The sequence below is a fragment of the Acidovorax sp. Root219 genome (assembly GCF_001428665.1).
Taxonomy (GTDB): Bacteria; Pseudomonadota; Gammaproteobacteria; order Burkholderiales; family Burkholderiaceae_C; genus Acidovorax.
In genome coordinates this window covers 41,567-87,182 of sequence record NZ_LMIJ01000008.1, presented here as the reverse complement: position 1 = coordinate 87,182, position 45,616 = coordinate 41,567, and the positions used below count along the sequence as shown (strand labels likewise).

Here is a 45,616-nt window from a genome sequence, read left to right as displayed (position 1 = left end):
CCTTCTTTTGACGAAGCAAAAGAAGGTAGGTGCGCCGCCGGGCGCACACCCCGGCCTCCGCCTTTCACGCAGGCACGCAGCAACCACAACCACAGGCAACGAGCCCCAGCACGGGACGGGCCAAGACCCCGCCTCCGCCCTCCACACAGTCACCGCAGCAACCATGCAAAGAGGGCTCAGAACGGATAATGCCGCGCAGTAGTCTGCACCGTAATCCAGCGCAGCTCCGTGAACTCCCGCACCCCCGCCATCCCCCCAAACCGCCCCCACCCAGAATTCTTCACCCCGCCAAACGGCATCTGCCCTTCGTCGTGCACGGTAGGCCCATTGACATGGCAGATCCCCGATTCGATGCGCGCAGCCACGTTCCAGGCGCGTGCGATGTCGCGGCCGAAGACGGCGGCCGAGAGGCCGAACTCGTTGTCGTTGGCGCAGGCAATGGCTTCTTCCACGCCGTTCACGCGCACGATGGGCTTGAGCGGGCCGAAGGATTCCTCGCGGTAGATGTCCATCTCGGGCGTCACGTGGTCAATGATGGTGGCCGCCATCAGCGTGTTCTCGCTCTTGCCGCCGCACACCAGCTTGGCGCCCTTGGCCAGGGCGTCGTCGATCAGGGCATTGCAGCGCTGCACGGTGGCCATGTCCACCACCGAGCCCAGCACCACCGGGCCCTTGCGCGGGTCGCCCAGCGGCAGGGCCTGGGCGCGCGCCGCGAAGCGGGCCACGAAGTCGTTGGCGATGGAGGCGTCGACCACGATGCGTTCGGTGGACATGCAGATCTGGCCGGAGTTGGCGAACGAGCCGAACACAGCGGCGTCCACCGCCGCGTCCACGTCCGCATCGTCCAGCACCACCAGCGGGGCCTTGCCGCCGAGCTCCAGCACCGTGGGCTTGAGGTACTTGGCGCAGGTCTGCGCCACGATGCGCCCGACCTTGGTCGAGCCCGTGAAGTTCACGCGGCGCACGGCCGGGTGGGCCACGATGGCCTCGACGACCGCACCGGCGTCGGCCGGCGCATTGGTCACGAAGTTCACCACGCCCGGGGGCAGGCCGGCTTCCTGCAGCGCTTCGATGATCAGGCCGTGCGTGGCGGGGCTTAGCTCCGAGCCCTTCAAGATCACGGTGTTGCCGCAGGCCAGCGGTGTGGCAATGGCGCGCACGCCGAGGATGATGGGCGCATTCCACGGCGCGATGCCCAGCACCACGCCTGCGGCCTGGCGCACGCCCATGGCCAGGCTGCCGGGCACGTCCGACGGGATCACCTCGCCCGCGATCTGCGTGGTCAGGGCCGCGGCCTCCTGCAGCAGGCCCGCGGCCAGGTGCACGTTGAAGCCGGCCCACAGGCCCGAGGCGCCGGTTTCGGCGGCCATGGCGGCGGCGAATGCCTCGCCCTTGGCTTCGAGCGCATGCGCGGCCTTGAGCAGCAGCGCACGGCGCGCATTGGGGCCCAGGGCCGACCAGGCGGGGAAGGCCTTGGCGGCGGCGTCGGCGGCGGCCTTGGCATCGGCCACGGTGGCGGCGGGCGCGGTGGTGGCCACGGACCCGTCGAGAGGGTTGCGGCGCTCGAAGGTGGCGCCGCTGGCGGCCTGCACGCGCTCGCCGTTGATCAGCATGGAAATGGCAGTCATGGATATCTCCTGAACGACAAGAAAAGAAAGTCGGATAAGAAAGAGTGAAAAAGATTCAGGCCACGCCGAGATAGGCTTGGCGCACCGCGTCCGATTGCAACAAGGTGGATGCCTCGCCGGATGCCACGATGCGCCCGCGCTCCAGCACATAGCCGCGCTGCGCCACCTGCAGCGCCTTGCGCACGTTCTGCTCGACCATGAGCACCGTGACGCCCTGCGCCGCGATGCGCTGCACGATGGCCAGCAGTTCGTCGACCATGCGCGGTGCCAGGCCTAGCGAGGGCTCGTCCAGCATCAAGAGGCGCGGGCCGCTCATCATGGCGCGGGCCACGGCCACCATCTGCTGTTCGCCGCCGCTCATGGTGCCGGCCAGTTGCTGCGCGCGCTCCTTGAGGCGTGGAAAGTCCTCGAAGGCCTGGGCCAGGCGCACGGCGCGCATGCGCGAAGGCACCAGCCAGCCGCCGAGTTCCAGGTTCTCGGTCACCGTCATCTGCGGGAACAGCTGGCGGCCCTCGGCCACCAGGGCCAGGCCGCGCTGCACGCAGGCCGTGGCATTCATCGCGGGCACCGGCTGACCATCGAGCTGCACCGTGCCCTGGCGTGGCAGCAGGCCGGCCAGCGCCTTGAGCAGCGTGGTCTTGCCCGCACCGTTGGGGCCGACGATCACCGTGATGCCGGGCTGGGCCTGGAGCGACAGATCCTGCAGCACCTGAAAGCCTGCGTAGCCTGTGGTCAGCCTCTGGACTGAAAGCTGTGCGCCGCTCATGCCGTGGCTCCTTCGGGCGTTGCCGGTGTGGCCATTTCATCTCCCAGATAGGCTTCGATCACCTGTGGGTCGCGTACCACCTCGGCCGGTGTGCCGTCGGCGATCTTGCGGCCCTGGTGCAGCACCAGCACACGCTCCACGTACTTGAGCAGGGTGGTCACCGCGTGCTCGATCCACACCACCGTCAGGCCCCAGTCGTCGCGCAGGCGGCGGATGCGCTGGGCCATGGCGTCCACCTCGGCCTCGGTCAGGCCGGCGGCCACTTCGTCGAGCAGCAAGAGGCGCGGGCGCGTGCCCAGGGCCATGCCGATCTCCAGCAGGCGCTGCTGCGAGGGCGTCACGTCGGCGGCAGGGCGCTCGGCCAGGGCCGACAGGCCCAGCATGGCCAGGATCTCGTCCTCATTGCGCAGGCCCACGGGGCCCTGGCGGTGGCGCCCCGCGAACTGCATGCCGAAGCGCACGTTGTCGCGCACCGTCATGTCCGGGAACACGCGCGGCGTCTGAAAGGTGCGCGCAATGCCGTGCGCCGCATAGTGGTGCGGCCCCTTGCCGGTCAGGTCGTCGCCCCCGCAGTGCAGCGTGCCCGAAGTGGGGGGCTGCACGCCCGAGATGGCGTTGAAGAAGGTGGTCTTGCCCGCACCGTTGGGCCCGATGATGCCGATGAGCTCGCCCGCATGCAGCGTGGCGCTCACGCCGTCCACGGCGGTCAGGCCGCCAAAGCGCACGGTCACGCTGTCGATGGTCAACAGTGCCTCAGACATGGCCGGCCTCCGCTGCAGGCGTGGCCGCCCGCTTGCGCTGCCACAGCGTGGCCAGTCCGTTGGGCAGGTACATCACGCACAGGATGAGCAGCAGGCCCAGCACCATCATGTAGCCATAGGGCAGCTGCAGGCGCAGCGTCTCGGCCAGCAGGCTGAAGACGATGGCCGCCAGCACCGGGCCGCCGATGCTGGCCGCGCCGCCGATCAGTGCGATCAGCACCGTCTGGAAGCCGATGAAGGGGCTGAACACCGCCGCCGGCTCGATGTAGGTCCAGCGCACGGCCATGGCCGCACCCACGGCGCCCGCAAAGGCCGCTGTGATGCCGAAGCCCGCGATCTTGGCCAGGCGCGTATCCACCCCCAGCGTCTGTGCGCGCTGCTCGTCCGCGCCGATGCCCGAGAGCGCCAGGCCAAAGCGGCTGCGCTTTACCGCAATCGACGTGGCGATGGCCGCCGCCGCGATCAGCAGCACCGTGAGGTACACCGTCTCGTTGCTGGGCACCACCGTGAGCACGCGGCCCACCGTGCCCGAGACCTGCTTTTCGACAAAGGTCACGGCGTGGCGGATCAGCTCCGTCATGCCGAAGGTGAGCACCGCGAAATAGGTGCCGCGCAGGTGCAGCACGGCCGCCCCCATCACGATGGCCACCACCGCTGCGATGAGCGTACCGGCCAGTATCACCAGCGGCCAGGGCAGCACATTCAGCAGCGTGGCGCTGGCATAGGCCCCGATGCCGAAGAAGGCCGACGTCGCCAGCGACAGGTAGCGTGTGGCGCCGCAGAACAGCGACCAGCTGGTGGCCAGCGCGATGTACATCAGGCAGCTGAGCAACACCGAGGCCATGAACTCGGACACCAGCCAGGGCAGTGTGCCGACCACGGCCGTGCCCGCTGCGAGCGCGAGCCAGGGCTTGTTGGAATGGAACTTCATTTTTTGGAGAAGAGGCCGTTGGGCCGCCAGATGAGGACACCAATGAACGCCGCATAGCTCAGCAGCATCTTGAGAGACGGGCTGCTGAAATGCATGCCCAGGGCTTCGACCACACCGAGCAGCAGGCCGCCAGCCAGGCTGCCCGCCAGGCTGCCGAAGCCGCCCAGCGTGATCACGATCAGCGCCGTCACGGTGTAGGGCTCACCCATCGACGGGGAGATCTCGTAGGTCATCGACAGCAGGGCCCCTGCCACGCCCGACAGGCCCAGGCCGATGCCGAACATCATCGGGTGCAGACGCCGGGTGTTGATGCCCACCAGCTGTGCCCCGGTGGGCGACTGCATCAGCGCCCGCACGGCCTTGCCCAGCAAGGTGAGCTTGAGCAACGCGATCAGCGCGGCCGACAGCGCCAGCGCCACGCCGAACAGCACCAGCTTGTTCTCGGTGAAGCGCATGCCCGCGATCTGCACCGGGTCGGCCAGGTACTCGTAGCCGCGCAGGTCGCCGCCCCAGATCAAGAGGGCCGTGTTCTGCACCAGGAACATCAGGCCGAAGCCCACCATCAGGCTGCGCGCCTCGAACACGTCCACGTTCGGCGCGCGCGCCGCCAGGCGCTTGAAGCACAGTGCATGCACCGCCACACCCAGCACGAACAGCGCGATGAAGGCCAGCGGCATCAGCGCCAGCGGCGACCAGCCCCAGGCGGTGTGCGCCCACCAGGTCAGAAAGGCGCCGAGCATCAGGAACTCGCCATGCGAGATGTTCATGATGCGCATCAGCCCGTATTGCAGGTTCAGGCCCATGGCCACCAGCGCATAGATGCCGCCGGTAATCAGGCCACTGGCGACCAGTTCGGCCCAGGAAGTCAAAGACACTTTGTTATTTCCAAACGGGTTTAGCCGTGTTGAGCTGCGCCGTGGCGCGGTCCTTGGGCCACACCACCTCGAAGTCGCTGCCCTGCCACTGGCTCACGGTGCCGGGGATGGACGCGTTCTCGCTGCCCGCAAAGCGGATGCCGCCCAGGATGGTCTTGAACTCGTTCTTGGCGATGTGTTCGCGCAGCGCCTTGCGGTCCAGGCCCACCTTCTCCACGGCCTGCCGCAGGATCTGCAGGCCCGCCCAGGCATGGCCACTGGCCCAGCGGTCGGGCTCCTTGTTGAACTTCTTCACATGCGCGTCGAAATAGGCCTTGGCCTCGGGGCTGGTCTTCACGCTCCACGAGCCCATGCCGATCACGCCCTCGGTGTTGGCCTGCATCACGTTCTTGTACAGCTGGAAGGCCGTTCCCACCGAGGCGTAGAAGAACTTGGGGTTCAGCCCCACCTCGCGCGCCTGGCGGCTGGCCAGGATGGTGTCGGGCGGGTAGGTGATGCCGATGAAGGCGTCGGGGTTCAGGTCCTTGATGCCGCGCAGCACGGGTGCCAGGTCCTTCACGCCCAAGGGGTAGCTCTTGCGCTCCACCACCTGGATGCTGGTCTTCTTGAGCGCGCTGTTCAGCGCCGCGAAGTTTTCCAGGCCGAACAGGTCGTCCATGTAGACGATGGCGATCGATTTCACGCCGTTGGCCACCAGCATGTCCACCAGCGCGCCCATCATCTTGTCGGGCTGCTGCAGCAGCGAGAAGAAGTAGGGCAGATTCATGTCGATCAGCTTGCGCGACAGCGCCGTGGGCGCCAGCAGCGGGTAGCCGAAGCGGTTGGCCAGCGGCGCGATGGCGAAGTTGGCGCCCGAGCCCCAGGGCGGCAGGATCAGGTCCACCTTGTCGCTGCCCATGAGCTTTTCGAAGGTGCGTACGCAGGTCTCGGTCTCGCTGCGGTCGTCGTAGCCGATGAGCTCGATGGGGCGCTTCGCGCCCTTGATGGCCAGGCCGCCGGCGGCATTGACCTGCTCTGCCCACAGCAGGTAGTTGGGCTCCTGGCTGACCTGGGCCCCGGCCGCCCAGGGGCCCGTGCGGGCGATGGCATAGCCCACGCGCACGGGGCCGGACTGGGCCAGCAGGTGCGGGGCGACCGACATGGCACCCACGGTGGCGGCCACGCCCTTGATCCATTGGCGTTTGGATTGTTGAACCATTTTCGTGTCTCCTGGAATGGGCGGCGCGCGTGGTGCGGGCCGTTGACCGATCGTAGGCAGGAGGGCTTTGGGGCGCTGCGCTGAGCGTGCACAAAACGCTGGTCCCAGCGTGCACGGCGCAGCGGGTTTACCCGGATTTCCGTGCTGCGCCGGGGAATAGGCCTGCGCCGGATAATCCGGGCATACCGGCGGCGCCAGCCGCTGCACTGGAGACACCATGGCCCACCCCCTGACCGAGGTATCCACCGATACCGTGGCACCGCGCGACCGCCTGCACCTGTGGGGCGACGCGGTGTGGCGGCTCATTGGCGGGCTGGAGTCGGATGCCTTCGGCGACGAGGCCTTCGCCGGCCACATCACCTCGGGCCAGGCCGGCTACGTCAACCTGTGCCAGCTCGACGTGAGCCGCCACCGCGTGGTGCGCACCCCGAGCCTCATCCGCGGCAGCGACCGGGCCTACATCAAGGTGGTGGCGCAGCTCGAAGGGCGCGCCTGCTTCGAGCAGAACGGCCGCCAGGTGTGGCTGTCGCCCGGCGAGTGGAGCGTGTACGACACCACGCGCGCCTACGCCGTAAGCAACCCCGAGGCCGTGCGCCAGATGGTGCTGATGATCCCCAAGGAGCAGATGCCCGAGCGCAAGCTCAAGCTCGACGACCTCATGGTGCAGCGCTTTTCGGGCACCAGTGGTGTTTCGCGCCTGGCCTGGGACACCATGCGCGCCGCCTTCACCGAGCTGCCCCGCATGTCCGATGCGGCCGCCGACGGCGTGGCCGATGTGATCACGCACCTGGTGCAGCTGTCGCTGCTCGAACGCAACGGTCAGCACAGCGCCGTGTCGCAGCGCGAGGCCCTGCGCGACCGCATCGGCCAGTACATCGACCGCCACCTGGCCGACCCCGAGCTCACCATCGACCGCATCGCCCAAGCCCTCAACTGCAGCCGCCGCCACCTGTACAACGCCATGGCCGACGATGGCGACACGCTGGCCGCCACCATCCAGCAGCGCCGCCTCGAAGCCTGCCTGCGCGAGCTGCGCCACCCGGCGCACGCCCACCGCTCGGTGACGGACATCGCCATCTCCTGGGGCTTTCGCAACAGCGGCCACTTCAGCCGCGTGTTCAAGGCCCACACGGGCTATAGCCCGAGCGAGTACCGAGGGCGGGCATCGCTGCCGGCGCCGGCACAGCACACGCACTGAGATCGTGAACCGCTTCTGATACGGATTTGCATTCGATCGTATAGCTAGGCGGGAGCCGCAGACAGTGCTGTAGCACGGCAAGGCGAACCAACTATCGTTTACGGTTGAAGGCAAATCCGTATGAGGCGCGCGGAGCACGGCGGTGCTCTGCTGGGCGTCCGACACCGCCGGACCCGACCGGTGATCCAGCTGCGGGTGTCTGCACCTTTCTCGTTCTGTGCTGCATGCATGCCCGGCATGGGCAGCTGCACGCACCGCCGCAGGTTCTTCTGCCTCGTCTTCCTCCCGCATCTCTTCTCGCATGTCGCAATCCGCCGGCGCGCGCCGGGTATTTTGTGTTTTGTCCATTTGCAATAGAATTGTATTGAGACAATTGCACGGTGTTTTGTACAAACGATGGAGTGACCGCCATGACAGATGCGCAGGCAGTACCGGGCGCAGCGCCCTTGTCCCCGGAGGAGGGTGGCTGGAAGGTGCGATCCCTGGAGGGTTTCGCCGGTACGGCCGGGCCGCTGTGGACCCGGCGAGAAGGGGACGGATGGGCCTATGGCTTCCAGATGGCACCGGCGCACCTCAATCCTGCCGGGGTGGTGCATGGCGGTGCGCTGCTCACCCTGGTGGACCATGCGATCAGCATCGTGGCGTGGGAGGCCAGCGGCCGGGTGCCGTGCGTGACGCTGCAGCTGGACTCGCAGTTCCTGACCGCCGTGCGGCAGGGGCAGTTTGCACAGGCGAGGGCGCAGATCACGCACCGCACCCACCAGATGCTCTTCATGCAGGGCAGTGTGGCGGTCGATGGCCAGATGGTCCTGCGGGCGCAGGCGATCATGAAAATGCTGCCTGCGGAGCGCCTCGCATGAGGGCCGGCCTCCCGGCACCGGGGCCGGCGCGGGGTTCCAGGGGCTTGCCCCAGCAGCCCTGCACTATCATGCAAATTTGGCCCTCGTCCCTTGTCATGCCCCCAAAGCGCACACCGTCGCCCGAGCCGGCGCCGCCGACCCCCCAGAAGCCTGCCGTGCGCGTGCGGCCCGTGCCAGCCGTCAGCCGGTCCATTGCCATCCTTCGCTTCCTCGGAAACGCCAAGCAGGGCCTGGGTGTCAAGGCCATCGCCGATGAGCTGGGCCTGGTGCCCAGTACCTGCCTGCACATCCTGCGCGTGCTGGTCAGCGAGGAACTGGTCAGCGTGGACCCAACCACCAAGCGCTACTTGCTGGGCAGCGGCATGATCAGCCTGGCCCGCAGCGTGCTGGAGAGCAGCGGCTTCGCGCAGCTCGTGCAGCCCGCGCTCGACCGGCTGGCGTCCACCCGCGGGGTCACGGCCATGGGCGTGGAGATCACACCCAAGCAATCCGTCGTGGTACTGGCCCTGTCGCGCTCGAACCAGCCGTTTCGTCTGCACACCGACGTGGGCAGCCAGTTCTCCCACCTGGCCAGTGCCACCGGCCGGCTGATCGCCGCCTACAGCGGAGAGAACTGGACCCAGCTGCGCCAGAAGTTCAATTCCACGCAATGGGACAAGAAGCCCGCCTTCGACACCTGGAAGCGCGAGGTGGAGCTGGCCCGCGCGCAGGGCTGGAGCCTGGACCGCGACAATTTCATGAGTGGCCTCACCGTGGTCGCCGTGCCCATCTGCTCGCCCGGCGGAAGCCTCACGCACACCCTGGTGGCGGCCGGTATGTCCAGCCAGCTCAATGTCACCGAAACCACCGAACTGGCCGCGATGATGCTGCGCGAAGCCCAGGCCATCGGCAACCTGCTGGTGGCGCGGAGCTAGCGCATGGCGTTCGATAGCTCCCCCATTCCCGGCGAAGGTCTCCAGACGGTTCTTCGCACCATTCCCATGCCTGCAGACCTGGGGATCGGTGGGCAGATCCCCATCGGCTGGGTGCTGGGGCAACTCGACCAGGCGGGCGCGGTGCTGCCGGGCGGCCATTTCAGGCGCAACGTGGCGCTGGTGCAGCTCGATGCCATCGAGGTCGAAGCGATGCCCATGCTGGGGGATTTCGTCACCTTTCGCGCCCGCCTGCTGGACGCAGGTGCCGAGCGCGCGAGGGTGGAGGTGCAGGCCCTGAGAACCTCGCGCGGCGCTCAAGGCCCGGAGCAGGAGCAGGTCCTGCGCACCTGCCTGGTGTATGTGCCGCTGCCCGCCGAGGGCAGCATGCCCGACTAGCTTTTGCAGGCGCCTGGCACGAGAGCCTGCGCCGGGCTGTCGGGCTCAATCGACCTTCATGTCGGCCGCTTGGATAACCGGCTGCCACTTCTTGCGCTCGGACAGGGCGAACTCTCGGAGCTGGACGGCGGTGCCGCCCGCCGGCTCGAAGCCCAGCTCCAGCAGCTTGTGCCGTGCCTCGGGGCGCTGCAGCACCTTGTTCATGGCGGCGTTGAGCGTGGCGATCACGGTTGCAGGGGTGTTCCTGGGCGCGTACAAGGCGTTCCAGGCGATCACCTCGAAGCCGGCGTAGCCCTGCTCGTCCATGGTCTTGACGCCCGGCACCAGGCTGCTGGGCTTGCTCGACGTGACGGCAATGGCGCGGATCTTTCCCGAGGCCAGGTGGGGCCTGAGGCTGGTGGGGGTGTCCACGATCACCGGCAACTGCCCGCCCAGCACGTCGGTCATGGCATTGCCCGAGCCCTTGTAGGGCACGCCAAACACCGGTGCCCCCGAGCGCTGCTTGAGCAGCTCCACCACCAGGCGGGCACTGGTGCTGGGCATGGCGATGTCGGCAGACCGCGTGCTGCGGGCGGCGGTGTCCACCAGTTCCTTGGGGGTGTGGAAGGGCGACTGGCTGTTGACGGCCACGACCATGGGAAAGGTGCCCACCAGGACGATGGGCTCGAAGTCCCGCTCCGCATCAAACGGCACCCGCGCATACAGGTACTGGTTGAGCGCATGGGTTGCATTCGTCCCCATGGTCAGGGTGTAGCCGTCGGGCGCGGCCTGGGCCGCGATCTCCGTGCCCAGGTTGCCCCCGGCGCCGGGCCGGTTGTCGATCACGATGGCCTGCCCCAGGTCCCTGGACATCTGCTCGGCCAGGTACCTGGTGGCGATGTCCGTGCCCTGCCCGGCGGGGTAGGCCACGATGATCTTGATCGGCTTGGCGGGGTAGGTCTGTGCGCCCGCCGGGCCCGGGCTCGCCATGGCACAGGCGGCCGCCATCACTGCAGCAATCAGTCGCATTGTTGTCTCCTTGTGTATTCTTGATCGAAACGCTATCGCCGTGTTGCGGGGGCTGCGCCGCTGCCCTGCAGTTGGTCTCGCTCCTCTGGGCTGAAACCCAGGCTTTCCAATATCTGCGCCGCGTCCTGCGCAAATTGGGGTGGGCTCGCCCCGGCCACGCCCGGCGTGCCCATCAGCCGCATGGGAGAGCGCACGCCGGTGTAGCCGTCCCGCTGCACCAGCATCTGCCGGTGCTCGCAGTGCGCATGGGCCAAGGCCCGCGGGATCGAGTTCACCGCACCGGCCGGCACGCCAGCGCGCATCAGCGACTCGCACAGCGGCTCGCAGGCCATGGACGCAATGGCCGTCTCGATGGCTTGCTTGAGCGCGTCCCGGTGCACCAGCCGCTGGGCGTTGGAGGTGAAACGCTCGTCCGCGATCAGCGCCTGCAGGCCAACATGGCTGCAGAACCGCTGGAACTGGACGTCGGTCATGATCCCTATGAACAGCTCCCCGTCGCTGGCCCTGAACTTGTCGTAGGGCGCGATGTTGGGGTGCGCGCTGCCCAGCAGCTCGGGGTCTTTTTGCGACGCCAGCCAGTTCGAGGCGTGCGGCAGCAGCAGGCTCAGCGCTGTGTCGTACAGCGCCGCCTCCACGCGCTGGCCGCGCCCATCCGCACCCCGTGCATGCAGCGCCATCAGGATGCCCGAGAGCGCCACGTAGCCGGTCAGGTGGTCGACCACGGGAATCCCGATGCGCGTGGCCCCGCAGGATTCGTCGCCGTTGACGCTCATCAGCCCGCACAGGGCCTGCAGCACCGCGTCGTACCCGGGCAGCCCGCCGAGCGGGCCGTCCGCCCCGAAGCCCGTGATGTTGCAGTAGACCAGGCGCGGGTACCTGTCGGCCAGGGCCTGTTCGTAGCCCAGGCCCCAGCGCTCCATGGTGCCCGGCAGGAAGTTCTCCACCAGCACGTCGGCGTCGCCGAGCAGCCGGTGCAGCACGTCCTGCGCCTGCGGCATCGACAGGTCCAGGCTCATGGCCCGCTTGCCCCGGTTGAGTGCGGAAAAGTAGGCCGCACTGCCCGCGCTGTCGAAGGGTGGCCCGAGCCTGCGTGTCTCATCGCCCGCGGGCGGCTCGATCTTCACCACGTCCGCCCCCTGGTCCGCGAGGACCTGGGTGCACAGCGGCCCGGCGAGCACACGCGTCAGGTCGATGACCTTCAGCCCCCGCAGTGCGCCGCTACTGGTCGTGCGCATCGGGTGTCATCCCCGCGATGGCAGCGCCACCACGCCGCTTCCGACCACCGAGAGCTCGCCGTCCTGGTTGTGCGCTTCCTGCTCGATCTCGACCAGGTGCTGGCCATTCTCGATGTACTTGCGCTTGACCTTGCCCTTGATGAACAGCAGGTCGCCTTCGGGGTTGTGGCGGCGGATCTTGCAGCTCGCCTTTTGCAGAAAGCCGGTATCGCCCATCCAGTTGGTCAGCTGGTGGGTGAGCCAGGAGGTGCGCTCCGGGCCGTAGTCGTAGGCGCCCGGTGCGCCCACTTCCAGGGCGAAGTCCTCTTCCCAGTGCACGCGCTCTGGCACGTCAGGGATGCCGAAGCGGTTCTTGATGCCCACGCCGGGGTGCGAGTCGATGAGCTTCCAGGCGAGCTTGTTGGCGCGGATGTACAGGCCGCCCCAGCCCTGGGCATAGGCGATGAAGCCCGTCACGGTCATCGGGCCCTTGAAGAGCACCGGCAGGTCTTCGCCTTCCTTCACGTCCTCCCAGTAGCGGGGCGTGGCACCGCGGATCTCTTCGTTGCGGTAGAGCTTGAAGGCCTCGGCCAGCTCCTCGTCGGTGTAGCGGCGCGGCTCGCGGGCGCGCACCTCCTTGTACTTGGTGCCCTGCTCGCGCGCATGGTCACGCTCGGTGCGAAAGCACCAGCTGTCCGCCTCGGCCACCTTGTCGCCCTGCTGGTTGAAGAAGTCGACGTGGTAGATCTGCTGCACGGCTCGGCCGGCAAAGCGCGTCTGGTGCTCCACCAGGTCCTTGAGGTAGGCCTCGGTGCGGATCTCGTCGTTGCGGTGCAGGGGCTTGTGCCAGGTCCAGTCCGAGCCCGACCACATGGCATGCACGCCAGGCAGCCCGCCGACATAGCCCGAGACGATGCGGCTGGTGGAGAACAGGAAGCTGGGCAGTGCGACGATGCCGCCGTAGTGGGACTTTGCCGCGTACTCGGGGTCGCACCACAGCGGGTTGTCGTCGCCAATGCCGTGGGCGTAGTGGCGGATGTTGTCGCGCGTGGCCTCGAAGCACCAGGGCTCGGCCATCTGGCCGATCTTCACGCCGATGCGCTGGCGCAGGTCGTCAAGGCCGCTTTCCGTGATCTTGGGAAAGCTGCGGGGGGTGGAACTGCTCATGGGTTGTCTCCTTGGGGTGGTAAAAAATCAATGGGCTGTGGAAAGGGATGCCGCAGAGGCAAGGGCAGTGGCCGCGGCTACCGCCTCGCGCTCGCGCAGCACCTTGCGGTGCACCTTGCCGGCGGGGGTCTTGGGGAGCTCGGGCGAAAACTCGATGTGGCGCGGGTACTCGTGCTGGCTCAGCTTGGTCTTCACGAGCTCCTGGATTTCCTGGGCAAAGGCCTCGCTGGCGGGCCGCGCGCTGACCACGAAGGCCTTGACCACTTGGCCGCGCACGGCGTCGGGCACACCGATGGCGGCGGCCTCCAGCACGTCGTGGTGCATGAGGATCACGTTCTCGATCTCCACCGCGCTCATGGTCCAGCCGGCCGAGATGATCACGTCGTCCGCACGCCCGCCGTGGTGGAAGTAGCCGTCGCTGTCGATGCGGCCCAGGTCCTTGGTGGGCACCCATTCGCCCCGGCGCAGCACCATCAGCTGGCCGGTCACATTGACCGGGCAGACCTGGCCCTCTGCGTCATGCACCTCGACCCGGGTACCGGGAACGGCCTTGCCCAGCGCGCCACGCTTGACCGGGAAGTCCGCAGCGCCGGGGTAGCTCGCCAGCACGACCCCGATCTCGGTGGTGCCGTACATGCTGCACACCGGCAGGCCGAACTTCTGGTGTACGTAGTCGGCCGTGTCGTCGTCGATGGGTTCGCCCGTGAAGGACAGCTTCTCGAAATGGAAGGCGTACTCGTCGGCCTTGCCGCAGTTCTTGAGCATGCGGTAGTGCGTGGCGGCGGCCGACATGTTGGTGAAGCGGTGCCGCGACAGGGCCTGCAGCAGCCGCTCGGGGTGAAAGCGTCCGCTGTAGGCCCCCACCGTGAGGCCCAGCGCCAGCGGCGCGAGCGTGCCATGCCACAGACCGTGGCCCCAGGCCGGTGACGAGGGGCAGAAGAAGCGGTCCCCGGGCCGAAGGCCGGTGCCATAGAGGGCCGCGACCATCAGCGTAACCAGCGCCTTGTGCGTGTGCCTGACGGCCTCGGGCAGCTCCCGTGTCGTGCCCGAGGTGTACTGGAACACGGCCAGATCGTCCGCCCGGGAGGTGGCCTGGTACGCCGTGGGGAATTCGGCCAGGCGTTCGACGAAGCCGGCATCGAAGACCAGCACCTGCAGGCCGTCGATGGAGCGGGCGACCTCTTCCTTGAGTGCGTTGGTGACGAGCAGGGCCGGCTTGCAGTCGTTGACGCGCAGGCGCACACCGTCGGGGCCGAACAGCGTGAACAGCGGCACGGCGATGGCGCCGCGCTTGATCACCCCGAACATGGCCGTGTAGAAGGCGCGCGAGGGCTCCAGCATGATGGCCACGCGGTCCCCGGCCTGTATGCCCCTCGACTCCAGGTAATGGGCGAACGCCGAGGAGTCCGCCGCGAGCTCCGCGTACGTGATGACCTCGTCCTCCCCGCCCGCATGCACCACCACTAGGGCATCGCGGCCGGTGGCCGCATGCCGGTCCACGCACTCGTGGGCGATGTTGAAGCGCTCGCGATTGCCATCGAAAAGCTCCCACAGCCGGTCCGGCGAGAAGTGGGCCTGGGCATCCGCGTAAAGCGTGTAGTCGGTGAGTCGCTGCATGGGCTTCAGAGGTCGTTCATTGAGGTGATTCAGTTTCTTGATTTCACCGGTTTTTGTCAAATGAGTGCATTGATTGTCTATGTACAAAAAACTGTGGGTGCGCCGCTGTGTGCAAAAAGCACGCTTCTACGGGATGGTTGACAGGGGGTGGAAGGTCAGGGCGCGCAGGCATGCGCGGCCGGTTTGTGTCGATTCTTTACCTGGGATTCACACGTTGGCAGTCATTGCGACGGATCGGTTTTGCACAATGGCTTCAACAGCGAGAGCGCACCCTGAGCATCCATGAACCTTCTGTCCTCCCTCTCCCCTGCAACCGCCGGCCGGGCCCCGTCGCGGCTTCTGGCCCGGGGCATTCCGCTTGCCCTGCTGGCGCTGGCTGCAGCCCTGTCCGGCTGCGCCGGCATGGCCCCGCGGGACGCCGCTCTGCCAGACACCCCCGTGCCCACGGCATGGGCCGCAGGCACCACCGCTGCGCCCGGCAGCGCCGCCACCTCGCTGGCCCAGTGGTGGCAGCGCCTGGGTGACCCGCAACTGACCGCGCTGGTCGAGCAGTCCCTCACGGCCAACACCAGCGTGCGCACGGCCCAGGCCGCGCTGCGGCAGGCGCGCGCCCAGGTGGATGTGCAGGCCGCCGGGCTGGCGCCCCAGGTGGACGCTTCGGCCTCGGCACAGCGCAGTCGCTCGGGCAACAGCGGCACGGGCAACAACTTCCAGCTGGGCTTCGATGCGAGCTGGGAGCCCGACGTCTTCGGCCGCGTGCGCGCCGGGGTCAACGCCAGCGAGGCCGATGCCCGCGCTGCCGAGGCCAGCCTGGCCGACGTGCAGGTGTCGCTGGCGGCCGAGGTGGCCGTGAACTACATCGAGCTGCGCGGCCTGCAGCAGCGCCTGGTGATCGCGCGCAGCAACCTGGCCAGCCAAAGCGAGACCTTGCAGATCACGCAGTGGCGCCTGCAGGCGGGACTGACCACCTCGCTCGTGGCCGAGCAGGCGCGTGCGGCGTCGGAGCAGACCGCCGCCCAGATTCCCGCGCTCGAAGCCAGCCTGGCCCAGTCGCGCCACAGCCTGGCCGTGCTGACGGGCCAGGCGCCGGCCGCGCTCGATGCGCAACTGGCTGCCAGCGTGGCCGTGCCCCAGCCCGGCGATGAACTGGCCATGGCCATCCCCGCCGAAACCCTGCGCCAGAGGCCCGACGTGCGCGCGGCCGAGCAGCGCATCACCGCCGCGCTGGCCCGTGTCTCGCAGGCCGATGCGGCACGCTATCCGGACTTCGGCATCAGCGGATCGCTGGGCTTGCGTGCGCTGACCCTCGGCGCCCTGAGCGGCGGCAGCGCCGTGGCCGCGTCGCTGCTGGGCAGCATTTCGGTGCCGCTGCTCGACGGCGGTGCCGCGCGCGCCCAGGTGCGGGCGCAGGAGGCCAGCCTGGAGCAGGCGCGCATCGCCTACCAGGCGGCCGTGCTCACCGCGCTCAAGGACGTGGAAGATGCGCTGGTGTCCCTGCGCGGCAACCGCGAGCGCCTGGTGCGCCTGCGCTCTGCCGCCGATGCCGCCGGCAATGCCGAGTTGCTGGCGCGCCAGCGCTACAGCAGCGGGCTGATCGACTTCCAGTCGGTGCTGGAGACCCAGCGCACGCTGCTGTCCACGCAGGAGGGCGTGGCCACCACGGTGGCCAGTCTGTCCGCCGACCATGTGCGCCTGTACAAGGCGCTGGGCGGCGGCTGGGAGCCCTGACTGACCTGACCTGGCGTGCAGCCCGGCTGCACGCGGCTTCCCTTTTCACAGCCACCTGGATGTTGCGGCGCACGCGGCGCACGGACACCTGGCAGCCAACGGCCAACGACCCTGCGTATATCCCGCGCGCGGGCGGTGCAGCCCCTCCTTTTTCTGTCTTTTCTCCGAGTCCATCGCCATGACCGACAACACCAAGCCATCGCAGCCCAGTGCTGCCGCCCCCGGGGCCAGCGCCCCGGCCGACCTGCAGGCCCTGCTGGGCGGCGAGCCGCCGCGCCGCTGGTACCGGCGCACCTCGCTGTGGCTGGGCGTGGCCGCCCTGGCGTTGGCCGGCGGCGGCATCTACGCCTGGCAGCTGCAAAAGCAGGCCAGTGCCGCGCCGGTCTACGTGACCGAAGAGGTGAAGACAGGTGACCTCACGCTCTCCGTGTCGGCCAACGGAACGCTGCAGCCCACGCGGCTGGTGACCATTGGCAGCGAGCTGTCGGGCACGGTGCGCCAGGTGATGGTGGACGTGAACGAGAAGGTCAAGAAGGGCCAGGTGCTGGTGGAGCTCGACACCGCCAAGCTCGACGCGCAGGTGCTGCGCTCACGCGCCTCGCTGGCCTCCGCGCAGGCGCGGCAGGCACAGGCTGCGGCCACCACCAAGGAGGCCCTGGCAGGGCTGGGCCGCCTCGAAGAGGTGGCACGCCTGTCCGGCGGCAAGGTGCCCTCGGCCGCTGAACTCGACACCGGCCGCGCCACGCTGGACCGTGCGCGCGCCGACGAGGCCAGCGCCCGCGCCACGGTGGACGACGCGCGTGCGGCCCTGTCCACCGACGAGACCAGCCTGTCCAAGGCCTCCATCCGTTCGCCCATCGACGGCGTGGTGCTCACCCGCACGGTGGAGCCGGGCAACGCCGTGGCCGCATCGCTGCAGGCCGTGACCCTGTTCACCGTGGCCGAGGACCTCACGCGGCTGCGCCTGGACGTGAGCGTGGACGAGGCCGACGTAGGCTCGCTGCAGGTCGGGCAGAAGGCCAGCTTCACGGTCAGCGCCTTCCCCTCGCGGCGCTATCCGGCCGCAGTCACGCGCGTCTCCTTCGGTTCCACCAAGACCGACAACGTCGTCACCTACGTCACCTGGCTGGAGGTGGACAACAGCGACATGAGCCTGCGCCCCGGCATGACGGCGGCGTCCACCATCACATCCACCGAGCGCAAGGACGTGCTGCTGGTGCCCAACACGGCGCTGCGCTTCACGCCAGCGCAGGCTGCGGGCGCGGCCGGTGCGTCGGGCGCTGCCGGTGGCAAACCCCCGGCGGCGCAGCAAGGTGGGGGCATCATGGGACAGCTCATGCCGCGCATGCCGCGCCCGGGTGGCCAGGGCGGGCGCCGCCTTGGCGCCGGTGGTGCGCCGGGTGAGGACGCTGCGTCGAAGACGAAGCAGGTCTGGGTGCTGAAGGACGGCACGCCGCAGGCCTTGAAGGTGCGCGTGGGCATCAGCGACGGCCGCATGACCGAAGTGACGGGCGAGGGCATCGCGCCCGGCATGGCCGTGATCACCGACCAGCGCAGCAACGGGGCAGCGCGATGACGGGCGCGCTGCAGGACAGCGGCGTGCCGCTGATCCGACTGCGCTCGGTGACCAAGGTGTACGGCGAAGGCGCGCTCGCCTTCCAGGCGCTCAAGGGCGTGGACCTGGACATCGCCCAGGGCGACTTCGTGGCCATCATGGGGCCGAGCGGTTCGGGCAAATCCACGGCCATGAACACCCTCGGGTGCCTGGACCGGCCCACCACGGGCGACTACCTGTTCAAGGGCGTGCATGTGGAGGCGCTGCAGCGCGACGAGCGCGCGCGCCTGCGCCGGCGCTTCTTCGGCTTCGTCTTCCAGGGCTTCAACCTGCTGGCGCGCACCTCGGCGCAGGAGAACGTGGAGCTGCCCCTGCTGTACCGCGGCGAGCCTGCGGCGGCGCGCCATGTGGCGGCGGCCAAGGCGCTGGCGGCCGTGGGCCTCAAGGGCTGGGAGCACCACACGCCGGCCGAGTTGTCGGGCGGGCAGCAGCAGCGCGTGGCGATCGCCCGCGCCATCGTCACCGAGCCGGCCGTGCTGCTGGCCGACGAGCCCACCGGCAACCTCGATACGCAGCGCAGCCACGAGATCATGGAGCTGCTGTGGCGCCTGAACGTGGACCTGGGCATCACCGTACTGATGGTCACGCACGAGGGCGACATGGCCAAGTACGCGCGGCGCATCGTGCGCTTCGTCGATGGCGTGGTGGGCAGCGACGAGCCGAACCCGCACCCGCGCGGCCTGTCCGCTCCTGCTGCGGCATTGCCGGCGGAGGTGCACTGATGTTCCTCAGTTCCATCCTGATGGCGCTGCGCTCCATCCGGCGCAACCTCATGCGCTCGTTCCTGACCATTCTGGGCATCGTGATCGGCGTGAGCGCGGTGATCACCATGGTCACGCTGGGCAACGGCGCCACGGTGTCCATCCAGAACCAGATTTCGGGCCTGGGCACCAACCTGCTGCAGGTGCGCCCCGGCCAGCGCATGGGGCCGGGCGGCGGCGTGGGCGGGGCGGCTTTCAAGGACACCGATGCCGATGCCATTGCGCAGCAGATCGGCGGCATCCTGGCCGTGGCGCCCGAGTCGCGTGCGTCCGCCACCGTGGTGGCGGGCGGGCGCAACTGGTCCACCAGCATCATCGGCAGCACCAATGCCTGGCTGCAGACGGGCAACTGGACGCTGCGCATCGGCCGCGAATTCACCGACGATGAGCTGCGCGCCGGGGCTGCGGTCTGCGTGATCGGCGAGACCGTGCGACGCGAGCTCTACGGCACGCGCGACGCCGTGGGCGAGCAGCTGCGCGTGAAGGCCTTCTCGTGCGAGGTGGTGGGCGTGCTGGCCTCCAAGGGGCAGGGCGCCTTCGGCAACGACCAGGACGACACCGTGCTGGTGCCACTGCGCACCCTGCAGCGCCGTGTGACGGGCAACACCCGCGTGAACACCCTCTTGGTGTCGATGAAGGACGGCAGCGAACCCGAGCGCGTGAAGGCCAGCCTGACCCAGCTGCTGCGCGAGCTGCGCAAGCTCTCCGACACCGACGAGGACAACTTCAACGTGCTCGATACCAAGCAGCTCGGCGAGGCACTCTCGGGCACCACCAAGGTCATGACCACGCTGCTCGGCGCGGTGGCGGCCGTGAGCCTGCTGGTGGGCGGCATCGGCATCATGAACATCATGCTGGTCAGCGTGACCGAGCGCACCCGCGAGATCGGGCTGCGCTTGGCCATCGGCGCGCTCGAGCGCGAGGTGCTGCTGCAGTTTCTGATCGAGGCCGTGGTGCTGGCGGCGCTGGGCGGGCTCATCGGCATCGTGCTGGCCACGGCGGCCTCGCTGGGGTTGTCGGTGCTGATGGGCGTGCCCTACCTGTTCAACCCGGGCGTAAACCTGCTGTCCTTCGTGTTCTCGGCCGGCATCGGCGTGGTGTTTGGCTACTTCCCCGCACGACGTGCTGCGCGCATGGACCCCATAGACGCCCTGCGCCACGAGTGATGTGCCTCCCCGGTGCCGTGGCACCGGGGCAGGGCGGGTAGTCGCTCCATTTGCGCCCCAAGTTGGTGACATGCTGCACCGCAGCGAGGCACCCGGCGGCGCCGCGCCAGCGCTGCCGCAGGGTTGCACCCGCAAAAAGAGTCGGCACGCTTATTGCTGAACTGAGCTGTCCGCCGGTAAAGCTGCCCGCGCACTGATAACAACCCCTCCGCTAATGATGGCGGAACACCCGAGCGAGCTGCGGCTTTCGTAGCCGGCTGCTTGGTAGTTCCAACCCACGCCCGTGGTTCCGCGGAGGGTGCGTTGTGCCGCAAGGCATGGCACATCCTGCACCCCTCGAACTGGTTCCCCGGGTCCTTGCAGGATGAGCAAGCATGAAAATCGTACTCATTGGCCACGGCATGGTCGGCCACAAGTTCCTCGAAAGCCTGGCCGAAACCGGCATCACCGGTGCCGAAGTCACCGTGCTGTGCGAGGAGCCGCGCCCCGCCTACGACCGCGTGCATCTGTCGGCCTTCTTCAGCGGCACCTCGGCCGATGAACTCTCCCTGGTCGAGCCCGGCTTTTTCGAGCGCACCGGTTTCACGCTGCGCCTGGCCGCGCGCGCCGCAGCGGTGGATCGCCGCACCCGCACCGTGACCACGGCCGATGGCGAGGTGCTGCCCTACGACAAGCTGGTGCTGGCCACCGGCTCCAACCCCTTCGTGCCCCAGGTGCTGGGGCGCGACCGCGAGCACTGCTTCGTCTACCGCACCATCGAAGACCTGGAGGCCATGCAGGCCTCGGGCGCCAAGTCGAAGACCGGCGTGGTCGTGGGCGGCGGCCTGCTGGGCCTGGAATGCGCCAAGGCCTTGAGCGACATGGGTCTTGAAACCCACGTGGTCGAGTTCGCCCCGCGGCTCATGGCCGTGCAGGTGGACGAAGGCGGTGGCCGTGTGCTGCGCGCCAAGATCGAGGAACTGGGCGTGCAGGTGCACACCGGCCGCAACACCCAGGAGATCACCGATGGCGCCCGTGCGCGCCACCGCATGGTGTTTGCCGACGGCACCTGGCTGGAGACCGACATGATCGTCTTCTCCGCCGGCATCCGCCCGCGTGATGACCTGGCGCGCCAGTCCCTGCTGGCCGTCGGCCCGCGCGGCGGCGTGGCCATCGACAGCGCCTGCCGTACCAGCGACCACGACGTCTACGCCATCGGCGAATGCGCGTCTTGGAACGAGCAGACCTTCGGCCTGGTGGCGCCCGGCTACGACATGGCCCGTGTGGCCGCCCGCCACATCGCCGGCGATGCCGACGCCGCCTTCGTCGGCGCGGACATGAGCACCAAGCTCAAGCTCATGGGCGTGGACGTGGCCAGCATCGGCGACGCGCATGCGAAAACGCCGCACAGCCGCACCTGCCAGTACGTGGACGAGCGCCGCCAGATCTACAAGAAGATCGTCATCAGCGAAGACGGCAAGCAGCTGCTGGGCGCCGTGCTCATCGGCGACGCTACCGAATACGGCACGCTGCTGCAGATGGCGCTCAACGGCATCGCGCTGCCCGAGGACCCCGAGTTCCTGATCTTCCCGTCCAGCGACGGCAAGGCCAAGCCCGGCCTGGGCGTGGACGCGCTGCCCGACACGGCGCAGATCTGCTCGTGCAACAACGTTACCAAGGGCGGCATCTGCGAAGCCGTGGGCAATGGCGCCTGCACCATCGCCGAGATGAAGGCCTGCACCAAGGCCGGCGCAACCTGCGGCGGCTGCGTGCCCCTGGTCACCCAGGTCATGAAGGCCGAGATGGCGCGCCGCGGTATGGCCGTGAACAACCACATCTGCGAGCACTTCGCGTACTCGCGCCAGGAGATATACCACTTGGTGCGCGTGGGCAACATCAAGAGCTTTGAGGACCTGATGGCAAAGCACGGCAAGGGCATGGGCTGCGATATCTGCAAGCCCGTGGCGGCCAGCGTGTTCGCCTCGTGCTGGAACGAGTTCGTGCTCAAGAAGGAGTTGGCCGGCCTGCAGGACAGCAACGACTACTACCTGGGCAACATCCAGAAAGACGGCACCTACTCGGTGGTGCCGCGCATGCCCGGCGGCGAGGTCACGCCCGACGGCCTGATCGCCGTGGGCCAGGTGGCCAAGAAGTACGGCCTGTACACCAAGGTCACGGGCGGCCAGCGCGTGGACCTGTTCGGTGCGCGCGTGGAGCAACTGCCCACCATCTGGGAGGAGCTGATCGCCGCCGGCTTCGAGTCGGGCCATGCATACGGCAAATCACTGCGCACGGTCAAGAGCTGCGTGGGTTCGACCTGGTGCCGCTACGGCGTGGGCGACAGCGTGGGCCTGGCCGTGGAGCTGGAGCACCGCTACAAGGGCCTGCGCTCGCCGCACAAGATCAAGTTCGGCGTGTCGGGCTGCACGCGCGAATGCGCCGAGGCGCAGGGCAAGGACATCGGCATCATCGCCACCGAAAAGGGCTGGAACCTCTACATCTGCGGCAACGGCGGCATGAAGCCGCGCCACGCCGAGCTGTTCGCGTCCGACCTGTCCAAGGAAGACCTGGTGCGCATGATCGACCGGGTGCTGATGTTCTACGTGCGCACGGCCGACCGGCTGCAGCGCACCAGCACCTGGCGCGAGAACCTCGAAGGCGGCCTGGCCTACCTCACGGACGTGCTGATCAAGGACAGCCTGGGCCTGTGCGCTGAGCTCGAAGCCCAGATGCAGCACGTGGCGGACACCTACCAGTGCGAGTGGAAGACGGCCGTGACCGACCCCGAGACGCGCAAGCGCTTTCGCTCGTTCGTGAACAGCGACAAGGCCGACGAGAACGTGCTCTTCGTCGAGGAACGCGGCCAGATCCGCCCGGCGCGCGCCGACGAACGCAGCCCCGCCAAGATCATCCCCATCCGCCAGGCCGCTTGAAGAAGAAGGACGAGAACACCATGAGCGCACTTCCCATGAACAGCCGCACCGACTCCCTTGCCTGGACCGACATCTGCGCGGTCGACGACATCCTGCCCAGCACCGGCGTCTGCGCCCTGGTGGCCGACCGCCATGTGGCCGTGTTCCGCACCGGCAGCGACCAGTTCTTCGCCATCGACAACGTGGACCCCAAGTCGGGTGCCAGCGTGCTCTCGCGCGGGCTCATCGGCAACCTGGGCGAGCGCGTCGTGGTCGCCTCGCCGCTGTACAAGAACCATTTCGACCTGCGCACCGGCGAATGCCTGGAGGCGCCCGAGCATTCGGTGCAGGCGCATGGCGTGCGCAGCGAAGGCGGCCGCATCAGCGTCGCAGTGGCCTGAGGATTGGCCGCGCGGGCATGCTGGCGGGGTTAGCATCTGCGTATCCTGAACCCTGGAGATACCGCATGCCCGACCTGGCCGCAGCGCCCCTGTCCGTTTCCAGCCTCGTGCTGCGCTCGCGCCAGCTCGAGATCGATGCGGTGCACCACCTGGCCAGCCGGGCCGCGCTGGTGGACGTGGTCGGCCAGCTGATCGAGGGCCTGCAGCGCGAGCGCGGTGCATCGGGCGTGTACCTGGCCTCCAAGGCACAGCGCTTTGCCGACCTGCGTGGCCGCATCGTGCAGGAGGTGGTGTTGCTCGAAGCCAAGCTGCGCGCGGAGTTTGCCCAGCATGTCGAGCCCGCCCAGGGCGCCACGGCCAAGGCCTTGTCGCTGATGGCGTGGGCGCTGCTGGGGCTCGATTCGCTGCCCGCGCTGCGCAGCCAGATCGACAAGCAGGCGATGGCGGCGCACGACTCGATTGCCGCGTTCAGCCACCTGATCGCCGGGCTGATCGAACTGGTCTTCCACGTGGCCGATGCGGCCGCTTTGCCCAGTGTCTCGCGCCAGCTCGTGGCCCTGCTGCACCTGGTGCAGGCGCAGGAAGAAGCAGGCCAGGAGCGGGCCATGGGCGCGCTGCTCTTCGCGTCCGGCCAGGGCAGCGATGCGCACCAGCAGCGCGTGCTGCACCTGATCGATGCGCAGGAGCGCAGCCTGCGCGTGTTTTCCGAGTTTGCCGACCCGGCCTTGCGCACGAGCTGGGAGCAACAGCAACTGGCCCCAGGCATGGCCCAGCTGGAGCGCCTGCGGCGCACGCTGTGCGTGGCCCGCCCCGGTGCGGCGCTGGACAGCAACCTGAGCGACGCCTGGTTCGACGTGTCCACCGAGCGCATCAACGCGCTGTGGCAACTGCAGGTCGAGCTGGTGCAGCGCCTGCGCGAAGACTGCGCGGCCCGCATCCTCGAAGCCCAGCAGGACCTGCAGGATTCCAGGGGCCTGCTGCGCGGCCTGCGCGACAACCCGCCGCAGCGCACGCACGCGGTGGACCGCTTCTTCGACATTGCCATCGCACCCGAGGCCGTGCCCGAGCAGGCCGCCAGCGCGCATGCCGGTGAATCGGCATCGCTGCTGGAGCTGCTGCAGGCCCAGTCGGCGCGCATGGCCAGCATGGAGGCCGAGCTTGAAGCGGCGCGCCGCACGCTCAACGAGCGCAAGGTGATCGAGCGCGCCAAGGGCGTGCTGATGGCCCGCCTGGGCATGAACGAGGAAGTCGCCTTCCGCGTGCTGCAAAAGACCTCGATGGACCAGAACCGCCGCCTGCTCGACGTGGCCGAGGCCACGCTGTCCCTGCCGGACCTGGCGTTCGCCCACCCCGACCGCAAGGGCGAAAAGCCCCTCTGATCCATGGTGGTGCCTTGCGTGCACCGCCTTGAAGCCATTCCTGCACCGAACGCTTGCCGTATGCACGGAATGCGGGACACAAAGGACCGTCGGCTGCCCCAACGAGGGTACGGAACTTGCATGGAATAGCCTGGATGGCGGGCTAACGGCGGCCTGCCATCCACCGCCTGCGGTTGCCCGCAGGTCCAGGAATCGCGCATCCGAGGATAACGGCGTCCATTGCGTTCCCCATCTGCATGGGGGCGCAGCGGACGCCGTTTTCTTTTTTCCCCTCATCCTCTTCTTCTTGCGCGCTTCCCCGGGTGGACCCCTTGGGGAAGCATGCCAGTCTCCCCGTCCCAAAGGAAGTGCAATGGCCTACCTCGCCCCCGCCGAGTTCGTGACCAAGATGGTCGATTCCGGTGAATCCAAGCTCCTGATGTCCACCCGCGACACGCTGATCCGCTCCTTCATGGCCGGTGCCATGCTGGCACTGGGCGCCGCCTTCGCGGTCACCGTCACGGTGAACACCGGCAACCCGCTGCTGGGGGCAATGCTCTTTCCGGGTTGCTTCATCCTGCTGTACCTGCTGGGCTATGACCTGCTGACCGGTGTGTTCACGCTGGCCCCGCTGGCCGTGCTCGACAAGCGTCCTGGCGCCACCTGGCGTGGCGTCTTTCGCAACTGGACGCTGGTGTTCTGCGGCAACTTCGCAGGGGCCTTCATGGTGGCGGTGTTCATGGCCATCATCTTCACCTTCGGATTCAGCGAGGCGCCCAACGCAGTCGGCATAAAAATCGGCCACATTGGCGAGGGCCGCACGGTGGGTTACTCCGCGCACGGCGCCGCCGGCATGCTGACCCTGTTCATCCGTGGCGTGATGTGCAACTGGATGGTGTCCACCGGCGTGGTGGCGGCCATGATGTCTACCTCGGTGTCGGGCAAGGCCATCGGCATGTGGATCCCCATCGCCCTGTTCTTCTACATGGGTTTCGAGCACAGCATCGTCAACATGTTCCTGTTCCCCTCGGGTCTGCTGCTGGGTGGCAACTTCACGGTCATGGACTACCTGGTCTGGAACGAAATCCCCACCGTGATCGGCAACCTGGTGGGCGGCCTGACCTTTGTGGGCGCCATGCTGTACTCCACGCACTACAAGACCGCGCCCAAGCGCAAGATTGCCTGAGCGTTGCCCATGCACGCCTTGCGCGTCACGCTCGGCCAGCATTCCGAGGCCGGGCACAAGGGAGTCAACCAGGACTTCCACGGTGCCGTGCTGCCCGTGGGACCGCAGCGCGGCACCAAGGGCATCGCGCTCGCGCTGGCCGATGGCATAGGCTCCAGCGCCGTGAGCCAGGAGGCCAGCGCGGCGGCGGTGCGCGGCTTTCTCGACGACTACTACGCCACGTCCGAGGCCTGGTCGGTGCGCCGCTCGGCCCAGCGCGTGCTGGGCGCCACCAATGCCTGGCTGCATGCGCAGACCCTGCGCAGCCATGCGCGCTTCGACAAGGACCGGGGCTATGTCACCACCTTCAGCGCCCTCATCCTCAAGGGCCGCGAGGTGCATTTGCTGCACGTCGGCGATGCGCGCATCTACCGCGTGCACGCCACGGCCCTGGAGCAGTTGACCGAGGACCACCGCGTGCACCTGTCCTCGGTCGAATCCTTCCTGGGCCGGGCGCTGGGCATGGGGCCCAACGTGGAGATCGACTACCGCAGCCTGCCGGCCGAGGTGGGTGATGTCTACCTGCTGGCGACCGATGGGGCGTACATGCATCTGGATGCGACCGCTGTGCACGCGGCCATTGCGCAGTGCGCGGATGACTTCGATGCGGCGGCGCGGGTGCTGGTCGCCGCTGCCCAGGCGCGCGGGGCCACCGACGACCTGACGGTGCAGTTGCTGCGCATCGACGCGCTGCCCGAGGACCGGGCATTGGCACACCTGCCGCCGCAGCGCGAGGGGCTGTCCCTGCCGCCGCCGCTCTCGCCGCGCATGGGCTTCGAGGGCTACACCATCGTGCGCGAACTGCATGCGAGCTCGCGCAGCCACGTGCACCTGGCCGTGGACGACGCCACGGGCGAGCAGGTGGTGATCAAGACCCCTTCCGTGGACCTGGCTGCGGAGAAGGACTACCTGGACCGCTTTCTGCTGGAGGAGTGGGTGGCGCGGCGCATCCACAGCCCGCACGTGCTGCGGGTGGCCGGCAGCGAGAGACCACGCCAGCATGTCCATGTGGCCATGGAGTTCGTGGACGGGCAGACCCTTGCCCAGTGGATGACCGACCACCCCTTGCCGGACCTGGATGCCGTGCGCAGCCTCGTCGCCCAGATCGGCAAGGGCCTGCAGGCCTTCCATGCGCGCGAAATGCTGCACCAGGACCTCCGGCCCGAGAACCTGCTGATCGACCGCAGCGGCACGGTGAAGCTTATCGATTTCGGGTCGGTGCATGTGGCGGGCCTTGCCGAGGGGACGCGCGCTGCACGCGCGGATGCCATTGCCGGCACGCTGCAGTACACCGCGCCCGAGTACTTCGTGGGCGGCGAGGGCGATGCCCGCTCGGACCTGTTCTCGCTGGCGGTGCTGACTTACCAGATGCTCACCGGCCAGTTGCCCTATGGCCTGCAGGTGGTGCGCCTGCGCTCACCGGCAGAGCTCAGGCAATTGCGCTATGTGCCCGTGCGCCATCTGCGGCCCGGGCTGCCGGCCTGGCTCGATGGCGTGCTGCAAAAAGCCCTGCAACCCGAGGCATCCAAACGCCAGGAGGCGGTGTCCGAGTTCCTGTACGACCTGCAATCGCCCGGCGCGCAGTTCCAGCGCCTGCGCGCGCCACCCCTGGTGGAGCGCAATCCGGTGCTGTTCTGGCAGGCGGTGTCGTGCCTTTTGGGGCTGGCGGTGCTGCTGCTGTTGGGAATGCGCGCTTGCGGAAACTGAATGAACCCTTGCGGTTCGGCGCGCGAGAAAGAAGAGGAGCGATGCAGCCCTGTGGCCGTGAAGGCCTTTGCCGCGTGGGGACAACCGGCACGGGCAGGCAGAGCGCGGCATTCAGGCCGCGCTCCACTGCGCCGTGTACTTACTGGATGCTCAGCGTGGTGGCCTTGCTGACGGGTTCCACACGCACCAGGGTGAGTGTGAGCACGCCGTTTTCGAGCTTGGCGCTGCTGGCCGCGGCATCGATGTCGGTGGCCAGTTCCCAGGCGCGCTGCACCTGGCGGGGGGCACCTTCCACGCTGGAAAGGCGCACCACATTGCCTTCGATGGCGATCTGCAGTTGCTCACGGGTCACGCCGGGCACATCCAGCTGCAAGGTGGTGGCCTTGTCGTCCTGCGTGACGGTCACGCCGGCAGAGCGGGCAGGGGCTGCATTGGCAAAGCTGCCGAGCAAGAAGCGCTGCAGCGCGAGGTCGGCGGAACGGGGGGCGTTGTTGAAGGCGGAACGGCGGGCGACGGGGGCGAAGATCATGAAAAGGACTCCTATACACTGCGCGGCTCTCGACGTGGTCGCCGCATGGACAGAACTTGTGTACGGCCGCGCGGGTTTTCAAGGGGAAAAAGAGCATGAATAAATTGCGGTTCGCGGGCTTGAAATCATGCGCTGCGGCATTACGTCATTCCGTTTTGGCCGTTGCGGCCACGCTGGCCTGCACGCTGGCACCCGCCTTCAGCAGCTGGGCGCAGGGCACAGCACCCGCTGCTGCAACGGCACTCGCCAAGCCCGTGAAGATGGCGCTGATCGAAAGCCTCTCGGGCTCCTTTGCCAACACCGGCGAAGCCGTCTACCGCAACATCTACTGGGCCATGGAGCGCGTCAACGCGCGCGGCGGCGTGGCACTGCCGGCCAGTGCCGGCGGCCCGCGCCTGCTGGCGCTGGAGCGCTATGACAGCAAGGGCCAGAACGAGGAAGCCCTGTCGGCCCTGCGCGCGGCCATCGATGACGGCGCGCAGGTCATCCTGCAGGGCAACTCCTCGGCCACGGCCGCAGTGCTGATCGAGGCCATCAACAAACACAACGAGCGCGAGCCGAACAAGCGCGTGATCTTCCTCAACTACTCGGCGGTGGACCCGATTCTGACCAACGAGAAGTGCAGCTTCTGGCACTTCCGCTTCGACGCGCATGCCGACATGCGCATGGCGGCTCTGATGGACGTCATGCGCGACGACAAGGCCCTCAAAAGCGTCTACCTGATCGGCCAGGACTACAGCTTCGGCCAGGCCGTGCTGCGCGAGGCGAAAAAGCAGCTCGCAGCCCAGCGGCCCGATGTGGCCGTGGTGGGCGAAGAGCTGCACGCCGTAGGCCGCGTGAAGGACTTCGCACCCTACGCCGTGAAGATCAAGACCAGCGGCGCGCAGGCCGTGGTCACCGGCAACTGGGGCAACGACCTCACGCTGCTGGTGAAGGCCGCGCGCGAGGTGGGCTACGAGGGCAGCTTCTACACCTTCTACGGCAATGCCCTGGGCGCGCCGGCCGCCATCGGCGACGCCGGCATCGGCAAGGTAGTGGCCGTGGCCGACTGGCTGCCCAACGTGCCGGGCGCGCCCAGTGAGGCCTTCTACCAGTCCTTTCGCGAGCGCTTTCCCAAGCCCCAGGACGACTACGTGCACATGCGCATGCAGCTCATGGTGGAGGCACTCGCCCAGTCCATCGAGCGTGCGGGCAGCACCGACCCGGTGGCCGTGGCGCGCCAGATGGAAAAGGCCAGCGTGCAGCTCTCGGGCCAGGGCGGCAGCATGCGCGCGGCGGACCACCAGTTCCAGCAGGCGCTGGTGGTGGGCGTGATGGACAAGAAGGGCGCACCGGGCGTCAAGTTCGACGTCGAAGGCTCGGGCTACGGCTTTCGCGTGGTGCGCCAGATCACGCCTGCCAAGGCCCAGCAGCCCCACAGCTGCACCATGCAGAGGCCTTGATACGGCAGCGTGCGCGGGCCCGCAGCCGGCCCCGCACGTCAGGCGGGCGAAGGGCCGGGGCGCCTTTTGTCCGCATATCGATATGACAAGTTAGCGCAACGCGCGCCGGCCCGGGGCCACAGAATTTGCAGCATTGTTCATCCATGCGCGAATCGCCCCCACCGTGTCCTATGCCCTGTCCCTGCTCGACAAGAGCCCTGTTCCTGAAGGCGCCACTGCGGCCCAGGCGCTGCAGCGCACCGTGGCGCTGGCGCAGCGCGCCGAGCAACTGGGCTACCGCCGCTTCTGGGTGGCCGAGCACCATGGCAACCCGGGCCTGGCGGGCTCGGCGCCCGAGGTGCTGGTGGCGCACCTGCTGGCGCGCACCGCGCGCATCCGCGTGGGCTCGGGCGGCGTCATGCTGCAGCACTACAGTCCCTTCAAGGTGGCCGAGGCCTTCAAGCTCTTGGCCGCGCTGGCACCGGGCCGCGTGGACCTGGGCGTGGGGAAGGCGCCGGGCGGCCTGCCGCTGTCCACCCGCGCGCTGCAGGCGGCACGCGACCCCGCACGCAAGGCCGACTTCGCAGCGCAACTGGCCGAGCTCGACGCCTTTGTTTCCAACACCCTCGCGGCCGACCACCCCCTGGCCGGCGCCGTGGCCCTGCCCGAGCCACCGAGCCTGCCCGAGCGCTTTCTGCTCGGCGGCAGCCCCGACAGCGCCGCGCTGGCCGCACGCCACGGCTGGCAGTTCGTCTACGCCGGGCATTTCAATGGCGACCCCGTGAACATCGAGCGCTCGGTGCAGGTCTACCGCGAGGCCGCAGGCCGTGCGCCGCTGCTCGCGCTGTATGCCCTGGTCGCAGACACGCAGGAGGAGGCCGAGCGCTTGGTGGGCGCGCTGCGCGTGTTCAAGCTGCACCTGTCCACCGGCCAGAGCGTGAACCTGCCCAATGAAAAGGCCGCCGCCGAGTTCGCGCGCCAGGCCGGCGTGACCGACTACCGCCTCGAAGAAACCCGCCCGCACGTGATCGCGGGCTCGCAGGCCTTCGTGCGCCATGCGCTCGATGCATTGGCAGAGCGCTACGGCATCGAGGAGTTCGTGGTCGACACGCCCGTCACCGGCTTTGCCGAGCGCCTCGCCTCGGTCGAGTTGCTCGCCGGGGCCCTGCAGACCGCCGAAGCCTGATCCCCCAAGAAGGAAAAAACCATGAGCAACAAGACACCCATCCGCTTCGGCCTGATGCTGCACGGCGCAGGCGGCCACATGAATTCATGGAAGCACCCCGCCGGCCCGGCCGACGCGAGCGTGAACCTGCAGTTCTACATCGACACCGCGCGCAAGGCCGAGGCCAATGGCATCGCCTTTGCCTTCGTGGCCGATGGCCTGTTCATCAACGAGAAGTCGATCCCGCACTTCCTGAACCGCTTCGAGCCCATCTCCATCCTCTCGGCACTGGCCGTGGCCACGTCGAAGATCGGCTTGGCGGGCACCATCTCCACCTCGTACAGCGACCCGTTCACGGTGGCGCGCCAGTTCGCCTCGCTGGACCTCATCAGCCAGGGCCGCGCGGGCTGGAACGTGGTGACCACGCCGCTCGAAGGCACGGCCAGCAACTACAGCCGCCAACACCCCGACCACGCGCTGCGCTACGAGATCGCCGACGAGTACCTGGAGGTGACCCAGGGCCTGTGGGACAGCTGGGACGAGGACGCCGTGGTGCGCAACCGCGCCACCGGCCAGTTCTTCGACCCCGCCAAGCTGCACACGCTCAACCACAAGGGCCGCTTCTTCCAGGTGGCCGGGCCGCTGAACATCGGCCGCTCGGCCCAGGGCCAGCCGGTGATCTTTCAGGCCGGTTCGTCCGATGCGGGCGTAGGGCTGGCGGGCAAGTACGCCGACGCGGTGTTCACGCATTCGCCCAACCTCGAGGCCACGCGCGCCTTCCTGCGCCAGGTCAAGGCCAGCGCGGTGGCGCAGGGCCGCCAGGGCAGCGACGTGAAGATCTTCCCGGGCATCGGCCCGGTGGTGGGTGCCACGCAGGAGGAGGCCGAGGCCAAGTACCAGGCCATCCGCGAACTGCTCACGGTGCAGGAAGCGCTGGCCTACCTGGGCCGCTATTTCGACCACCACGATTTCAGCCAGTACCCGCTGGACGAGCCCTTCCCGGAACTGGGCGAGATCGGGCGCAACAGCTTTCGCTCCACCACTGACCGCATCAAGGCCGACGCCAAGGAGCGTGGCCTTACGCTGCGCCAGGTGGCACTGGAGGCGGCCACGCCGCGCTCGCAGTTCGTGGGCACAGGCGAGCGGGTGGCCGACGAGATCATCCGCTGGGTGGACGAGGGTGCGGCCGATGGCTTCATCCTCGGCTTCCCGGTGCTGGCCCAGGGGCTCGACGACTTCGTGACCCATGTCATCCCCGTGCTGGAGGCGCGTGGCCGCTACGAGCGCACCTTGCCCGGCGCCACGCTGCGCGACCACCTGGGCCTGCCGCGCAAGGCCAGCCGGTATGCGGCTGTGGATGGGCTGGGCGCCACCGACAGGAAGGTCGCCTGATGGGCGCCGCACTGCCTGCGGTCGGCGCTGAAGATGTGGCGCGCGTGGAGGAGGGCATCGCTGCCTTCATCGGAGAGTTCAAGGCCCTGCGCCAGGACCTGCACCGCCACCCCGAGCTGTCCTTCCAGGAGCACCGCACCGCCGCCATCGTGGCCGAGCGCCTGGCGGCCTGGGGCTACGAGGTGACCCCCGGCATTGCCGGCACGGGCGTGGTGGGGCGGCTGGTGCGTGGCAATGGCGGCAAGTCCCTGGGCATCCGCGCCGACATGGACGCATTGCCCATCACCGAGGCCACGGGCCTGCCCTATGCCAGCGAAAACGCCGGCGTGATGCATGCGTGCGGGCACGACGGGCACACCACCGTGCTGCTGGCTGCGGCGCGCTTCCTGGCCGAGTCGGGCCGCTTCGACGGCACGCTGAACCTGATCTTCCAGCCCGCCGAGGAGAACGGCGGCGGCGCCAACCGCATGATCGCCGAGGGTCTGTTCGAGCGCTTTCCCTGCGATGCGGTGTTCGGCCTGCACAACTGGCCCTGCGTGGGCGCGGGGCACTTCGGCTGCGTCACCGGGCCGGCCATGGCCTCGGTGGACCAGATCACCATCACCGTGCGCGGCAAGGGCGGCCATGGCGCTGCGCCGCACGAGACGGTGGACCCGGTGGTGGCCGCAGCGCACATCATCACGGCACTGCAGACGGTGGTCTCGCGCAACGTCGACCCGCTGGACATGGGCGTGGTCACCGTGGGCTCGATCCACGGCGGTGCCGCCCCGAATGTGATTCCCGAAAGCGTGGAGCTCAAGCTCACCGCCCGTGCCTTCAAGCCCGAGGTGCGCGCCGTTCTGCAAGAGCGCATTCCGGCCATCGCGCGGGCCCAGGCCGAGAGCTTTGGCGCCACGGCTGAGGTGCAGTACCGCCCGGGCTACCCCGCGGTGCTGAACCACGATGCCGAGACGGCGCTGGCGCGCAGTGTGGCCGTGGACACCTTCGGCGCTGCGCGCGTGGACGCCGGCTTTCGCCCGCGCACGGCCAGCGAGGACTTCGCCTTCATGCTGCTCCAGCGGCCCGGCAGCTATGTCTTCGTGGGCAATGGCGACGGCGCCTCGCTGCACAGCCCGTACTACGACTTCAACGACGCCATCCTCGCGCCCTCGGCCACTTACTGGGTGCGCCTGGCCGAGCGCTTCCTGGCGCCCGCATGACCCCTTTTCTGTTGCCTTGATGGACGCGACACCATGAGCGAACGATTCGTCTACACCACCCCCCTGGACCCTCTGGCACGCCCGCTGGTGGAGGAACTCAGCCACGAGTACCAGAGCCGCTATGGCGACTTCTACGAGCGCGAGGGCGGCCCGCGCGAGATGGAGAAGTACCCGGCCGAGCTGTTCTCGCCGCCCGAGGGGGGCAACTTCGTGCTGCTGCTGCGCGATGGAGTGGCCATCGGCGGTGGCGCCTTCAAGCGCCACCCGGACCCCGGCACGGCCGAGGTCAAGCGCGTGTGGACGCACTCGGCCCAGCGCCGCCAGGGCCTGGCACGCCGGGTGGTGCAGGAGCTCGAGGCCCAGGCGCTGCGCCAGGGCTACACGCGCATCTACCTGACCACGGGCTTTCGCCAGCCCGAGGCCGTGGCGCTGTACCTGGGCCAGGGCTATGCGGCCTTGTTCGACCCGTCGGCGCCCGAGGGCACTTACCGCTCGCTGCCGTTCGAGAAAACCCTTGTGCCCGCCTCGTCCGCCTTTGCCTCGGCTTTTATCGAACCTCTGGCCCGAGCGGCCTGAGCCGTCCTTCCTCGCTTCACCCCACAAGAACCACATGTCCACCACCACCACGCTTGATGCGTCGCACGCGCTGCCTTCGGGCCCGGCGCCTGCCGTGCAGCACCACCCCGCGCCCCCGGCAGCGGCGCCAACTGCCGTGCCCCCCGTGAAGGGCGATTACTCGCACTACAAAGTGGTGCCTGCGCGCTACCGCGCACGGGCCGTGGGCACGGCGTTTGCCGCCGTGGTCATCGCGCTGGTGCTGTACTCGGTGCTCACCAACCCGCGCTGGGGCTGGGCGATATTCGCCGAATGGTTCTTTGCCGAGCCGGTGCTCGTGGGCCTGGGCCGCACCTTGCTGCTCACGGCGCTGGGCGCGCTGTTCGGCTTCACACTGGGCACGGCGCTGGCGCTGGCCCGGGTGTCGCGCTCGCCGCTGCTGGCGGGGCTGTCGTGGACCTTCGTCTGGATCTTCCGCTCCATCCCGGTGATCGTGCTGCTGCTCATCATCAACAACCTCGGGTACCTCTACGAGACGGTGAGCCTGGGCGTGCCGTTCACGGGTTGGACCTTCTTCTCCTACCCCACCACGCAGCTCATCAGCCCCTTCGTGGCGGCGCTGATCGGGCTCACGCTCAACCAAGCGGCCTTTGCCTCGGAAATCGTGCGCGGGGGCATCCTGTCGGTGGACCAGGGGCAGTTGGAGGCGGCCGCTGCGCTCGGCCTGCCGCGCCGGCGCCAGGCCTTTCGCATCGTGCTGCCGCAGGCCATGCGCTCCATTTTGCCCAGCGGCTTCAACGACATCATCGGGCTGGCCAAGGGCACGTCCAACGTCTACATCCTGGCGCTGCCCGAGCTGTTCTACACCATCCAGATCATCTACCGGCGCAACCTGGAGGTGATCCCGCTGCTGATGGTCGCTACCGTCTGGTACCTGGTGATCCTCACCGTGCTGTCCATCGTGCAGCACTACATCGAGCGGCATTTTGCCAAGGGCGCCCTGCGCAACCCGCCGCCCTCGCTGTTCACGGCCATCGTACGGCGCCTGGGGTTCGCTCCCAAGGCCTTGCCGCAGTCTGCCGAGCCCGCTGCCGCACCGCAGGCCGCGCCCGCCGGCACCGTGCCGCGCTGGAGTGGCGGCCTCACGCGCGGCGGCGAGGTCACCATCCACGGCGTCTCCAAGCACTATGGCGCGCTGCAGGTGCTCAAGGACGTGACGCTCACCGTGCCACCCGGCAGCGTGACGGTGGTGCTGGGCCAGTCGGGCTCGGGCAAGTCCACGCTGCTGCGCACCATCAACCACCTGGAGCGGGTGGACGGCGGCTTCATCGCCATCGATGGCGAGCTGATCGGCTACCGCCAGGATGCTGACACCCTGTACGAACTGGGCGAGAAGGACATCCTCACGCGCCGCGTGGACGTGGGCATGGTGTTCCAGAACTTCAACCTGTTCCCCCACCTCACGGTGCTGGAAAACATCATCGAGGCCCCCATCAGCGTGCGCGGCGTGCTGCGCCCCGAGGCCGAGGCCCTGGCGCAGGAGCTGCTGGCCCGGGTGGGCCTGAGCGACAAGGCGCACAGCTACCCGCGCCAGCTCTCGGGCGGCCAGCAGCAGCGCGTGGCGATCGCGCGGGCGCTGGCCTTGCGCCCCAAGGTGCTGCTGTTCGACGAGCCCACTTCGGCGCTCGACCCGGAGCTGGTGGGCGAGGTGCTCGACGTGATCAAGGAACTGGCGCGTTCGGGCACCACGCTGGTCATTGTCACGCACGAGATCGGTTTCGCCCGCGAGGTGGCCGACACCGTGGTCTTCATGGAGCAGGGGCAGATCCTGGAGACCGGCACGCCGGACCAGGTGTTCAACCGCCCTGCGCACCCACGCACCGCAGAGTTCCTGGCCAAGGTGCTCTAGCAGCCCGCCGCAGTTCTTTCGCTCCCTCGCACGCGCAGCGCCCGGCTGGGCGCCAGCGTGCCCGCATTGTCTTTTCTTCATGGCTTTTTTCAGGAACCATCCGATGAACTTCACCCGCCGCTCCACCTTTCTTGCCCTGGCGCTGGCCGCCGCGACCATGGCCCCGCTGCAGGCCACGGCCCAGGCCGTGGACCTGAGCCCCGAACAGCCGGGGCGCCCGCGCTCGGCCAAGGTCGACGAGGCGCTCAAGCTCGTGGCCAAGGACTTCAAGTTCGCCAAGGAGGGCGTGCTCACCGTGGGCACCACCACCGGACGCCTGCCGTTCGGCGCCTATGCCACCGACAACAAGACCCCCGTGGGCAATGCGCCCGACGTGGCGCAACTGGTCGCCGACAGCCTGGGGCGCAAGCTCGAACTGGTGTCCGTGGCCTGGGCCGACTGGCCGCTGGGCCTGCAGTCGGGCAAGTTCGACGTGGTGATCTCCAACGTCACGGTGACCGAGGAGCGCAAGGAGAAATTCGACTTCTCCACCTACCGCAACGACCAGCTCGGTATCTACGTCAAGGCCGACAGCAAGATCACCGCGATCAAGGAGCCCAAGGACGTGGCGGGCCTGAAGATCATCGTCGGCGCCAGCACCAACCAGGAGCAGATCCTGCTGCGCTGGAACCAGCAGAACGTGGCCGCGGGCCTGAAACCCGTGGAGATCCAGTACTACGACGACGATGTGGTGCTGTACCTGGCCATCCTCTCGGGCCGGGCGGACGCCTACCTCGCGCCCAACGGCATCGCCGCGCACAACGCGCGCGACGGCCGGACCAAGCTGGTGGGCGCCTTCTCGGGCGGCTGGCCACAGAACGCCGAGATCGCCGTGACCTCGCGCAAGGGATCGGGCATTGCCGAGGCGGTGACTGCCGCACTCAACGCGCAGATCCAGAACGGCAACTACTCCAAGTCACTGGAGCGTTGGAACCTGCAGTCCGAGGCCATCCAGGTTGCGCGCACCAACCCGCCCGGCCTGCCCAAGAAGTGAGGCGCGCCATGACCATCCCCATCCCATCCCTTCGGCGCTGGCTGGCCGCTCTGGCATTGGCTGCATTCGGCGGTGGCGCCTTGGCGCAGACCTTCGATTTCAGCCCCGAGCAGAAGGCGCGGCCGCGCACCGAGCGCAACGCCGCGGCCATCGCCGCCATCCCCACGGACTACAAGTTCGTGAAAGAAGGCGTGCTCACCGTCGCGATCGCACCGTTCGCGCCGCCCATCTCCACCTACGCCACCGATGCGAAGACTGTGGTGGGTTTCGATCCCGACTACGCGCAGCTCATCGCCGATGCCCTGGGCCTGAAGCTGGCGCTGGTGCCCATCGCCTGGGCCGACTGGCCGCTGGGCCTGTCCTCGGGCAAGTACGACGCGGTAATTTCCAACGTGGGCGTGACCGAGCAGCGCAAGGAGAAGTTCGATTTTTCCACCTACCGCCTGGGCCTGCACGGCTTCTATGTGCGTGCCGACAGCAAGATCGCGTCGATCAAGGAGCCCAAGGACGTGGCCGGCCTCAAGGTCATCACCGGCTCGGGCACCAACCAGGAGCGCATCCTGCTCGAATGGAACAGGAAGAACATCGCAGCGGGCCTCAAGCCCGTGGAGCTGGTCTACTTCGACGACGACGCCGCGCGCCTGCTGGGCGTGGTCTCGGGCCGCGCCGATGCCAACTTCAATCCCAACGCCCCCCAGGCCTACCATGCGGCCAAGGACGGCAAGATCAAGCTCGTCGGCACGGTGAACGCGGGCTGGCCGCTCAAGTCCGACGTGGCCATCACCACGCGCAAGGGCAGCGGCCTGGCCGATGCGCTGACGCTGGCAGGCAACGCCATCATCCAGAGCGGCAAGTACACGCAGACGCTGGCGCGCTGGAGCCTGGCAGAAGAAGCGCTGCCGCGCTCGGAAACCAACCCGCCTGGCCTGCCGAAGTTCTGACCATGGCCATCCGCCACCTTGCCTTTCTGTCGCCGGGCAATTTCCCCGACACCGACCCCTTCGACGGGCTGGAGCACACGCTGCAGCTGTTCGCCTACGGCGAGGCTTTGGGTTTCGACAGCGCCTGGGTGCGCCAGCGGCATCTGGAGCGCGGGGTGTCCTCGGCCGCGACCTTCCTGGCCGCCGCGAGCCAGCGCACGCTGCGCATAGCCCTGGGTACGGCCGTGGTGCAGATGGGCTACGAAAACCCGTTTCGCCTGGCCGAGGACCTGGCGACAGTGGACGTGCTTTCGCGCGGGCGCCTGCACGTGGGCCTGAGCGCCGGGGCGCCGCCCTATGGCGCGCTGCTGGGCGAGCGGCTGTTCGACGGCGATGCGGGCGGCATCGATTTTTCGCACGCGCGGGTAGAGCGCCTGCGCCGCAACCTGCAGGGCGAGTTGATAGGGGACGAGGAGACCTTTGTAGAATCCCCTGCAGGCCGCCAGCGGCCACGCCTGCAGCCGTACGCGCCGGGTCTGGCGCAGCGCCTGTGGTACGGCGGGGGCTCTCTGCGCTCGGCCCAGTGGGCGGGCGAGCAGGGCTACCACCTGCTCATCGGCAACATCAACCGGGCTGAGCAGACGGACCAGTTCTTCGAGGCGCAGCGTGCGCAACTCGACCTGTTCCATGTCCGCTGGCGTGCGCAGCAGGCGCAGGCCCGTGTGCCGCGCGTGGCCTTGGGGCGGGTGATCGTTCCGCTCGACGGGGCCGATGCCTCCACCCGCGCGCGCTACCTGGCCTGGGCCGCCACGCGGCAGGCGCGCACCCTGGCCCCCCAGGGCGAGCGACGCACGCTCTTCGCGCGCGACCTGGTGGGCAGCAGCGACCAGATCCTGCAGTGGCTGCGCGACGACCCGATCCTGCCCCTGGTGCAGGAGCTGCGGCTGGAGCTGCCCTACGACTTCGCGCCCGAGGAATACCGCCAGATCCTGGAGGACACGGCGCGGCTGATCGCGCCAGAGCTGGGGTGGCGGCCGGGTCTCCACGCATGGGGCGTTGAACGAGCGCCAGCGTACGCCACGGCCTGACGGGCAGTCGGGCTATCGCGCCGCCGCCACCTCTCGCCCCAGCTCGATCACGGCCATGGCGTAGTAGCTCGACCAGTTGTAGCGCGTGATGGCGTAGAAGTTCTCCGTGCCCGCCACATAGGTAGGGACATCGCCGCCGTTCTGCAGTTCCACCAGCGCCAGGGGACCCGTGTGCTGGGCCCCTGCGGCATCGAGCACCACGCCCTTGGCCTGCATGCTGGCGGCGCTGAAGGTGGGCAGGATGTCGGGGGCCAGCAGGGTGTCGAGCTGCAGCCGCGCCGTGTCGAACTGCACGCCATAGTGCGTGGGCATGCCCGTGGTCCAGTTGTGGCCCTTGAAGTAGTTGGCCACCGAGCCTATGGCGTCGACAGGGCTCCTGAACAGGTCGATCCGGCCGTCGCCGTCGAAATCGACGGCGTAGCGCACCCAGCTCGACGGCATGAACTGCCCCAGTCCCATGGCGCCCGCGTAGCTGCCGCGCGGCTCGAAGGGGTCGATGTTGCTGCGGTTGGTGAGGCTCAGAAACTGCTCCAGCTCGCGCTGGAAGAACTCGCGGCGCTCCTTGGCGCGCGGGTGGGCGTTGGGAAAGTCGAAGGCCAGCGTGGCCAGCGCGTCCATCACGCGGAAGTTGCCCATCTGCTGGCCGTAGATGGTCTCCACGCCGATGATGCCGACGATGATCTCCACCGGCACGCCGTATTCGGCCTCGGCGCGTTCCAGTGCTTCGCGGTGCTCCTGCCAGAAACGCACGCCCGCGCGGATGCGCACCGGGTCGATGAAGCGGCTGCGGTACACGCGCCAGTTCTTGGGCGTGCCCACGGGCGGGGGCAGCATGAGGCGCGGCACCTGGGACAGCAGGCGTGCCTGGCCGATGGCCTGGCGTACCCATTCGCGGTCCAGCCCACGCCGGGTGGCCAGGTCGTCGGCAAAGGCCATGGCATCGGGCCGGTTGGCGTAGGGCACGCCGCCCTGCACGGTGGAATTCGCCGCGGTTTTTTTGGCGGCAGCCTGCTTGGTGGGCTTGGAGGGGCTGGCGAGGGCGGGCAGGGCACAGGCCACCGCCACACAGGCGATGGCAACGGATTTCAGGAGGCGCATGTCGTTCGGGTCATCGGCCCCGTGCGGAGGGGGGCCAGGGCAGGGTGTTGTATTCGCGGCGCAGGGCGCCAAACTGCTGGGCAGGCTCGGGGGCATAGCGTACCTGCTCCAGCCGCAGCAGCCAGGCGGCCAGACCGCTGGCGCTGTCACCGAAGTGGGCAGTCACCTGCTGGGCCATGGAGCGGGGCGGCAAGGTGTCGGGCAGCACCAGGCCCGCCTTGGCCAGGCGCTGGCGTACGCGGGCCAGCAGGCGCAGCCAGGGGTCGTGCTGGCTGCGTTCCCACAGGGTCCACAGCCCGCCGCCGCTGGCGGCGATCACGATGAGGGCGCCGAGCACGGTGGTCAGGTCCTGCCAGCTCGGGGATTCGAAGCCCAGGGCCTTGAGCAGGTCGAACTGGCTGCTCTGGCTGTAGTTGAGCACCCACTGGCTCCAGCTGTTGTTCACGGCCTCCCACACGGCGCGCAAGGATTGCACCATTCCGGGGCTGATGGTTCCCATGGCGCTGGCAAATGCGCCCTCGGGCGCCCTGAGGCGCTGGAACTGCCCCACCCGGCCTGGTGCCACTGCGCCCGTGGGGTCCACGCGCACCCAGCCACGGCTTTCCATCCACACCTCGGCCCAGGCGTGGGCGTCGGCATTGCGCACCGTCCAGTAGCCATCCACCGGGTTGCGTTCGCCCCCCTGGTAGCCGGTGACGATGCGCGCGGGTATGTCCATCGCGCGCATCAGGATCACGAAGGCCGAGGAAATGTGCTCGCAAAAGCCTTCCTTGCGGTCGAACCAGAACTCGTCGGCCGTGTGCTCGCCGAAGACGCCAGGGTCCAGTGAATAGCTATAGCCGCCCGTGCGCAGGCGCTGCAGCACGGCATTGACCAGCACCTGGGTGCTGGCCCCGGCCAGTGCGGGGTCGGCGCGCATCTCAGCCGCCAGGGCCAGGGTGCGCGGGTTGAAGCCGGGCGGGAGTTCGGTGTACACGCGCAACTGGCGTACGGACTGGTCTGGCCCGTGGCGGAATTGCGGGTAGCTTACCGCCTGGTAGCGCAGTACATCGGTGATGGGGCGCGTGGTCATCCACTGCAGGTCCTGCGTCATGTAGGCCTGCATACCGGGCACCTGGGGTGCCTCGGGTGTGGCTTCCAGCACCATCAGCCAGGGCTGGCGCTGGGGTTCCAGTGTCACCTCGTAGCGCACCGCCGGCCCGCTGGTCCGCAGGTTGGCGGGCACCGCCACCCGCGCCGCCCAGGCGCTGTCTTCGCGGAACGGCTCAGCCTGCCACTGCCGGCCATCAAAGGCGGCCATGACCGGCCCGCGGAAATACAGTGTGGACTGCTGGGGGATGTCGGTGGGAGCACCTTCGAAACGCAGTCGGATGGCGATGCGATCGTCCAGCGCAATCTCGGCCATGTCGCCGATTTTCATGGTGCCTGACAGGCCGCTGCGCCCGGTGAGGTTGTCGCTGGGCATGCCCCACAGCGGCGACATGCGCGGAAACAGCATGAACAGCGCCACCATGATGGGCGCGCCCAGCAGGGCCATGGTGCCGGCCGTGCGGAAGGTCTGCAGCAGGGGCGGACGCCCCACCGGCATGTGGGCGTTGACCAGCGCCGTGAGCAGGCCCAGCAGGGCGATCAACATGGCCGCTGCGGTGAGCAGCGATTGCGAGAAGAAAAAATTGCTGAGCATCGTGAAGAAGCCCAGGAAAAAGATCACCATGGCGTCGCGCCGTGCGCGCAGCTCCAGGGTCTTGAAGGCCAGCATCATCACCATGAGCGTGACACCCGCGTCGCGCCCGAGGATGGTGCGGTGCGTGAACAGGGTGCCCGCCACGGCCACCACGACCAGCACCGTGAGCAGCCAGCGCCCGGGCAGCGGCCGGCCCTTCCACGCCATCCAGCCGCGCCACAGCAGCATGCCGAAGGCCATGGCACTGGCCCAGGCGGGCAGGTTGGCCACCTGGGGCGCGATCACCCAGGCCGTGGCGAACAGCAGGAACAGCGTGTCCCGCGCGTCGCGTGGCAGGGTGGCGAGGGTCTGGCGCAGGCTCATGGAGCGTCGGTTTTCCGCAAAAAAGGAAGCAAGGGGCAATGCGTTTGGATGGCTTGTTGCCGGCAGAAGTTCAGCACAGCGCCAGCGCTTCCAGGCAGCGGCGGCGGTGGGCGGTGCCCGTGTCGGGCGCGATCTCCACACCGGGCAGGCGCAGGCCATAGTCCAGGCCCAGGCGGTCAGCCTGCAGCACCCAGGCCGCCAGGCGCGAGATGCGGGCTTCCGGGTCGGGCAGGGCGGCCAGGGCCGGGTCCAGCCACAGCTCGTGGCGCTGGGCCTGCTGCGAATCGCGGCTCACCAGGTCGTCGGTGCCGGTGCCCAGCGTCTTGGCCGCCTTCTTCCAGACCACCAGCTTGAGCGGGTCGCCACGCCGGTAGGCGCGCACGCCATCGAACTCGCCGATGCCCTGCGAGGGCGCGCTGCCCGTTCCTGCGCCCCGCGGCTCGCCGGGTGGCAGCGGCGGGGGGGGCAGCTCGGGCGCCGGGTACACCAGCACCTGGGCGGCCGGGCGCCAGTAGGTCCATACGCGGAAGGTGCCCAGCGGAAACCGCGTTTCCGCCGTGAGCGTGGGCACGCGGTGCAGGCCCCGGCGCGGGGGTGCAAAGGCCACATGCACGGTGGAGCTTCCCTGTGCGGGCACATCGGTCCAGGCCCAGTGGTGCGCTTCGCCGCTGCCGCCATGTACGGCCAGGCCGATGCCGTAGCGCGTCGTCTTGCGTTCGCTGGACACCTGGACCTCGATAGTGGCGCTGGTCCCCATGAAGTGCGGCTCGGGCGCCTTGAGGTGCAGCGTAATGCCGCGCAGCGTGGCGTGGCAGATGTGCATGCCGACCACCGCACTGCCTGCCAGCAGAAAGGTCAGCAGATAGCCCAGGTTGAGCTGGTAGTTGATGGAGGCCACCAGCAGGATCAGCAGCGTCAACGCCAGCATCCAGCCCGCGCCCGTGGGCAGGATGTAGACATTGCGCTGGGTCAGCATGAGCGTGTCGCTCAGCGGCCGTCGCACCATCCACCAGTTTTCGAAGCGCTTGCGCACCGGTGCGAGCGGGTTGAGCGCTGCCAGGGCGGCGCGCAGCCGCCCCGGCGGCGTGGCCGGTACCGTGGGCGATGGGGCCGTGGCCATATCCCGGGCGCTCAAGGCAAGGGCACGGACTCGGCCATGGCGCGCACCTGCTCCACCGCACCCCGGCCCGCATCGCCCACGGGCACCAGGCGGTGGGCAATGGTCTGGGGCAGCACGGCCTGCACGTCGTCGGGCGCCACATAGTCGCGCCCGCTGATCAGCGCCTGCGCCTTGGCCGCGCGCACCAGGGCAATGCCGGCGCGCGGCGATAGCCCCTGCAAGAACCAGCGGCCCGAGCGCGTGGCCGCGATCAGGTCCTGCACGTAGTTGAGCAGCGGATCGGCGGTGTGCACCGCCAACACCTGGCGCTGCAGCTCGGCCAGTTCTTCATCTGACAGCTGGGGCAGCATGGAGTCCACCATGTCGCGCCGGTCTGCACCGGCCAGCAGCACGCGCTCGGCCGCCCGGTCGGGGTAGCCGATGGAGATGCGCATCAAGAACCGGTCCAGCTGCGACTCGGGCAGCGCAAAGGTGCCGAGCTGGTCGTGCGGGTTCTGCGTGGCGATCACGAAGAAGGGGTGGGGCAGGGCACGCGTCTCGCCTTCCACCGACACCTGCTTTTCTTCCATGGCTTCAAGCAGGGCGCTCTGCGTCTTGGGGCTGGCGCGGTTGATTTCATCGGCCAGCAGCACCTGGGCGAACACCGGGCCGGGGTGGAACACGAAGGCTTCCTTGCCGCGCTCGTACACCGAGACGCCGGTGAGGTCGCTGGGCATCAGGTCGGCTGTGAACTGCACGCGCGAGAACTGCAGCCCGAAGGTGCGCGACAGGGCATGGGCCAGGGTGGTCTTGCCCACCCCCGGAACATCCTCGATCAGCAGGTGGCCGCCGGCCAGCAGGCAGGCCACGCAGTCCTGTACCTGGGCCTGTTTGCCCACGATCACCGTGTTAAGCTGGTCCAGAACCGATTTGATTTTGTGCTGGGCATTCATAGTCATAGCGCGACGTTATCCTAAAAGTACGAGACACGGGGATTGACTGTGAGCAAGACGGGCTATTTCACCCACCGCGACTGCTGGAAGCACGAAATGGGCCCCGGGCACCCCGAATGCCCCGAGCGGCTCGATGCCATCGAAGACCGGCTGCTGATCACCGGCGTGGGCGATGCGCTGGACCGGCGCGAGGCGCCCGAGGCGTCCCTGGCCGACATCGAGCTGGCCCACGACCGCCTGCACGTGGCCGCCATGCGCGGCCTGTCCGACCGGCTCAACGAGGAGATCCTGGCCGGTGGCCCGAGCTACTCGCAGCTCGACCCCGACACCTCCATCAACGCCCACACCTGGAAGGCCTCGCTGCGCGCCGCCGGGGCGGCCCTGGCCGCCACCGATGCGGTGATGGCCGGCGAGATGGAGAACGCCTTCTGCGCCGTGCGCCCGCCAGGCCACCATGCCACGCGCAGCAAGGCCATGGGCTTCTGCTTCTTCAACAACGTGGCGGTGGCCGCCAAGTACGCACTGCAGCGCCACAATCTGCAGCGCGTGGCGGTGGTCGATTTCGACGTGCACCACGGCAACGGCACCGAGGACATCCTGGCCAATGACTCGCGCGCGCTGATGGTCAGCATTTTTCAACACCCCTTCTACCCCTATAGCGGCGACCACGATCCCGCGCCCAACATGGTCAACGTGCCGGTGCCAGCCTACACGCGCGGCATGGACATCCGCGAGATCATCGAGATGATGTGGATCCCCCGGCTGGAGGCCTTCAAGCCCGAGATGATCTTCGTGAGCGCGGGCTTCGACGGCCACCGCGAGGACGACATGGGGCAACTGGGCCTGACCGAATCGGATTACGCCTGGATCACCCAGCGGGTGAAGGACATCGCGCAGCGCTATTCCAAGGGGCGCATCGTGTCCTGCCTGGAGGGTGGGTATGTGATGGGGCCCCTGGCACGCAGTGTGGAAGCCCATCTGCGCGTGCTGGCGGACCTGTGATTTTTGGACTGAAATGAACAACCATGACGGAACCTCAACAGCCTCTGCGCGTGGAACGGGACGCTCGCGGCGTGGTGACCCTGACCCTGAACGACCCTGCGCGCTTCAATGCCCTGGGCTCGGAAATGCTGACTGACCTGCAGCAGGCGCTCGATGCCGTGGCGCGCGACGACACTGCGCGCGTCGTGGTGCTGGCGGCCGAGGGCAAGGCCTTCTGCGCCGGCCACAACCTCAAGGACATGGCGGCCCACCCGGACCTGGCCTGGTACCAGCAGCTGTTTGCGCAGTGCAGCCGCATGATGCTGGCCATCCACAAGCTGCCTGTGCCGGTGATCGCGCGGGTGCAGGGCATGGCCACTGCGGCGGGGTGCCAACTGGTCGCGCAGTGCGATTTGGCGGTGGCGGCTGACAGCGCGACGTTTGCGACCAGTGGGATCAACTACGGTCTGTTCTGCGCCACGCCAAGTGTGCCGCTGGTGCGCAATGTTTCTTCCAAGCGTGCGATGGAGATGCTGCTGACTGGGGATTTCATCGATGCTTCTACGGCTCTGGAGCAGGGGCTCGTGAATCGTGTAGTGCCTGTGGGCGAACTCGATGCGGAGGTGGAGAAGCTCGTGCAGTCGATTTTGCAGAAGCCTCGGGTTGCTGTGGCCATAGGCAAGGCCCTGGTTTACCAGCAGCGGGAGTTGGGGGTGGAGGCGGCATACCAGTTGGCTGGGCAGGCCATGGCGGTGAACATGATGGATGGGGCTGCACAGGAAGGGGCTCGGGCTTTTGTTGAGAAGCGAGCGCCTGCGTGGAAATGATTTTTGAGTGATATG

At 68.3% G+C, this 45,616-nt stretch carries 39 protein-coding genes; 24 read left to right on the top strand and 15 right to left on the bottom strand.

The genetic code is table 11. From position 1 onward, the window contains the following. Window positions 1-176 precede the first annotated feature (176 nt). Genes ASE28_RS07730 through ASE28_RS07705 form a run of 6 tightly spaced genes read right to left on the bottom strand, consistent with a single transcriptional unit; the run spans window position 177 to window position 6,159 of the window. A complete protein-coding gene (locus ASE28_RS07730) occupies window positions 177-1,628 on the bottom strand; it encodes an aldehyde dehydrogenase (RefSeq protein ID WP_057265968.1) in 1,452 nt (483 codons plus the stop codon). A 55-nt stretch (window positions 1,629-1,683) separates the two neighbouring features. Further along, window positions 1,684-2,394 (bottom strand): ABC transporter ATP-binding protein, encoded by a 711-nt coding sequence (locus tag ASE28_RS07725; RefSeq protein WP_057265966.1) that lies wholly within the window; start codon window positions 2,392-2,394, stop codon window positions 1,684-1,686. Next, window positions 2,391-3,155, bottom strand: coding sequence for an ABC transporter ATP-binding protein (locus tag ASE28_RS07720; RefSeq protein WP_057265965.1), 765 nt, complete (start codon window positions 3,153-3,155; stop codon window positions 2,391-2,393). Before ASE28_RS07720 ends, ASE28_RS07725 begins: the two co-directional genes overlap by 4 nt. Next, a complete protein-coding gene (locus ASE28_RS07715) occupies window positions 3,148-4,086 on the bottom strand; it encodes a branched-chain amino acid ABC transporter permease (protein ID WP_057265963.1) in 939 nt (312 codons plus the stop codon). The genes ASE28_RS07720 and ASE28_RS07715 overlap by 8 nt, the downstream gene beginning before the upstream one ends. Next, entirely contained in the window at window positions 4,083-4,961 is an 879-nt protein-coding gene (locus ASE28_RS07710; protein WP_057265961.1) for a branched-chain amino acid ABC transporter permease, read from the bottom strand. The genes ASE28_RS07715 and ASE28_RS07710 overlap by 4 nt, the downstream gene beginning before the upstream one ends. Window positions 4,962-4,965: 4 nt before the next feature. Beyond that, window positions 4,966-6,159, bottom strand: coding sequence for an amino acid ABC transporter substrate-binding protein (locus tag ASE28_RS07705; protein WP_057265959.1), 1,194 nt, complete (start codon window positions 6,157-6,159; stop codon window positions 4,966-4,968). Window positions 6,160-6,376: 217 nt separating this feature from the next. Between ASE28_RS07705 and ASE28_RS07700 the strand changes: the two genes are divergently transcribed. The 4 genes from ASE28_RS07700 (at window position 6,377) to ASE28_RS07685 (ending at window position 9,527) form a co-directional block, all read left to right on the top strand. Next, complete coding sequence (locus ASE28_RS07700; RefSeq protein ID WP_057265958.1) at window positions 6,377-7,357, top strand: helix-turn-helix domain-containing protein; 981 nt, start codon at window positions 6,377-6,379, stop codon at window positions 7,355-7,357. A gap of 410 nt (window positions 7,358-7,767) precedes the next feature. Continuing rightward, on the top strand, window positions 7,768-8,217 hold the full coding sequence (locus tag ASE28_RS07695; protein ID WP_057266142.1) for a PaaI family thioesterase: 450 nt from the start codon (window positions 7,768-7,770) through the stop codon (window positions 8,215-8,217). A 95-nt stretch (window positions 8,218-8,312) separates the two neighbouring features. Beyond that, complete coding sequence (locus ASE28_RS07690) at window positions 8,313-9,131, top strand: IclR family transcriptional regulator (protein ID WP_057265956.1); 819 nt, start codon at window positions 8,313-8,315, stop codon at window positions 9,129-9,131. 3 nt (window positions 9,132-9,134) lie between these two features. Beyond that, window positions 9,135-9,527, top strand: a complete 393-nt coding sequence (locus tag ASE28_RS07685; RefSeq protein WP_200963919.1) for a hypothetical protein — start codon at window positions 9,135-9,137, stop codon at window positions 9,525-9,527. Window positions 9,528-9,572: 45 nt separating this feature from the next. On the opposite strand, the gene ASE28_RS07680 is transcribed toward ASE28_RS07685, so the two are convergent. Genes ASE28_RS07680 through ASE28_RS07665 form a run of 4 tightly spaced genes read right to left on the bottom strand, consistent with a single transcriptional unit; the run spans window position 9,573 to window position 14,533 of the window. Then, window positions 9,573-10,535, bottom strand: coding sequence for a tripartite tricarboxylate transporter substrate binding protein (locus ASE28_RS07680; protein ID WP_057265952.1), 963 nt, complete (start codon window positions 10,533-10,535; stop codon window positions 9,573-9,575). A gap of 32 nt (window positions 10,536-10,567) precedes the next feature. Then, complete coding sequence (locus ASE28_RS07675; RefSeq protein ID WP_057265950.1) at window positions 10,568-11,770, bottom strand: CaiB/BaiF CoA-transferase family protein; 1,203 nt, start codon at window positions 11,768-11,770, stop codon at window positions 10,568-10,570. Between the two features lie 6 nt (window positions 11,771-11,776). Further along, window positions 11,777-12,916, bottom strand: coding sequence for a MaoC family dehydratase N-terminal domain-containing protein (locus ASE28_RS07670; RefSeq protein WP_057265948.1), 1,140 nt, complete (start codon window positions 12,914-12,916; stop codon window positions 11,777-11,779). A gap of 27 nt (window positions 12,917-12,943) precedes the next feature. After that, window positions 12,944-14,533 (bottom strand): acyl-CoA synthetase, encoded by a 1,590-nt coding sequence (locus tag ASE28_RS07665; RefSeq protein WP_057265946.1) that lies wholly within the window; start codon window positions 14,531-14,533, stop codon window positions 12,944-12,946. A gap of 282 nt (window positions 14,534-14,815) precedes the next feature. Here ASE28_RS07665 and ASE28_RS07660 point away from each other — a divergent pair, with 282 nt between their 5' ends. The 9 genes from ASE28_RS07660 (at window position 14,816) to ASE28_RS07620 (ending at window position 27,385) form a co-directional block, all read left to right on the top strand. After that, window positions 14,816-16,261: an efflux transporter outer membrane subunit gene (locus ASE28_RS07660; protein ID WP_255361070.1), complete on the top strand. Its 1,446-nt coding sequence runs from the start codon at window positions 14,816-14,818 to the stop codon at window positions 16,259-16,261. 178 nt (window positions 16,262-16,439) lie between these two features. Further along, on the top strand, window positions 16,440-17,837 hold the full coding sequence (locus ASE28_RS07655; RefSeq protein ID WP_057265944.1) for an efflux RND transporter periplasmic adaptor subunit: 1,398 nt from the start codon (window positions 16,440-16,442) through the stop codon (window positions 17,835-17,837). Then, complete coding sequence (locus tag ASE28_RS07650; RefSeq protein WP_057265943.1) at window positions 17,834-18,598, top strand: ABC transporter ATP-binding protein; 765 nt, start codon at window positions 17,834-17,836, stop codon at window positions 18,596-18,598. The genes ASE28_RS07655 and ASE28_RS07650 overlap by 4 nt, the downstream gene beginning before the upstream one ends. After that, window positions 18,598-19,803 carry an ABC transporter permease gene (locus ASE28_RS07645; RefSeq protein WP_057265941.1) on the top strand — a complete coding sequence of 402 codons (1,206 nt, stop codon included), beginning with the start codon at window positions 18,598-18,600 and terminating at the stop codon, window positions 19,801-19,803. Before ASE28_RS07650 ends, ASE28_RS07645 begins: the two co-directional genes overlap by 1 nt. Before the next feature lie 374 nt (window positions 19,804-20,177). After that, complete coding sequence (nirB, locus tag ASE28_RS07640) at window positions 20,178-22,715, top strand: nitrite reductase large subunit NirB (protein ID WP_057265939.1); 2,538 nt, start codon at window positions 20,178-20,180, stop codon at window positions 22,713-22,715. Between the two features lie 20 nt (window positions 22,716-22,735). Beyond that, window positions 22,736-23,095 (top strand): nitrite reductase small subunit NirD, encoded by a 360-nt coding sequence (nirD, locus tag ASE28_RS07635; RefSeq protein WP_200961055.1) that lies wholly within the window; start codon window positions 22,736-22,738, stop codon window positions 23,093-23,095. 65 nt (window positions 23,096-23,160) lie between these two features. Further along, window positions 23,161-24,474 carry a nitrate- and nitrite sensing domain-containing protein gene (locus ASE28_RS07630; RefSeq protein WP_057265937.1) on the top strand — a complete coding sequence of 438 codons (1,314 nt, stop codon included), beginning with the start codon at window positions 23,161-23,163 and terminating at the stop codon, window positions 24,472-24,474. Window positions 24,475-24,826: 352 nt separating this feature from the next. Next, a complete protein-coding gene (locus tag ASE28_RS07625) occupies window positions 24,827-25,639 on the top strand; it encodes a formate/nitrite transporter family protein (RefSeq protein ID WP_057265935.1) in 813 nt (270 codons plus the stop codon). A gap of 9 nt (window positions 25,640-25,648) precedes the next feature. Next, window positions 25,649-27,385 carry a bifunctional protein-serine/threonine kinase/phosphatase gene (locus ASE28_RS07620; RefSeq protein WP_057265932.1) on the top strand — a complete coding sequence of 579 codons (1,737 nt, stop codon included), beginning with the start codon at window positions 25,649-25,651 and terminating at the stop codon, window positions 27,383-27,385. 139 nt (window positions 27,386-27,524) lie between these two features. Here the strand turns inward: ASE28_RS07620 and ASE28_RS07615 are convergent, their stop codons facing one another. Next, the gene (locus tag ASE28_RS07615) at window positions 27,525-27,914 is read right to left on the bottom strand and encodes an Hsp20/alpha crystallin family protein (protein ID WP_057199708.1); all 390 of its coding nucleotides are present in this window, start codon (window positions 27,912-27,914) and stop codon (window positions 27,525-27,527) included. A 95-nt stretch (window positions 27,915-28,009) separates the two neighbouring features. Here ASE28_RS07615 and ASE28_RS07610 point away from each other — a divergent pair, with 95 nt between their 5' ends. The 9 genes from ASE28_RS07610 to ASE28_RS07565 all read left to right on the top strand — a co-directional run bounded on the left by ASE28_RS07610 (window position 28,010) and on the right by ASE28_RS07565 (window position 38,596). After that, complete coding sequence (locus ASE28_RS07610; RefSeq protein WP_057265930.1) at window positions 28,010-29,356, top strand: branched-chain amino acid ABC transporter substrate-binding protein; 1,347 nt, start codon at window positions 28,010-28,012, stop codon at window positions 29,354-29,356. 163 nt (window positions 29,357-29,519) lie between these two features. Further along, entirely contained in the window at window positions 29,520-30,521 is a 1,002-nt protein-coding gene (locus tag ASE28_RS07605; RefSeq protein ID WP_057266138.1) for an LLM class flavin-dependent oxidoreductase, read from the top strand. A gap of 21 nt (window positions 30,522-30,542) precedes the next feature. Further along, window positions 30,543-31,892, top strand: coding sequence for an LLM class flavin-dependent oxidoreductase (locus ASE28_RS07600; RefSeq protein WP_057265928.1), 1,350 nt, complete (start codon window positions 30,543-30,545; stop codon window positions 31,890-31,892). Further along, on the top strand, window positions 31,892-33,091 hold the full coding sequence (locus ASE28_RS07595; protein ID WP_057265926.1) for a M20 aminoacylase family protein: 1,200 nt from the start codon (window positions 31,892-31,894) through the stop codon (window positions 33,089-33,091). The genes ASE28_RS07600 and ASE28_RS07595 overlap by 1 nt, the downstream gene beginning before the upstream one ends. A gap of 33 nt (window positions 33,092-33,124) precedes the next feature. Beyond that, on the top strand, window positions 33,125-33,667 hold the full coding sequence (locus ASE28_RS07590) for a GNAT family N-acetyltransferase (protein WP_057199712.1): 543 nt from the start codon (window positions 33,125-33,127) through the stop codon (window positions 33,665-33,667). A gap of 34 nt (window positions 33,668-33,701) precedes the next feature. Beyond that, the gene (locus ASE28_RS33425; RefSeq protein WP_082603974.1) at window positions 33,702-35,555 is read left to right on the top strand and encodes an amino acid ABC transporter permease/ATP-binding protein; all 1,854 of its coding nucleotides are present in this window, start codon (window positions 33,702-33,704) and stop codon (window positions 35,553-35,555) included. 103 nt (window positions 35,556-35,658) lie between these two features. Further along, window positions 35,659-36,588: an ABC transporter substrate-binding protein gene (locus ASE28_RS07575; RefSeq protein ID WP_057199713.1), complete on the top strand. Its 930-nt coding sequence runs from the start codon at window positions 35,659-35,661 to the stop codon at window positions 36,586-36,588. Between the two features lie 8 nt (window positions 36,589-36,596). Further along, a complete protein-coding gene (locus ASE28_RS07570; RefSeq protein ID WP_057265924.1) occupies window positions 36,597-37,529 on the top strand; it encodes an ABC transporter substrate-binding protein in 933 nt (310 codons plus the stop codon). A 2-nt stretch (window positions 37,530-37,531) separates the two neighbouring features. Next, the gene (locus ASE28_RS07565) at window positions 37,532-38,596 is read left to right on the top strand and encodes an LLM class flavin-dependent oxidoreductase (protein ID WP_057265922.1); all 1,065 of its coding nucleotides are present in this window, start codon (window positions 37,532-37,534) and stop codon (window positions 38,594-38,596) included. A 12-nt stretch (window positions 38,597-38,608) separates the two neighbouring features. Here the strand turns inward: ASE28_RS07565 and mltB are convergent, their stop codons facing one another. The 4 genes from mltB to ASE28_RS07545 all read right to left on the bottom strand — a co-directional run bounded on the left by mltB (window position 38,609) and on the right by ASE28_RS07545 (window position 43,793). Further along, complete coding sequence (gene mltB / locus ASE28_RS07560) at window positions 38,609-39,694, bottom strand: lytic murein transglycosylase B (protein ID WP_057265920.1); 1,086 nt, start codon at window positions 39,692-39,694, stop codon at window positions 38,609-38,611. Between the two features lie 10 nt (window positions 39,695-39,704). After that, window positions 39,705-41,741, bottom strand: coding sequence for a DUF3488 and transglutaminase-like domain-containing protein (locus tag ASE28_RS07555; protein ID WP_057265918.1), 2,037 nt, complete (start codon window positions 41,739-41,741; stop codon window positions 39,705-39,707). Between the two features lie 70 nt (window positions 41,742-41,811). Further along, window positions 41,812-42,861, bottom strand: coding sequence for a DUF58 domain-containing protein (locus ASE28_RS07550; protein ID WP_057265916.1), 1,050 nt, complete (start codon window positions 42,859-42,861; stop codon window positions 41,812-41,814). An 11-nt stretch (window positions 42,862-42,872) separates the two neighbouring features. Next, window positions 42,873-43,793, bottom strand: a complete 921-nt coding sequence (locus ASE28_RS07545) for a MoxR family ATPase (protein WP_057265914.1) — start codon at window positions 43,791-43,793, stop codon at window positions 42,873-42,875. A gap of 48 nt (window positions 43,794-43,841) precedes the next feature. Between ASE28_RS07545 and ASE28_RS07540 the strand changes: the two genes are divergently transcribed. Continuing rightward, window positions 43,842-44,795, top strand: coding sequence for a histone deacetylase family protein (locus tag ASE28_RS07540; RefSeq protein WP_200963920.1), 954 nt, complete (start codon window positions 43,842-43,844; stop codon window positions 44,793-44,795). Window positions 44,796-44,818: 23 nt separating this feature from the next. After that, window positions 44,819-45,601, top strand: coding sequence for an enoyl-CoA hydratase (locus ASE28_RS07535; protein ID WP_057265911.1), 783 nt, complete (start codon window positions 44,819-44,821; stop codon window positions 45,599-45,601). The last annotated feature ends 15 nt before the right edge of the window (window positions 45,602-45,616 follow it).

Bases quoted from the DNA above. Each gene is read 5' to 3' on its own strand.
- ASE28_RS07730 (WP_057265968.1), bottom strand. From the start codon at position 1,628: ATGACTGCCATTTCCATGCTGATCAACGGCGAGCGCGTGCAGGCCGCC.
- ASE28_RS07725 (WP_057265966.1), bottom strand. From the start codon at position 2,394: ATGAGCGGCGCACAGCTTTCAGTCCAGAGGCTGACCACAGGCTACGCA.
- ASE28_RS07720 (WP_057265965.1), bottom strand. From the start codon at position 3,155: ATGTCTGAGGCACTGTTGACCATCGACAGCGTGACCGTGCGCTTTGGC.
- ASE28_RS07715 (WP_057265963.1), bottom strand. From the start codon at position 4,086: ATGAAGTTCCATTCCAACAAGCCCTGGCTCGCGCTCGCAGCGGGCACG.
- ASE28_RS07705 (WP_057265959.1), bottom strand. From the start codon at position 6,159: ATGGTTCAACAATCCAAACGCCAATGGATCAAGGGCGTGGCCGCCACC.
- ASE28_RS07700 (WP_057265958.1), top strand. From the start codon at position 6,377: ATGGCCCACCCCCTGACCGAGGTATCCACCGATACCGTGGCACCGCGC.
- ASE28_RS07695 (WP_057266142.1), top strand. From the start codon at position 7,768: ATGACAGATGCGCAGGCAGTACCGGGCGCAGCGCCCTTGTCCCCGGAG.
- ASE28_RS07690 (WP_057265956.1), top strand. From the start codon at position 8,313: ATGCCCCCAAAGCGCACACCGTCGCCCGAGCCGGCGCCGCCGACCCCC.
- ASE28_RS07685 (WP_200963919.1), top strand. From the start codon at position 9,135: ATGGCGTTCGATAGCTCCCCCATTCCCGGCGAAGGTCTCCAGACGGTT.
- ASE28_RS07680 (WP_057265952.1), bottom strand. From the start codon at position 10,535: ATGCGACTGATTGCTGCAGTGATGGCGGCCGCCTGTGCCATGGCGAGC.
- ASE28_RS07675 (WP_057265950.1), bottom strand. From the start codon at position 11,770: ATGCGCACGACCAGTAGCGGCGCACTGCGGGGGCTGAAGGTCATCGAC.
- ASE28_RS07670 (WP_057265948.1), bottom strand. From the start codon at position 12,916: ATGAGCAGTTCCACCCCCCGCAGCTTTCCCAAGATCACGGAAAGCGGC.
- ASE28_RS07665 (WP_057265946.1), bottom strand. From the start codon at position 14,533: ATGCAGCGACTCACCGACTACACGCTTTACGCGGATGCCCAGGCCCAC.
- ASE28_RS07660 (WP_255361070.1), top strand. From the start codon at position 14,816: ATGAACCTTCTGTCCTCCCTCTCCCCTGCAACCGCCGGCCGGGCCCCG.
- ASE28_RS07655 (WP_057265944.1), top strand. From the start codon at position 16,440: ATGACCGACAACACCAAGCCATCGCAGCCCAGTGCTGCCGCCCCCGGG.
- ASE28_RS07650 (WP_057265943.1), top strand. From the start codon at position 17,834: ATGACGGGCGCGCTGCAGGACAGCGGCGTGCCGCTGATCCGACTGCGC.
- ASE28_RS07645 (WP_057265941.1), top strand. From the start codon at position 18,598: ATGTTCCTCAGTTCCATCCTGATGGCGCTGCGCTCCATCCGGCGCAAC.
- nirB (WP_057265939.1), top strand. From the start codon at position 20,178: ATGAAAATCGTACTCATTGGCCACGGCATGGTCGGCCACAAGTTCCTC.
- nirD (WP_200961055.1), top strand. From the start codon at position 22,736: ATGAGCGCACTTCCCATGAACAGCCGCACCGACTCCCTTGCCTGGACC.
- ASE28_RS07630 (WP_057265937.1), top strand. From the start codon at position 23,161: ATGCCCGACCTGGCCGCAGCGCCCCTGTCCGTTTCCAGCCTCGTGCTG.
- ASE28_RS07625 (WP_057265935.1), top strand. From the start codon at position 24,827: ATGGCCTACCTCGCCCCCGCCGAGTTCGTGACCAAGATGGTCGATTCC.
- ASE28_RS07620 (WP_057265932.1), top strand. From the start codon at position 25,649: ATGCACGCCTTGCGCGTCACGCTCGGCCAGCATTCCGAGGCCGGGCAC.
- ASE28_RS07615 (WP_057199708.1), bottom strand. From the start codon at position 27,914: ATGATCTTCGCCCCCGTCGCCCGCCGTTCCGCCTTCAACAACGCCCCC.
- ASE28_RS07610 (WP_057265930.1), top strand. From the start codon at position 28,010: ATGAATAAATTGCGGTTCGCGGGCTTGAAATCATGCGCTGCGGCATTA.
- ASE28_RS07600 (WP_057265928.1), top strand. From the start codon at position 30,543: ATGAGCAACAAGACACCCATCCGCTTCGGCCTGATGCTGCACGGCGCA.
- ASE28_RS07595 (WP_057265926.1), top strand. From the start codon at position 31,892: ATGGGCGCCGCACTGCCTGCGGTCGGCGCTGAAGATGTGGCGCGCGTG.
- ASE28_RS07590 (WP_057199712.1), top strand. From the start codon at position 33,125: ATGAGCGAACGATTCGTCTACACCACCCCCCTGGACCCTCTGGCACGC.
- ASE28_RS33425 (WP_082603974.1), top strand. From the start codon at position 33,702: ATGTCCACCACCACCACGCTTGATGCGTCGCACGCGCTGCCTTCGGGC.
- ASE28_RS07575 (WP_057199713.1), top strand. From the start codon at position 35,659: ATGAACTTCACCCGCCGCTCCACCTTTCTTGCCCTGGCGCTGGCCGCC.
- ASE28_RS07570 (WP_057265924.1), top strand. From the start codon at position 36,597: ATGACCATCCCCATCCCATCCCTTCGGCGCTGGCTGGCCGCTCTGGCA.
- ASE28_RS07565 (WP_057265922.1), top strand. From the start codon at position 37,532: ATGGCCATCCGCCACCTTGCCTTTCTGTCGCCGGGCAATTTCCCCGAC.
- mltB (WP_057265920.1), bottom strand. From the start codon at position 39,694: ATGCGCCTCCTGAAATCCGTTGCCATCGCCTGTGTGGCGGTGGCCTGT.
- ASE28_RS07555 (WP_057265918.1), bottom strand. From the start codon at position 41,741: ATGAGCCTGCGCCAGACCCTCGCCACCCTGCCACGCGACGCGCGGGAC.
- ASE28_RS07550 (WP_057265916.1), bottom strand. From the start codon at position 42,861: ATGGCCACGGCCCCATCGCCCACGGTACCGGCCACGCCGCCGGGGCGG.
- ASE28_RS07545 (WP_057265914.1), bottom strand. From the start codon at position 43,793: ATGAATGCCCAGCACAAAATCAAATCGGTTCTGGACCAGCTTAACACG.
- ASE28_RS07535 (WP_057265911.1), top strand. From the start codon at position 44,819: ATGACGGAACCTCAACAGCCTCTGCGCGTGGAACGGGACGCTCGCGGC.